This is a genomic window from Corynebacterium tapiri (assembly GCF_006334925.1).
Taxonomy (GTDB): domain Bacteria; phylum Actinomycetota; class Actinomycetes; order Mycobacteriales; family Mycobacteriaceae; genus Corynebacterium; species Corynebacterium tapiri.
This window is the reverse complement of the sequence record NZ_VDHJ01000009.1, coordinates 1-56,328: the sequence shown is the minus strand read 5'-3', so window position 1 is coordinate 56,328 and position 56,328 is coordinate 1. Positions and strand designations below refer to the sequence as shown.

57 protein-coding genes (1 of these 57 only partly in view) are annotated in these 56,328 nt (G+C 62.8%); 36 read left to right on the top strand and 21 right to left on the bottom strand.

Features of this window, described 5'->3' with window-relative positions:
• The 3 genes from FHE74_RS07325 to FHE74_RS07315 all read right to left on the bottom strand — a co-directional run.
• Window positions 1–715: the 5' portion of an ABC transporter permease gene (locus FHE74_RS07325; RefSeq protein WP_139465853.1), read on the bottom strand. It extends 188 nt beyond the left edge of the window; 715 of the gene's 903 nt are visible here — the first part of the coding sequence; it begins with the start codon at window positions 713–715; its stop codon lies beyond the left edge, outside the window.
• 15 nt (window positions 716–730) lie between these two features.
• Window positions 731–1,714, bottom strand: a complete 984-nt coding sequence (locus FHE74_RS07320; protein ID WP_139465852.1) for an ABC transporter permease — start codon at window positions 1,712–1,714, stop codon at window positions 731–733.
• A 207-nt stretch (window positions 1,715–1,921) separates the two neighbouring features.
• A complete protein-coding gene (locus FHE74_RS07315) occupies window positions 1,922–3,223 on the bottom strand; it encodes a M20/M25/M40 family metallo-hydrolase (RefSeq protein WP_139465851.1) in 1,302 nt (433 codons plus the stop codon).
• 90 nt (window positions 3,224–3,313) lie between these two features.
• Here FHE74_RS07315 and bioB point away from each other — a divergent pair, with 90 nt between their 5' ends.
• Both bioB and bsaP read left to right on the top strand, forming a co-directional pair.
• Complete coding sequence (gene bioB / locus FHE74_RS07310; RefSeq protein WP_139465850.1) at window positions 3,314–4,324, top strand: biotin synthase BioB; 1,011 nt, start codon at window positions 3,314–3,316, stop codon at window positions 4,322–4,324.
• Window positions 4,324–4,527, top strand: a complete 204-nt coding sequence (bsaP, locus tag FHE74_RS07305; protein WP_139465849.1) for a biotin synthase auxiliary protein BsaP — start codon at window positions 4,324–4,326, stop codon at window positions 4,525–4,527. Before bioB ends, bsaP begins: the two co-directional genes overlap by 1 nt.
• A gap of 303 nt (window positions 4,528–4,830) precedes the next feature.
• On the opposite strand, the gene FHE74_RS07300 is transcribed toward bsaP, so the two are convergent.
• Complete coding sequence (locus FHE74_RS07300; RefSeq protein ID WP_139465848.1) at window positions 4,831–6,294, bottom strand: peptide MFS transporter; 1,464 nt, start codon at window positions 6,292–6,294, stop codon at window positions 4,831–4,833.
• A gap of 86 nt (window positions 6,295–6,380) precedes the next feature.
• Between FHE74_RS07300 and FHE74_RS07295 the strand changes: the two genes are divergently transcribed.
• Complete coding sequence (locus FHE74_RS07295; RefSeq protein ID WP_139465847.1) at window positions 6,381–7,319, top strand: Sir2 family NAD-dependent protein deacetylase; 939 nt, start codon at window positions 6,381–6,383, stop codon at window positions 7,317–7,319.
• On the opposite strand, the gene FHE74_RS07290 is transcribed toward FHE74_RS07295, so the two are convergent.
• Window positions 7,320–7,532, bottom strand: a complete 213-nt coding sequence (locus FHE74_RS07290; RefSeq protein ID WP_246049224.1) for a cell division protein FtsW — start codon at window positions 7,530–7,532, stop codon at window positions 7,320–7,322.
• Between the two features lie 140 nt (window positions 7,533–7,672).
• Here FHE74_RS07290 and amn point away from each other — a divergent pair, with 140 nt between their 5' ends.
• From amn to FHE74_RS07240, 10 genes are all read left to right on the top strand, one after another.
• Window positions 7,673–9,055, top strand: coding sequence for an AMP nucleosidase (gene amn, locus FHE74_RS07285; protein ID WP_139465846.1), 1,383 nt, complete (start codon window positions 7,673–7,675; stop codon window positions 9,053–9,055).
• A 132-nt stretch (window positions 9,056–9,187) separates the two neighbouring features.
• Window positions 9,188–9,490, top strand: coding sequence for an urease subunit gamma (locus FHE74_RS07280; RefSeq protein WP_139465845.1), 303 nt, complete (start codon window positions 9,188–9,190; stop codon window positions 9,488–9,490).
• 22 nt (window positions 9,491–9,512) lie between these two features.
• Window positions 9,513–9,899: an urease subunit beta gene (locus tag FHE74_RS07275; RefSeq protein WP_139465844.1), complete on the top strand. Its 387-nt coding sequence runs from the start codon at window positions 9,513–9,515 to the stop codon at window positions 9,897–9,899.
• 6 nt (window positions 9,900–9,905) lie between these two features.
• Window positions 9,906–11,621, top strand: coding sequence for an urease subunit alpha (gene ureC, locus FHE74_RS07270; protein WP_139465843.1), 1,716 nt, complete (start codon window positions 9,906–9,908; stop codon window positions 11,619–11,621).
• 14 nt (window positions 11,622–11,635) lie between these two features.
• Window positions 11,636–12,085 (top strand): urease accessory protein UreE, encoded by a 450-nt coding sequence (gene ureE, locus FHE74_RS07265; protein ID WP_139465842.1) that lies wholly within the window; start codon window positions 11,636–11,638, stop codon window positions 12,083–12,085.
• The gene (locus tag FHE74_RS07260) at window positions 12,085–12,768 is read left to right on the top strand and encodes an urease accessory protein UreF (protein WP_139465841.1); all 684 of its coding nucleotides are present in this window, start codon (window positions 12,085–12,087) and stop codon (window positions 12,766–12,768) included. Before ureE ends, FHE74_RS07260 begins: the two co-directional genes overlap by 1 nt.
• Before the next feature lie 12 nt (window positions 12,769–12,780).
• Window positions 12,781–13,392 (top strand): urease accessory protein UreG, encoded by a 612-nt coding sequence (gene ureG, locus FHE74_RS07255; RefSeq protein ID WP_139465840.1) that lies wholly within the window; start codon window positions 12,781–12,783, stop codon window positions 13,390–13,392.
• Complete coding sequence (locus FHE74_RS07250; protein ID WP_218973321.1) at window positions 13,353–14,231, top strand: urease accessory protein UreD; 879 nt, start codon at window positions 13,353–13,355, stop codon at window positions 14,229–14,231. Before ureG ends, FHE74_RS07250 begins: the two co-directional genes overlap by 40 nt.
• Complete coding sequence (locus FHE74_RS07245; protein ID WP_139465838.1) at window positions 14,231–15,106, top strand: urea transporter; 876 nt, start codon at window positions 14,231–14,233, stop codon at window positions 15,104–15,106. Before FHE74_RS07250 ends, FHE74_RS07245 begins: the two co-directional genes overlap by 1 nt.
• 13 nt (window positions 15,107–15,119) lie before the next feature.
• Window positions 15,120–16,028 (top strand): ADP-ribosylglycohydrolase family protein, encoded by a 909-nt coding sequence (locus FHE74_RS07240; RefSeq protein WP_139465837.1) that lies wholly within the window; start codon window positions 15,120–15,122, stop codon window positions 16,026–16,028.
• Between the two features lie 6 nt (window positions 16,029–16,034).
• On the opposite strand, the gene ald is transcribed toward FHE74_RS07240, so the two are convergent.
• The 3 genes from ald to FHE74_RS07225 are packed head-to-tail and all read right to left on the bottom strand — an operon-like array spanning window position 16,035 to window position 19,466.
• Complete coding sequence (gene ald, locus FHE74_RS07235) at window positions 16,035–17,123, bottom strand: alanine dehydrogenase (protein WP_139465836.1); 1,089 nt, start codon at window positions 17,121–17,123, stop codon at window positions 16,035–16,037.
• A gap of 24 nt (window positions 17,124–17,147) precedes the next feature.
• Window positions 17,148–18,092, bottom strand: a complete 945-nt coding sequence (gene hutG, locus FHE74_RS07230) for a formimidoylglutamase (RefSeq protein WP_139465835.1) — start codon at window positions 18,090–18,092, stop codon at window positions 17,148–17,150.
• Between the two features lie 3 nt (window positions 18,093–18,095).
• The gene (locus FHE74_RS07225; RefSeq protein ID WP_139465834.1) at window positions 18,096–19,466 is read right to left on the bottom strand and encodes an amino acid permease; all 1,371 of its coding nucleotides are present in this window, start codon (window positions 19,464–19,466) and stop codon (window positions 18,096–18,098) included.
• 156 nt (window positions 19,467–19,622) lie between these two features.
• Between FHE74_RS07225 and FHE74_RS07220 the strand changes: the two genes are divergently transcribed.
• The 6 genes from FHE74_RS07220 to FHE74_RS07195 all read left to right on the top strand — a co-directional run bounded on the left by FHE74_RS07220 (window position 19,623) and on the right by FHE74_RS07195 (window position 26,524).
• Window positions 19,623–20,375 carry an IclR family transcriptional regulator gene (locus tag FHE74_RS07220; protein ID WP_139465833.1) on the top strand — a complete coding sequence of 251 codons (753 nt, stop codon included), beginning with the start codon at window positions 19,623–19,625 and terminating at the stop codon, window positions 20,373–20,375.
• A 3-nt stretch (window positions 20,376–20,378) separates the two neighbouring features.
• On the top strand, window positions 20,379–20,846 hold the full coding sequence (locus FHE74_RS07215) for a hypothetical protein (protein ID WP_139465832.1): 468 nt from the start codon (window positions 20,379–20,381) through the stop codon (window positions 20,844–20,846).
• A 261-nt stretch (window positions 20,847–21,107) separates the two neighbouring features.
• A complete protein-coding gene (hutH, locus tag FHE74_RS07210; RefSeq protein WP_139465831.1) occupies window positions 21,108–22,640 on the top strand; it encodes a histidine ammonia-lyase in 1,533 nt (510 codons plus the stop codon).
• 32 nt (window positions 22,641–22,672) lie between these two features.
• A complete protein-coding gene (locus tag FHE74_RS07205; RefSeq protein ID WP_139465830.1) occupies window positions 22,673–24,352 on the top strand; it encodes a urocanate hydratase in 1,680 nt (559 codons plus the stop codon).
• A gap of 3 nt (window positions 24,353–24,355) precedes the next feature.
• On the top strand, window positions 24,356–25,537 hold the full coding sequence (gene hutI / locus FHE74_RS07200; RefSeq protein ID WP_139465829.1) for an imidazolonepropionase: 1,182 nt from the start codon (window positions 24,356–24,358) through the stop codon (window positions 25,535–25,537).
• A gap of 21 nt (window positions 25,538–25,558) precedes the next feature.
• Window positions 25,559–26,524, top strand: coding sequence for a nucleoside hydrolase (locus tag FHE74_RS07195; RefSeq protein WP_139465828.1), 966 nt, complete (start codon window positions 25,559–25,561; stop codon window positions 26,522–26,524).
• On the opposite strand, the gene FHE74_RS07190 is transcribed toward FHE74_RS07195, so the two are convergent.
• Entirely contained in the window at window positions 26,519–29,608 is a 3,090-nt protein-coding gene (locus FHE74_RS07190; protein WP_139465827.1) for an exonuclease domain-containing protein, read from the bottom strand. The genes FHE74_RS07195 and FHE74_RS07190 overlap by 6 nt on opposite strands.
• A 44-nt stretch (window positions 29,609–29,652) precedes the next feature.
• Window positions 29,653–30,690 (bottom strand): App1 family protein phosphatidate phosphatase, encoded by a 1,038-nt coding sequence (locus FHE74_RS07185; protein WP_139465826.1) that lies wholly within the window; start codon window positions 30,688–30,690, stop codon window positions 29,653–29,655.
• A gap of 63 nt (window positions 30,691–30,753) precedes the next feature.
• On the opposite strand from FHE74_RS07185, the gene FHE74_RS07180 reads away from it, so the two are divergent.
• Window positions 30,754–31,341, top strand: a complete 588-nt coding sequence (locus FHE74_RS07180; protein WP_139465825.1) for a DUF1801 domain-containing protein — start codon at window positions 30,754–30,756, stop codon at window positions 31,339–31,341.
• Here the strand turns inward: FHE74_RS07180 and FHE74_RS07175 are convergent.
• The 5 genes from FHE74_RS07175 to FHE74_RS07155 form a co-directional block, all read right to left on the bottom strand.
• A complete protein-coding gene (locus tag FHE74_RS07175; protein WP_139465824.1) occupies window positions 31,323–31,826 on the bottom strand; it encodes a GNAT family N-acetyltransferase in 504 nt (167 codons plus the stop codon). The genes FHE74_RS07180 and FHE74_RS07175 overlap by 19 nt on opposite strands.
• 420 nt (window positions 31,827–32,246) lie before the next feature.
• A complete protein-coding gene (locus FHE74_RS07170; protein ID WP_139465823.1) occupies window positions 32,247–32,831 on the bottom strand; it encodes a hypothetical protein in 585 nt (194 codons plus the stop codon).
• Window positions 32,832–32,834: 3 nt separating this feature from the next.
• Window positions 32,835–33,401: a hypothetical protein gene (locus FHE74_RS07165; RefSeq protein WP_139465822.1), complete on the bottom strand. Its 567-nt coding sequence runs from the start codon at window positions 33,399–33,401 to the stop codon at window positions 32,835–32,837.
• A 33-nt stretch (window positions 33,402–33,434) separates the two neighbouring features.
• The gene (locus FHE74_RS07160) at window positions 33,435–34,682 is read right to left on the bottom strand and encodes a TonB-dependent receptor (protein ID WP_139465821.1); all 1,248 of its coding nucleotides are present in this window, start codon (window positions 34,680–34,682) and stop codon (window positions 33,435–33,437) included.
• 164 nt (window positions 34,683–34,846) lie between these two features.
• Window positions 34,847–35,899, bottom strand: a complete 1,053-nt coding sequence (locus FHE74_RS07155) for an ROK family transcriptional regulator (RefSeq protein WP_139465820.1) — start codon at window positions 35,897–35,899, stop codon at window positions 34,847–34,849.
• Window positions 35,900–36,051: 152 nt separating this feature from the next.
• On the opposite strand from FHE74_RS07155, the gene FHE74_RS07150 reads away from it, so the two are divergent.
• Genes FHE74_RS07150 through FHE74_RS07140 form a run of 3 tightly spaced genes read left to right on the top strand, consistent with a single transcriptional unit; the run spans window position 36,052 to window position 39,122 of the window.
• Window positions 36,052–37,074 carry a MinD/ParA family ATP-binding protein gene (locus tag FHE74_RS07150; protein ID WP_139465819.1) on the top strand — a complete coding sequence of 341 codons (1,023 nt, stop codon included), beginning with the start codon at window positions 36,052–36,054 and terminating at the stop codon, window positions 37,072–37,074.
• A 30-nt stretch (window positions 37,075–37,104) separates the two neighbouring features.
• Complete coding sequence (locus FHE74_RS07145) at window positions 37,105–38,802, top strand: DUF885 domain-containing protein (protein WP_425456334.1); 1,698 nt, start codon at window positions 37,105–37,107, stop codon at window positions 38,800–38,802.
• A complete protein-coding gene (locus FHE74_RS07140) occupies window positions 38,799–39,122 on the top strand; it encodes a YciI family protein (RefSeq protein WP_139465818.1) in 324 nt (107 codons plus the stop codon). The genes FHE74_RS07145 and FHE74_RS07140 overlap by 4 nt, the downstream gene beginning before the upstream one ends.
• Here the strand turns inward: FHE74_RS07140 and FHE74_RS07135 are convergent.
• On the bottom strand, window positions 39,119–40,156 hold the full coding sequence (locus tag FHE74_RS07135) for an AbrB family transcriptional regulator (protein WP_139465817.1): 1,038 nt from the start codon (window positions 40,154–40,156) through the stop codon (window positions 39,119–39,121). The genes FHE74_RS07140 and FHE74_RS07135 overlap by 4 nt on opposite strands.
• Window positions 40,157–40,181: 25 nt before the next feature.
• On the opposite strand from FHE74_RS07135, the gene FHE74_RS07130 reads away from it, so the two are divergent.
• Window positions 40,182–40,940: a TSUP family transporter gene (locus tag FHE74_RS07130; RefSeq protein ID WP_139465816.1), complete on the top strand. Its 759-nt coding sequence runs from the start codon at window positions 40,182–40,184 to the stop codon at window positions 40,938–40,940.
• On the opposite strand, the gene FHE74_RS07125 is transcribed toward FHE74_RS07130, so the two are convergent.
• Entirely contained in the window at window positions 40,923–43,193 is a 2,271-nt protein-coding gene (locus FHE74_RS07125) for an ATP-dependent RNA helicase (RefSeq protein WP_139465815.1), read from the bottom strand. The genes FHE74_RS07130 and FHE74_RS07125 overlap by 18 nt on opposite strands.
• On the bottom strand, window positions 43,177–43,794 hold the full coding sequence (locus FHE74_RS07120; RefSeq protein WP_246049222.1) for a sugar O-acetyltransferase: 618 nt from the start codon (window positions 43,792–43,794) through the stop codon (window positions 43,177–43,179). The genes FHE74_RS07125 and FHE74_RS07120 overlap by 17 nt, the downstream gene beginning before the upstream one ends.
• A gap of 44 nt (window positions 43,795–43,838) precedes the next feature.
• Between FHE74_RS07120 and FHE74_RS07115 the strand changes: the two genes are divergently transcribed.
• Window positions 43,839–44,501: an alpha-ketoglutarate-dependent dioxygenase AlkB family protein gene (locus FHE74_RS07115; RefSeq protein ID WP_139465814.1), complete on the top strand. Its 663-nt coding sequence runs from the start codon at window positions 43,839–43,841 to the stop codon at window positions 44,499–44,501.
• Window positions 44,502–44,634: 133 nt separating this feature from the next.
• Here FHE74_RS07115 and FHE74_RS07110 read toward each other — a convergent pair whose 3' ends face one another.
• The 3 genes from FHE74_RS07110 to FHE74_RS07100 form a co-directional block, all read right to left on the bottom strand.
• Window positions 44,635–45,588 carry a restriction endonuclease gene (locus FHE74_RS07110; RefSeq protein ID WP_425456333.1) on the bottom strand — a complete coding sequence of 318 codons (954 nt, stop codon included), beginning with the start codon at window positions 45,586–45,588 and terminating at the stop codon, window positions 44,635–44,637.
• 202 nt (window positions 45,589–45,790) lie between these two features.
• Window positions 45,791–46,519: a class F sortase gene (locus FHE74_RS07105; RefSeq protein ID WP_139465813.1), complete on the bottom strand. Its 729-nt coding sequence runs from the start codon at window positions 46,517–46,519 to the stop codon at window positions 45,791–45,793.
• Window positions 46,520–46,614: 95 nt separating this feature from the next.
• Window positions 46,615–48,567 (bottom strand): Cys-Gln thioester bond-forming surface protein, encoded by a 1,953-nt coding sequence (locus FHE74_RS07100; protein WP_180339710.1) that lies wholly within the window; start codon window positions 48,565–48,567, stop codon window positions 46,615–46,617.
• A 525-nt stretch (window positions 48,568–49,092) separates the two neighbouring features.
• On the opposite strand from FHE74_RS07100, the gene FHE74_RS07095 reads away from it, so the two are divergent.
• From FHE74_RS07095 to FHE74_RS07045, 11 genes are all read left to right on the top strand, one after another.
• Window positions 49,093–49,809 carry an SDR family NAD(P)-dependent oxidoreductase gene (locus tag FHE74_RS07095; protein ID WP_139465811.1) on the top strand — a complete coding sequence of 239 codons (717 nt, stop codon included), beginning with the start codon at window positions 49,093–49,095 and terminating at the stop codon, window positions 49,807–49,809.
• A gap of 18 nt (window positions 49,810–49,827) precedes the next feature.
• A complete protein-coding gene (locus FHE74_RS07090; RefSeq protein WP_139465810.1) occupies window positions 49,828–50,451 on the top strand; it encodes a LysE family translocator in 624 nt (207 codons plus the stop codon).
• Window positions 50,452–50,461: 10 nt separating this feature from the next.
• Window positions 50,462–50,746, top strand: a complete 285-nt coding sequence (locus tag FHE74_RS07085) for an RNA-binding S4 domain-containing protein (protein ID WP_139465809.1) — start codon at window positions 50,462–50,464, stop codon at window positions 50,744–50,746.
• 3 nt (window positions 50,747–50,749) lie between these two features.
• Window positions 50,750–51,526 carry a VOC family protein gene (locus FHE74_RS07080; protein ID WP_139465808.1) on the top strand — a complete coding sequence of 259 codons (777 nt, stop codon included), beginning with the start codon at window positions 50,750–50,752 and terminating at the stop codon, window positions 51,524–51,526.
• Window positions 51,526–51,798, top strand: a complete 273-nt coding sequence (locus tag FHE74_RS07075) for an MGMT family protein (RefSeq protein ID WP_139465807.1) — start codon at window positions 51,526–51,528, stop codon at window positions 51,796–51,798. The genes FHE74_RS07080 and FHE74_RS07075 overlap by 1 nt, the downstream gene beginning before the upstream one ends.
• Window positions 51,799–51,806: 8 nt before the next feature.
• On the top strand, window positions 51,807–52,127 hold the full coding sequence (locus FHE74_RS07070) for a DMT family transporter (protein WP_246049221.1): 321 nt from the start codon (window positions 51,807–51,809) through the stop codon (window positions 52,125–52,127).
• Window positions 52,124–52,444, top strand: a complete 321-nt coding sequence (locus tag FHE74_RS07065; protein ID WP_139465805.1) for a DMT family transporter — start codon at window positions 52,124–52,126, stop codon at window positions 52,442–52,444. The genes FHE74_RS07070 and FHE74_RS07065 overlap by 4 nt, the downstream gene beginning before the upstream one ends.
• Window positions 52,445–52,537: 93 nt before the next feature.
• A complete protein-coding gene (locus tag FHE74_RS07060) occupies window positions 52,538–53,515 on the top strand; it encodes a zinc-binding dehydrogenase (RefSeq protein WP_139465804.1) in 978 nt (325 codons plus the stop codon).
• A gap of 777 nt (window positions 53,516–54,292) precedes the next feature.
• Window positions 54,293–54,832, top strand: coding sequence for a hypothetical protein (locus FHE74_RS07055; protein ID WP_139465803.1), 540 nt, complete (start codon window positions 54,293–54,295; stop codon window positions 54,830–54,832).
• Between the two features lie 307 nt (window positions 54,833–55,139).
• The gene (locus tag FHE74_RS07050) at window positions 55,140–55,784 is read left to right on the top strand and encodes a hypothetical protein (RefSeq protein ID WP_139465802.1); all 645 of its coding nucleotides are present in this window, start codon (window positions 55,140–55,142) and stop codon (window positions 55,782–55,784) included.
• A gap of 260 nt (window positions 55,785–56,044) precedes the next feature.
• Window positions 56,045–56,328: replication initiation protein (locus tag FHE74_RS07045; protein WP_246049220.1), on the top strand; the 284-nt coding region annotated here is incomplete at its 3' end.

The window sequence follows — 56,328 nt, the reverse complement described above, 5'->3', positions numbered from 1 at the left end:
CCAGGCCCAGGAAGGACAGGCCGGTCTCGGACATCACGGCGCCGACCACGCCTAGGGTGAGGTTGAGCACCAAGAGCGAGCCGATGTTGGGGATGAGGTGGCGCAGCATGATGCGCCAGGAGGACACGCCCATGTAGCGCGCGGCCTGGACGTACTCGCGCTCACGCAGGGAGACGGTCAGGGACCAGACCACACGGGCGTAGGACATCCATCCGAAGACGATCAGCACGATGACCAGCAGGCGCCAGTCGCCACCCGAACCGGAGACGACCAGGGCGGTGAGCAGGAAGGAAGGAACCACAAAGAGGAAGTGGATCAGCGCCAGGATGAGGCGCTCCGGCCAGCCACCCAACAGCGCGGCAGCAGTGCCCACGATGGCAGCGATGACCGTTGTGGCGCCCGAGACCAGCACCGCGATGACCAGGGAGCGGCGCAGACCCTGCACGATCATGGCGTACAGGTCATTGCCCGAATCATTCGTGCCCAGCCAGTGCTCAGCCGACGGCGGCTCGGACAACGCCATGAAGTCTGGCTCGTTGAAGTCCCACTTCGCGGTCAGCGGGCCGATCAGTGCGAAGACGATGAGTCCCAGGAAAATGACGGAACCGATCACGGCTGCCTTGTTGCGCCGGAAACGGCGCCAGTACAGCGTGGATTTGCGCATGGGGGCAGCCACGGAAGTCAGCTGCTCAGCGGGGAGTTGTTGAGTGCTCATAGTGTCGTGGCTCCTCTAACTGATCTTGACGCGCGGGTCGAGGAAGGCGATGAGCAGGTCAGACAGGATGGCGCCGACGGCCACGGTCACCGCGCTGAAGGCGGCGAAACCGACCGTGCCATGAATGTCATTGCGGGCGATCGTTTCGATGAAGTAGCGGCCCATGCCGTTCCATCCGAAGATCTGCTCGGTCACGATCGCGCCGGTGAAAATGCCGGGGATGGAGAACGCGACCGAGGTGGCCACGGGGATGATCGAGGTGCGCAACGCGTGACGACGAATTGCCTGCGCCTTGGTCAATCCCTTGGCCCGAGCGGTGCGAACGTAGTCGGCATTGATGTTGTCCAGCAGCATGGAACGCTGCAGGAAATGGTAGCCGGCGTACGAGATGATGATCAGCGAGATGGTGGGCAGCACGAGGTGCTGCGCGGAATCGATCAACTTGGGCAGGAAGCCTTCCACACCCGTGGTGGACGCCCCGGTCACGTAAAAGACCGTGGTACCGGCGGCGTTGTTGATCTTGATGGCGCACCACACCACGACCAGGGAGGCGACGACCACGTGGGTGTTCATCGTGAAGATGGAAATGAACTGCCAGATGCGGTCGGTGCGCTTGTATTGGCGAGAAGCGGTCATCACGCCGATGGCCACACCGATAATGATGGACAGAATGGTCGCCAGGAGAACCAGTTGGGCGGAGACCCACATGCGGTAGGCGATTTCCTCGTTCACGCTCACACCGAGCGGGGACTTACCCCAGTCCCAGTGCAACAGAATGCCGGTAAGCCAGGTCCACCACCGCTCCATCAGCGGGGTGGTGTCGCTCAGGTTCAGCGGGGTGAGCATGGCGTCGATCTGCTCTTCGGGAACCGGCGGGCGTCGGCCCTGGTAGTTCGAGCGCGGATCGAGGAAGAAGTTGGAGAGGAAGTACGTCAGGTTGACGGCGACAAAGATCATCGCCACCCAACTGAGAATCTTTCTGGCGAGGAATTTCAGCATCGCGTCACATCAAGCCCTTCATTGGTCAAGGGTTCGCCTCAAACCTTCTGTGAGCAGGAGATTTGAGACCACACACAACCTATCTAGTGAGGTGAATCACCTGTAGTTGTATTGATACTAGACCTAACGCAGGGTTGCGCGAAGGCAAACGCCAAATAAAATTCAGGAATTTACATAAAATTTAGGGTATTGGCAGGTCAGGGCCAGTCAGCCCACGAGCTTGCGCACCACGGAGTCGTAGGCCTGCACCGTCAGATCCAGGTCCTCGAGGTACAAGTGCTCATCGTGCGAGTGCAGCTGCGAGTTCGCCTCTGCCAGATCCCGCTCGCGGGTGTGCAGAGCGAATCCGTATCCGTTTCCTCCCAATCGGCGGGCAAAGCGCAGGTCAGAGCCGCCGGTAGCGCACACAGGGACCACTTCGCGGCCCGGTGTTAAATCCCCATACGTATCCACGATCGCGTCCCACAGCGGGCCGCTGGTGGGCGAGAGGGTAGAAGGCTCCGAGATCAGGCGGGTGATCGTCACCTCGTCGGCCAAGTCGCCCAGCGCGGTGCGCAGCATCTCGTCGACCTCATCGTCGCTGGTGCCCGGGGTGGGGCGGATATCCAATTCCAGGTATGCAGTCGACGGCAGCACGTTAATAGCACTGCCGGCACGCAGCACGGTCTGCGAGAACGTGGTGTGGCTGAAGGCATGGGCGTAGGCGCTTAAACGACCGAAGTTGGTGTAGTCCCCGGTGCCGTCGATAAGCGAGCGCTCCGTGGCGTCATCAAAGCGGAACGAGCGCACGAAGTTGGACCACAGGTCGTCGCCAAGCACTGGCGCCTCGAAGGCCGCGAGACGACGCGCGACCTCCCCGATCTTGACCGTGGCAAAGTCCTTGCCAAACGGAGTCGATCCATGCCCGGCGTCCCCGTGGACGGTAAGCCGGCGCTGCGCAGCACCCTTCTCTCCGACGTTGACCCCCAGGCCGTCGACGCCTACGCGGGAGCCACCGGTCTCCGAGAGGCAGTTGCGCCAACTGAACGCGTCCGGCTGGTTCTCCGAGATCCACTTCGCGCCCAGGCCACCGCGCGCCTCCTCATCAGCGAGGCCGACAAAGGTGAGCGTGCCGCGGGTGCCGCGCCGGGCTGCCTCGCGCGTAGCCGCTGCCATGGAGGCGGTGATAAACAGCATGTCCACCGACCCGCGCCCATAGAGCTTGCCGTCCTTGATCTCGGCGCCGAAGGGATCGACCGACCACAGGGACTCGTCCACCGGCACCACGTCGGTATGTCCAAGCAGGGTCAACGGCTCGGCCTCCGGATCGCTGCCGTCGACCGTGAACGCGATGGACACCCGGGTGGGGTGCGGCTCGAAGCGCTGGATGCGGACGTTCGTTCCGGCAAAGAAGCGCTCGAGGGTGTCGGCGTTGCGGACCTCGTTGCCGGAATCGGGCGTGAAGTCGTTGACGCAGGCGTTGGAGATGAGTTCGCGGAGCAGGGACAGGGTGTCGTCGTACAGGGCCATATGGGCGAGCCTAGCGCTGCGTTTTCTTGAACGACGTTTAATAGTCTGCGATATCGTGTTACGCACCACGACTTGAACGGAGTTCAATCCATGACTCAAGACATCTCGACCCGCGCACTCGACGCGATGGCCCGCGCCCGCGAAACCACGCTCGTTACCGGTGAGCCGCTGGGCACCGAGGACCTCATTGCCATCCTGCACACCCCCGACGAGCACCTCGCCGAACTCAGCCAGCTCGCCCACGAGGTGCGCCTCAAGCACGCCGGTGACCTGGTGGAAGTCGAGGGCATCATCAGCCTCAAGACGGGCGGCTGCGGTGAAGACTGCTCCTTCTGCTCCCAGTCCGGCCTGTTCAAGGAGTCCCCGGTGCGCTCGGTCACCCTCGATCCGGCCGAACTCGTTGAGGCCGCCAAGCACTCCGCTAAGAACGGCGCCACCGAATTCTGCATTGTCGCCGCCGTGCGCGGCCCCGACGACCGCCTGCTCGACCAGGTCGCCGTTGCCATCGAGGCCATCCGACGCGAAGTGGACATCAACATCTCCGCCTCTCTCGGGCTTCTCGACGCCTCCCAGGCCCAGCGGCTTCGCGACATGGGCGTGCGTCGCTACAACCACAACCTAGAGACAGCCCGTTCCCACTTCCCGCAGATCGTGAGCACCCACGCCTGGGACGAGCGCCTGCGGACTTTGGAGCTCGTGCGCGAGCAGGGCATGGAGGTCTGCTCCGGCGGCATCATCGGCATGGGCGAGTCCCTCGAGCAGCGCGTGGAATTCGCTCAGCAGCTTGCCGCGCTCGAGCCCGCCGAGGTCCCCATCAACTTCCTGGACCCGCGCCCCGGCACCCCGCTGGCCAACTACCCGGTGCCCACCCGCGGTGAGGCGCTGCGCGCGATCGCGATGTTCCGACTCGCCATGCCCACAACGATTCTGCGCTTCGCCGGCGGCCGCGAGCTCTCGCTTGGCGACGACGGCACCGAAGCCGGCCTCCTCGGCGGCATGAACGCCATCATCGCTGGCAACTACCTGACCACTCTGGGCCGGCCTGCCGAGCGCGACCTGGACATGCTGGACAAGCTCCAGCTCCCGCTGAAGGTCCTGTAATGCCTTACGACCCGTTCACCGGCGCCGCGCTGGAAGGCTCCCCGGCCGCCCGGTTTTCGCTGGATGCGCCCTCGCCCTCGGCCCAGGCGGGTTTGGAGGCCCCACGGTTTTGCACCGAATGCGGACGGCGCATGGTGGTGCGCATTAACCCGATGGGCTGGGTGGCGACGTGCTCCCGCCACGGGGTGATTACCTCTGAGTAGGAGGGGCTGGGGTGCTTCCCGCGCTAAACCTCTTCTCGGGCTAGGTCTCTTTCCTGTGCTAGATCTCTGCCCGCGCTAAACCTCTAAAGGAATAGGACCAAAGGACACGCCCTTTAGAGCTTTATCGCCGATTTAGGGCTCCTTTGGTCCTATTCCTTTAGAGCTCTGGCCTCTCCCAGCAACCAAGCCATCTGCCCACCCAACAAGCCCCCCAACAAGCCCCACCCCGAAACGCAAAAAGAGCGCACCGGCCCAGAGAAGACCGGCACGCTCTGTGCGCCTAAAGCGCTGGCGCGAAAAGACTTAACGCACGTCGACGAACTTGCGCAGCACCCACTTGCGCAGCGCAATAACGATCACACCGAGAACGATCGAGGCGATGCCCACAATGGTGAAGAACGCACGCTCGGCAGTCGGGTCGCTCGGGTTGTAGTAGCTGCCCAGGGTGCCGGACAGAGCGGTACCCATCGAGACAGCGAGCAGCCACATAGCCATCGTGCGGGACTTGAAGGCCTCCGGGGCGACCTTGGTGGCCAGCGAGTTGCCCACCGGGGAGAGCAGCAGCTCACCCATGGTGAACAGGAACACAATCCAGATGACCACAAAGATCGGGGTGCCATTAGCGCCCGAGGTAGCAAACGGCAGGAAGAAGAACAGCGAGACACCGATGATGATGTTGGCCAGGCCGAACTTCATCGGGGTGGAGGGCTGGCGCTTGCCCAGCTTGGTCCACATCGTGGCAAAGACGCCGGCGAAGATCATGATGAACAAAGCGTTGAAGGACATGATCTGTCCGGGCGCGAGGTTGATGCCAAAGAAGTTGCGGTCCAGGCGCTGGTCGGCGTAGACGGCCAGGACGGTGAACTGGGACTGGAAGATCGCAAAGAAGGCGACTGCGGCCAGCATCATGGGGATGTAGCCGATCAGGCGGGACTTTTCCTCCGGGGTGGCGTGCGGCGAGCGCTGCATGTGCACCATCAGGTAAATGATCGCAGACAGGGACACGAGCACCACGATGTTGGAGAGCCAGTCGATCTTGATGACGCCGGTAGCTACCAGCAAGGCCACAAGCGCAAACAAGCCTACGATCGCGCCGATCCACTTGAACCACTGGTTGCGGGGCAGCGGGCTGGGGATCTCGGAGCCGGCAGCACCGATGGTGTCCTTGCGCATGAGGATGTACTGGATCAGGCCGATGGCCATACCCACGGCGGCGATGCCGAAGCCCCAGTGGAAGCCGCCCCAGCCGAAGAGGAATCCGGTGATCATCGGGCCAAAGAAGGCACCGATGTTGACGGCGAGGTAGAAGATGGAGAAACCTGCGTCGCGACGCGGGTCGGTCTGGGAGTAGAGCTGACCCAGGACGACGGACGCGGCAGTCTTCACGCCACCGGAACCAACACCAACGCACAGCAGACCCAGGGAAAGACCGAGGACGCCGGGGATGAAGGCCAGGACGATGTGACCGGTCATCACCAGAATGGCCGAGTAGAACAGGGTCCGCTCGGAGCCGATCATGCGGTCAGCGACCACGGAGGCGACCAGCGCCATCATGTAGACGAAGCCACCGTAGGCACCCACGATGGAAACAGCCTGCGCCTCGGTGAAGCCCAGTCCGCCTTCCGTCGCGGAGTAGTAGAGGTAGAAAGCGAGGATGGACTGCATGCCGTAGAAGCTGAAGCGCTCCCACAGCTCGATTCCGAAGAGGTTGGCCAGGCCCCAGGGCTGACCCAAGAACTTCTTCTCGGTTGCCGGTGATGTGCTCATGGTCACCTATTGTCACCCTTTGTGGGCTAACGGGCCTAATCGACCCGCCCATAAAATACTGACAGCAGCATTAAAATCCATCGACTGTGAGCGCATTCGACGATCCCGCAGTAGCCCAGGCGCATGCCTCAGCATTGCGCTCGATCGCCCGTGTGGTGGAGGAAAAGATCACGCCGGTTGAGGCTGAGGTGGCTGCTCAGGGCGTCGAGAAGCTCTTTGAACGCGGCCGCGCCATGGTGCTGACGGGTGCGGGCGTGTCCACGGATTCGGGAATCCCGGATTATCGCGGCGAGTCCGGCAAGTGGAAGACCACGCGCCCGATGACCTTCCAGGAGTTCAGACACGACCCCGCGGCGGTGCATCGCTATTGGGCGCGCGCGTTCGTGGGGTGGCGAGCCATGCGCACCGCGCAACCGAATCAGACGCACCACCTGCTGGCGGATCTGGAGCGCGCCGGGCGGATCACGGGCGTGGTCACGCAGAACGTCGACGGACTGCACCAGCAGGCGGGCTCGCGCAACCTGGTCACACTGCATGGGGATATGTCGCAGGTGGTGTGTCTGGATTGCGGTGCGCGGGAGGAAAGATCGCTTCTCGACGCCCGTTCGCAAGCCCTCAACCCCAACTTCCTGGAATCGATTCGCCTCGATGAGTCGATGGTCAACCCGGACGGTGACGTGGAGCTGCCGGCCGAAGCCGTGCAGCGCTTTGTGCAACCGGGGTGCCTGCGGTGCGGGAGCCTGAAGATCAAGCCGGACGTGACCTACTTTGGCGAGCCGGTCTCGCCCGAGCGCCGGCAGCGTGCCCGCGAACTGGCGGAAGAGGCGGATTTCCTGCTGGTCATGGGCTCATCCCTGGCGGTGATGAGTGGCTATCTGTTTGTGATCGAGGCGCGCCGGGCGGGCCGGCCCGTGGCCGTGATCAACGGCGGGCCGGGGCGCGCAGATGACAAGGTGGACGTGGTGTGGCGCACCGACCTCGCCGCGGCGACCCGAAGGCTACGGCGCACGCTCCTGCCAGGCTAGCTAGTGCTTCTTCTCCCATCGCTTCCTGCGGAAGACAAAGAAGGGAAGAACCAAGAGAAAGTAGAACCCGAGGTAGAGGGCTAGATGCACGAAGAGTCCCTCGGAGGTCACATCCTCCCAGGCGACGCCTTCTACATTCGACGAGGCGACGCCTCGCCAGCCGGTGACCTGGCTGATGTAGAAGCTGGCAATCACCATGAGTGGCAAAAGCACAAAGGAGAACCACCACGGTGGGACCCAAGGCCGACCGTCCCCGTCTCTCCTGTAGAGGGCTCCGCCAAATCCCATCTCGGACTGCCTCCCTGAATGTAGTGGCGCCTGCCAGCGTAACCGCGCGCGGCTAACCTGTGGGTATGGAACAGGTAGCTACGGCAGAACAGGGCGTCGAGAAGCTCATTTCCCTTTACGATGCAGCGTGTTCCACGGCCCGGGCGGCCATGCGCGGCGAGGGTGATTACTCCGCGGTGCGCTACCCGCGCCTGGTGGTGGACGTGCTGGAGTGGCGGCCGATCGATCGCACCGAACCTTTTGGGTATGTGGATCGACCGGGACGCTACAGCGCGGAAGTGTCGCGGCCGCGGCTCATGCGTGACTACCTGCTAGCGCAATTGGAGCGGCTGACCAGCAACTATCCCTGCCACATCTTTGTCGGCCCCTCCGAGACGAGCATTCCACCGGAGTACATCGATGGGATCGAGGCGACGGAAAATCGTCCGGCGGATGCCCCGCGACCCTCGCTGGATACGGTGCACGACGCGATCATTGACGGTGATTGGGAGGCCTTCCACGGCGAGGAGCTGCCGCTGTTTCACTTCGGCCCGCAGCGCTTCGACATCGCCTGCGCGCGAATCCGCCACTACACGGGCATCGACGTGGACAGCTGCCAGCGCTACATCCTGTTCACCAACTACGCCATGCACACCACCGAGTTCGTTCGCTTTGCGCTGCGGGAGTTGCGTTCGGGTGAGTCGCGCTACGAGCGGCTGGTCTTGCCGGTTGGGGAGTCACTGACCAGCGAGTCCACCGCGGAGATCGAGGACCTGACTCTCGAGTCGCCTTACCAGATGCCTCGCTACGACCTCGTGGCGCCGGACGGGCAAGGCATCACGATGATCAACATCGGCGTGGGGCCGTCGAACGCCAAGACCATCACGGACGCGCTGGCGGTGCTGCGACCGGAGGCGTGGGTGATGATCGGGCACTGCGCGGGCCTGGACGGGCGCATGCGCATCGGCGATCTCATTCTGGGCAACGCCTATCAGCGCAAGGATCACCTGCTAGATTCCCGCATTCCGCACTCGGTGCCCATTCCCGCCGTGCCCGAGGTGCAGCGCGCGCTGGAGAAGTCCGTGGCCCAGGTCTATGGCAACGATAATTCGCTCATGCGCACTGGCACGGTGATCTCCACCGACGACCGCAACTGGGAATGGCAATCTCCGCGTGAGCTGTGGGAGTGGCTGCGTGGCTCCACCGCGGCGGCCGTGGACATGGAGTCCAGCGCGCTGGCGGCCAACGGATACCGCTACCGCGTGCCCTACGGCACTCTGCTGAGCGTGTCCGACCTGCCGCTGCACTCCGTGCCCAAACTGCCCACGCAGGCGCAGGCCTTCTACGCGTCCTCGAAGGAGGCGCACATGATGTGCGCGGTCAAGGCCATGGAGTTTCTGGCGCGCGATCCGGAGCGTTTGCGTACCCGCAAGCTGCGTCGCTCGATTGCGGAGGTTCCCTTTAGGTAGGAAGTGGCCTAAAGAGGGTTGACAATTCCTCGGGAATTCTGCCTTGCGATAGGTACAGTTGCTGTTACGAGGTGCGGGGCAGTGTACGCTGCCCGATTGGCAAGCAATGACATGGAATAAAGGGGCGGATAAGTGCATCTTTTGCCCAGAGAGCAAGAAAAGCTCATGGTGGTCGTCGCGGCTGATCTAGCACGCCGTCGACAGGCCAGGGGATTGAAGCTTAACCATCCGGAAGCGGTGGCGATCATCACCTACGAGCTGATGGAGGGCGCGCGCGATGGGCGTTCGGTGTCAGACCTCATGAGCTGGGGATCCACGATCCTGACTCGTGATGACGTCATGGAAGGTGTCGCCGAAATGATTCCCACCGTGCAGGTAGAGGCCACGTTCCCGGACGGCACCAAGCTCGTCACCGTCCACGATCCGATCCGTTAGAGCGCAACAGGAAAGGCATGCCGTGATACCTGGAGAAATCATCACCGCCGACGAGCCTGTGGTGTGCAATCCCCGCCGGAAGTCAATCGAGATTGACGTGGTCAATACCGGCGACCGGCCGGTGCAGGTCGGTTCGCACTACCACTTTGCGGAGACGAACCCGGCCCTGGCTTTTGACCGATCCACCGCCTTGGGGCACCGCCTGGACATTCTGGCCGGCACCGCCGTGCGCTTCGAGCCGGGAGACAGGCGCACCGTCAAGCTGATCCCGTTGGGCGGAAAGCGCAAGGTCTACGGCTTCCACAACATGGTCAGTGGCTCGCTGGATCCGCGCGAGCCCGCCCCGGTGCACATGATGGCGCACGCCGGGTACGACTTCGATTCCCGCGAAACAGAATACGAGGAGTAAAGACCCATGAGTTTCAGCGTGGATCGCCGCACCTACAGCGCCCTCTATGGCCCCACCACCGGTGACTCGGTCCGGTTGGGTGATACGGAACTCTTTGCCACAGTCGAAAAAGACCTGACCTATCCGGGTGAGGAGGCGACCTTCGGCGGCGGCAAGGTGATTCGAGATGGCATGGGGCAAAACTCTCGTCTGGTGCGTGACGACGAAGTCCCCGACCTGGTCATCACCAACGTCCTGATCATTGACTGGACCGGCATCTACAAGGCCGACGTCGCGGTGCGCGACGGTCACATCATGAAGATCGGCAAAGCCGGCAACATGGACATCATGATGGGCGTGGACATCACCATCGGTGTGGCCACCGACATCATTTCGGGCGAGGGCAAGATCCTTACGGCCGGGGGCATCGATACGCACATCCACTTCATCAGCCCCGATCAGATCCCGACCGCCCTCTACTCCGGCATTACCACCATGATTGGTGGCGGCACGGGGCCGTCGGAAAGCACCAAAGCCACCACGATCACGCCGGGCAAGTGGAACATCGCCAACATGCTGCGGGCCTTTGAGGCCTTCCCCATGAACTTTGGCCTGCTGGGTAAGGGCCACGGCTCCCGCCTGGCGCCGATGGCCGAGCAGATCCGTGCCGGGGCGATCGGGCTTAAGGTCCACGAGGACTGGGGCGCAACACCCGCTGCCATCGACACCGCGCTGCGCGTTGCCGACAAGTACGACGTGCAGGTGGCCATCCACACGGACACGCTCAACGAGGCGGGCTTTGTGCAGGACACCAAGCGCGCGATCGGCGGGCGCGTCATCCACACCTTCCACACCGAGGGTGCGGGCGGCGGCCACGCCCCCGACATCATCGAGCTGGCCGGTGAGATCAACGTCCTGCCCGCCTCTACCAACCCCACGCTGCCGTACACGCGCAACACCATCGAAGAGCACCTGGACATGCTCATGGTGTGCCACCACCTCAACCCCGGGCTGCCGGAAGACGTGGCGTTCGCGGATTCGCGCATTCGGGCGGAGACGATCGCTGCGGAGGACGTGCTGCACGACATGGGCGTGTTCTCGATTACCTCCTCGGACTCGCAGGCCATGGGGCGCGTTGGCGAGGTCATCCTGCGCACGTGGCAGGTTGCGGACTCCATGAAGCGTCAGCGCGGCACCCTGCCGGAGGACGCGAAGATCTACGGCGACAACGAGCGCATCAAGCGCTACGTGTCCAAGTACACGATCAACCCCGCGATTGCGCAGGGCATCTCACATGCCGTGGGCAGCGTGGAAGAGGGAAAGTTCGCCGACCTCGTGTTGTGGGACCCCAAGTTCTTTGGCGTGCGCCCCGAGACGATTATCAAGGGTGGCCAGGTCGTGGGCGTGAACATGGGCGATCCCAACGCTTCGATTCCCACTCCGCAGCCCAGCATGTACCGTTCGTCGTTCGGCGCCTATGGCATGGCGGTGGCGGACTCGGCCATCACCTTCTTGCCCAAGATCGCTATTGATCACGACCTGAAGGCAACCCTGGGCCTGCGCAAGCACGTGCAGGCAGTCGGCAACATCCGGAACTTGCGCAAGCAGGACATGAAGTTCAACGGTTCTACCCCGCACATTGAGGTCGACCCGGAGACCTACGAGGTCACCGTCAACGGGAAGCCGATCACCGCCGAGCCCTGCGAGACCGTGCCGCTGGGTCAGCGCTACCACCTGTTCTAAGAAGGAGAAAAGCCATGATCGTGACCCAGCTAGTGGGCAATACCCGCGACATCGACCTGCAGGATCGCCACGTCGAGCGCATTTGGCTCAATGGCCAGCAGCTGGTCAAGCGCACCCAGCGGGTGGTCACCGATCACGGCACGGAGATTGGTCTGCGGCTGCCTACAGGAGCGCGCGACCTTAAGGACGGCGACATCGTGGCCATGGATGAGGCGAACGCCGTCATCGTCGCGGTGGAGGAGACCGACGTGCTGGTCATTACCCCGGAAAGCATCCACAGCATGGGGGTCACAGCCCACGCCCTGGGCAACCGCCACCTGCCGGCGCAATTCTTCGAGCCCAACGAGATGGTGGTGGCTTACGACCACACCGTGGAGCAGTACCTGCGCGCGCACGACATTCCCTTTGAGCGGACCCAGCGGTTGATGGACGAGCCCTTCCGCCACGCCGAGCACACCCACTAATGGCTCGCCTGGCAGCACTCTTAGGCGGCATGCAGCTGACTGATTCCGCCTTGCCGACGGGTGCCTTCGCCCACTCAATGGGTTTTGAGACCTACATGGCGGCTGGCCAGATCACCGATCACCACTCCTTTCAGCGGTGGCTGCAGGCTTTTACCGCCCAGCAGTTGACGTTCACCGACGCGCTGGCAGTGCGCATGGTCTATCGGGCGGACAGGTTTGCGGACATCGCGGACCTCGACCACATGCTCACCGCCCAGGCGCTTCCCGAGCAGGTGCGCACAGCCGGCATGACCATGGGTAAACGGTTGATCTCCATGGCAAGCGCCAACTACCAGGGTGAGTGGATCCAGCAGTACTCCCAGGAGGTCAGCGCGCAGAAGTTGTGGGGTCATCCTGCCTGCGCGTGGGCCCTGGTCGCTCGCGAGTTGGGGATTGACCAGGAGGAGGCCGTCGCCCAGCACGTCTATGCGACCATCATCGCGTTGACCCAGAACGCCGTCCGCGCGATTCCCCTGGGGCAAAACGCAGGCCAGGAGATCATTTTCCGGGCGCAGGAATGGGTAGAACGGGCTGTGGAAGTTTCTTGGGCGCTTGAGCGGGAAGACTTGGGAGCCATCTCACCTGGTTTAGAGATCGCCCAGATGAATCACGAGCGCCAACGTGCTCGCATGTTTATGAGTTAGGAAGTAATAGGTATGGATCCCGTCATTATTGGCATTGGTGGCCCGGTTGGGGCCGGAAAGACCCAGCTCATCGAGCGTATTTCCCGCGCAGTGGAGGGAGAGATCCCCATGGCTGCCATCACCAACGACATCTACACCATCGAGGACGCGAAGATCCTGGCGCGCAACTCCGTGCTCAGCGAGGACCGCATCATCGGCCTGGAGACCGGAGGGTGCCCGCACACCGCAATCCGCGAGGACACCTCCATGAACGAGGCCGCTATTGAGCAGCTCAAGGAGCGTTTCGACGATCTTTCGCTCATCTTCGTCGAGTCCGGCGGCGATAACCTCTCCGCCACGTTCTCCCCCGAGCTCGTTGACTTTTCCATCTACATCATCGACGTCGCCCAGGGCGAGAAAATCCCGCGCAAGGCGGGCCAGGGCATGATCAAGTCCGACCTGTTCATCATCAACAAGACGGACCTGGCCCCGTATGTGGGCGCAGATCTTGCGGTCATGGAAAGTGATTCCCGAGAGTTCCGCGGTGACAAGCCCTTCGTGTTCACCAACCTGAAGACGGACGAGGGATTGGACAAGGTCATGGAATGGATCCGCCACGACGTGCTCATGGTGGATCTCGCCTAATGGAGCACGCGGCGAGCGCCACGGGAAGCCTGCAGCTGAAGATCGCGCTCCAAAATCATGGGGGCGGCACCAGGTCTTACGCCGCCCAGCAATTCCACCAGGGCGCGTTGCGCGTGCTGCGGCCTTTGTATCTGGACTCCTCCGGCCAGGTGACCTATCACGTGATCAACCCGGGCGGGGCCTACTTCGGGGGCGATAACTACGAGCTCGACGTCACCATTTCCGCGGGTGCTTCCTTGCTGCTGACCACCCAATCGGCCACCAAGGTGTACAAGACCCCGGGTCAGCCGGCCGTGCAAACGATGCGCGTGCATGTGGGGGCGGAAGCGACCTTTGACTATCTGCCAGACCAGCTCATTGTGTACCGCGATGGCACCTATAAGCAGTCCACGGTGGTGGAGGTGGAGGAAACCTCGCAGGTGATCATGGGGGAGATCATCACCCCGGGATGGTCACCGGCCGGTGAGAGCTTTGCCTACGACGGTGCCTACCTGCGCACCGAGGTGCGGTTCCAGGGCGCGCCGTATGTGGTCGACCAGGTGCGCTTCTTGCCCCACGACGGGGACATGACAGGCATAGGCATGATGGAGGGCTATAGCCATGCCGGCCAGCTGCTCCTGCTGGGCACGCAGGTGCTCCAACACCGAGAAACGATTGCTGCACTAGCCCGAGAAAGCGATGCCCACGTGGGTTTGAGCTCCGCCGGTGCCCCGATCCCCGCGGCCCCGCCGTGCCTGGCGGTGCGCAGCCTGGCTCATTCCACCGAGGTGCTTATGGGTCTGCACAGCCAGATCGCGGAAGTCGTGCGCGGCCGACCCATTCCCTTAACGAGGTTCTAATGCACATCCTGCACGTCATCGGCCGCTCGATCGGCCAGATCTACTTTCTGCCCAATGCAATGAGCGGCTGGCTCATGCTGGGCGCAGTTCTTTTGTGGTCGCCTCCAGCAGCAGCCTTTTTGCTTCTCGGCGTGCTTACGCAAAACGCATGCGCATACGTGCTGCGGGCACCTGCGGAGGACGTGCACCAGGGTGTGTACGGGTTCAACGGTGCGCTGGTGGGCATTGCCGCCTACCTGCTGGCCGGGTTTGGTGTCCGCGGGGCGCTGTGCGCGATCCTGGGGTCTGCGGTGTGCGCTGGGCTGCAGTATTGGCTCGTGCCCGTGCTGGCGCGGATCAATCTTCCGGGAATGACCGCACCCTTTTGCCTGGTGGCAAGCGTGTTCTCGCTCTTTCCCGCCTCGTGGGGCATGCCGGCAGAATCTGCTGCCGTCGGCGGGGTGGCCGGCATTATGCGCGGAGCGCTGACGAGCTTCTCGCAGGTGATGCTGGCGGGTGCGCCTCTGACCGCCGCCATCATCGTGGCAGCGCTCGCGCTGGGCTCAGTGCGGCTATTGATCTTCGGGGCAGGTGGCGCAGCGGTAGGTATCGTCGGCGGCTTGGCAATCACCGCGGGCAGCGTCAGCGAGGGCCTGACGGGATATTGTGCCGTGCTGGCCGCGATGGCCTTGGGTGTGGCACTCCCGGTGGCTAGCAATCGGCGCACGCGAATCCTCACCGCCGCCGGGGCCGCCCTGCTCAGCGTGGTGATCTTGGCCGTTTTTCATTCGCTGCATTGGGCGGCCTTCACCTGGCCATTCGTGTTGTCTGTCTGGATTGTGGTGGGCGTTCACGGCTGGCTGGGCCAAGCTACCTCACAACGCCGGAGACTCTAATACAGTAAGGCTCATGACAACTTCTGCCCTCGATCGCGCCCAGGGGATTCTGTACGGCCAGTTCATCGGTGACAGCCTGGGAAGCCTCGTGGAGTTTCGGACGTCCGAGGAGATTGCGCAGGCCTATCCCGAGGGGGTTCGGGAACTAGCCGCCGGCGGTCCCTTCGACCTTGCCGCTGGCCAGCCCACCGATGATTCCGAGCTCGCCGTGACGCTGGCTCGCTCTATCGTGCGGGCAGGGGGCTATGAGGGGGCGGACGTCGTGCCGGCTTACGAGCGCTGGGCAGAGTCCGACCCGGTCTACATCGGCCCGGATAGCTCCATGGCGCTGGTCCACGGATCTCCCGACGCGGGCAGCCAAGAAAACGGCGCCCTGATGAGGGTGAGCCCGTTGGCTGTGGCCTTCCGTCCGGCGGAGGCCGCGGAGCATGCTCGTTATGACGCCGAAGTCACCCACCCAAACCCGCTGACCGTCGAGGTCAACGCAGTCTATGCCGGGGCACTCTCGGCTGTGCTGGAGCATGGGTTGGATGCCCAGGGGGCGCTAGACCAGCTCATCAGCCGGGCAACCGGGGAGCTGCGCGAGTTCATCGACCGCTCCCGCACCCATCTGCCGGGTGACTTCTTGCTGCAAATGGGCTCGGTAAACAAAGCCGTCGCTGCGCTGGTGTGGGAGCTTGAGCATGGCACCGAGTTTGAGGAGTCTCTCGTGCGCGTCATCGGACGCGGCGGCGACACCGACACCAACGCCGCCATCGCCGGTGCTTTCCTCGGCGGGGTGTACGGCGTGGAGGGCATCCCGCAGCGCTGGCGCACCGTCATCGACCGCGTGCGCCCGGCGGGACGTCCGGAGGAGTACTGGCCCGGGGACGTGGAGGCGCTGGCTCAGCAGCTTCTCGACGTCCGTTCCAGCACGTCCTAGGAGGTTCTACTCCGGCGTCGGCTCGCCCAGCTCGCGAGCGATGACCGGGTGGACCACGCGACCCTCGTGGGTGTTCAGGCCGGCGGCCAGGTGAGGATCGTTGGCCACGGCGTCTTCCCAGCCATTGGCTAGCGCGCGCACGAACGGAAGGGTCGCCGTGGTGAGCGCGGCCGTGGAGGTACGCGGCACCGCGCCGGGCATGTTGGCCACGCAGTAGAAGACCTTGCCGTCGATCTCGAAGGTCGGATCGTCGTGCGTGGTGGGGTGGGAGTAGGCGAAGCAGCCGCCCTGGTCGATGGCGACGTCGACAAGCACAGCGCCCTTCTTCATCGTCGCCACCATCTCCTCAGTGACCAGCTTCGGCGCGGCCTCACCCGGGATGAGCACGGTGCCGATGACGAGGTCGGCGTTGCGTACGGCCTCGGCGATGTGGGTGCTTGTCGACGCCAGCGTGCGCAGGCGGGAACCGTAGCGGGCAGACAGCTCGCGCAGGCGGGGGAGGTTGACGTCCAGGATGGTGACGTCTGCGCCGAGGCCCATGGCCATTTGTGCCGCGTGCTCGCCGGCAACGCCACCACCGATGATGGCTACCGACGCGGGAGGGGTGCCCGGCACACCGCCGAGCAGAACGCCCTCGCCGCCCTGGGAATGCATGAGGTGGTAGGCGCCGACCTGGGCCGAGAGACGACCAGCGACCTCACTCATGGGAGTCAGCAGCGGAAGACCGTGGTTGGAGGTGACGTTCTCGTAGGCGATGGAGGTGACCTTGTTGCGCTTGAGCGCTTCTGCCACCTCGGGCTCAGCAGCCAGGTGGAGATAGGTGAACAGGAGCTGCCCCTCCTGCATCAGGTCGAACTCGCTGGGCTGCGGCTCCTTGACCTTGAGTACCAGCTCGCTTTCCCAGGCCTCGGCGGCCGTATCGACGATCTGGGCGCCGGCCTTCTGGTAATCGGAGTCGGAGTATCCAGCACCTTCACCGGCGTGCGTTTCTACGCGTACAGTGTGCCCGCCCAAAGCGAGCTCGGTGACCGCGTTGGGGGTCAACGCGACGCGGTACTCGTGGTTCTTCACTTCACGTGGGCAGCCGATAATCATGTATTACACGCTCCTTCGAGGGGTTTAGTTGGGGGAAGAGTTCTGTGCCTGCCAGGCGGTTGTGACGACGTCGTGGATAAGGCGGGCCGCCACCTTGGCGGTGCGGGAATCGACGTCGAACTCGGGGTTGAGCTCGACGACGTCCACCAGCGCAAGCCGGCCGGTAGCCGCCACCGCCAAAGCGATAGCCCGCACCCGGTCCAGATCCACACCGAGTCCGGCGGGTGCTGAGACCCCGGGTGCCACCGCGGCGGGCAGCACGTCCAGGTCGATGCTCAGATGGATAGGTCTGTCACCCTGGCAGGCATCCGTAGCGCGCTGGGCGCACTCGGCGGGGCTTTGGGCCAGCAGCTCGTGGTCCAGGACAACGGTGGTTCCCAGCTGCTCAGCCGTGGCAAACAGCGCCGCAGTGTTGTTGGGCTCCGAGATGCCCAAGACCGTGTAGTCGAAGTCCTCGCCGACGAGGTCGGCGATATTGCGGAACGGGGTGCCAGAGGTCGGCTCGTCGGCCTCGCGCAGGTCAAAGTGGGCATCGATATTAACGATCCCGGCCGCCCCGCGGGCCTGGTACAGGCCTCGATGCGAGGCGAAGGCGGTTTCGTGCCCACCACCGAGGACCACGACCAGGTTGTTGCGCTGGGCCAGGTCGCTCACGCGTGCCGACAGCTCCGCCTGACCACTTTCCAGGTCAGTTCCGGGCGTGGTGACCGTGCCGGCGTCGACAAGCGAAATATCAGAGTGCACCGCCAGCGACCCCAGAGCAGAACGCAGAGCCTCAGGGCCCGCGGCTGCTCCCGGGCGACCGTGATTGCGGCGCACCCCCTCGTCGGAGGAGAAGCCGAGCAGAGCAACCGCGTTGGTGGCGTGGCCGTCATCGGGACGGATCACGCTGTGCCAGCGGGCGTGTTCGGGTCCGGGGCCGTCCGAGCGGCCCGACCAGTCGGGAGCGGGGGAGTAGAGGGAGGTCATCGCTTAAGAAGTCCTCGATCGACGGTAGATGGTGAAGTACAAGATGCTCATGATGGCCAGGAACGCGATGCCGACGCCCAACGCCAGGCGGAAGTCGGGGATCCACGCCATGATGAGGAACGTGGCCAGGATAAATCCGACGGCGAAATATTGCCCGAAGGGCCAGAACGGCACGCGGTACTCCAGCTTGGCCACGTCCGCCTTGGTCATGCCGCGGCGAGAGGCCAGGTGAGCCAGCAGGATCATCAGCCACACGTATACCGTGGCAAAGGTGGCCAGGCTGGCGACGATGGTGAACACCTTTTCCGGCAGGAAGGCGTTGAGCACGACGCCGATAACCAGCACTGCCAGCAGGATCACGGTGGTCATCACCGGCACGCCGCGCCGGGTCTTGGCCATGATGGCCGGGGCAAGGTTCTCACGGGCCAGGCCGGTGAGCACGCGGCCGGCGCCGAAGAGGTCGGCGTTGATGGCGCTCAGTGCCGCGGTGATCACCACGACGTTGAGCAGGGCGGCCGCCCAGGTCACGCCCAGGGCGTCGAAGATCTGGACGAAGGGGGATTCCTCGCCGGTAATCGTGTTCCACGGGTTGATCATCAGGATGATCAGGATGGCCAGCACGTAGAACAGCAGGATGCGGAAGGGCACCGTGTTGATGGCCCGGGGCACCGACTTCTCGGGGTTTTCTGCCTCCACGCCGGCCACGCCGATGATCTCGGTGCCACCGAAGGCGAAGAGCACCAGGATGAATGCAGAGATCATGCCGCCAATGCCGTTGGGGAAGAACCCGCCGTGAGCGACCAGGTTGTGGGGGCCGGTCTCGTGGGCGCCACTCAGCCCGAAGGCCAGGACCGCTGCACCGCCGATGATCATGGCCACCACCGCGCCGACCTTGATGATGGTGAAGCCAAACTCCAGCTCACCGAAAACCTTGACCGAGGCTAGGTTGGCCGCTCCCACGATCAGCAGAGTCGCAGCGACCCAGATCCACTGGGACACGTCGGGGAACCAGAACTTCATGTAGATGCCTACGGCAGTGAGGTCCGCTAAGCACACGATGATCATCTCGAAGGCGAACATCCAGCCGGTGATGTAACCGGCCCAGCCTCCGAGGTGTGCGCGGGCGTATTCCGCGAAGGACCCGGTGATGGGGTTGCGCACGGCCATCTCGCCAAGCGCGCGCAGCATGAAGTACACGACTGCGCCGCCGAGGAGGTAAACCAGCAGCACAGACGGGCCGGCCGCCTGGATCGCTTCTGCGGAACCATAGAAAAGGCCCGTGCCGATTGCCGACCCCAGCGCGATGAAATGCAGGTGACGGTGCTTCAGGCCGGGCGCTGCGGGCGCCGTCTGGGTCCTGGGTTCGCCTGTCATGGCTGCTCCTTAGGTGTGTGGTTGATCACGATTCATCGTGGTTGTGCCTGACGCTACGTCTGTCGAGCAATATTGTGCACTAGATCTCACTCACGGAGAGTCTGGCATGTGAGACTTTCCAGTTCGCACCCTACGCGTCGCGCTAGTGTGTGCACCGTGCAACCCTCATCAACCGGTCAAGTTCCTGCTGCGCGCAACACGCTGAGCATCTTGGCGTTGTTGTCCTCCATCGACGTGCCGATCTCCGCTGCCCGCATTCGGGCCGAACTCGACCTCCCGCGCTCCACCACCTATCACCTGCTTAAAGAGATGGTGGCAGCCGGTTTTGTGGTGCACCTTCCCGAACAGCAGACCTACGGTTTGGGCCTGCACGCCTATTCGATGGCCCAGGCCTACACCCGCCAGCAGCCCCTGGTGCGACTCAGTGCCAAGCCGCTGCAGGAGGCCGCCACCTTGGTGGGAGGTTCCGGGCATTTGTCGCACTTGTCGGGCTCCGAGATCGTCTACCTTCAGGAGATTCGTGCTCAGGGGGCCGTCTCGCTGATTACCGCAGTAGGGGTGCGCTTGCCGGCGGTCAAAACGGCTTCGGGCCGCATCATGCTCGCCCACCTTCCCGAGGTCGAAGCGCGCGCGCTCTACTCCACCTCCGGTGCCACGGGGAGTTTCCAAGACTTCCGGCGCTTGCTTATCGACGCCCGGCAACGTGGTTGGGCCAGCGAATCCGAAGAAGTTAGTCGCGGGCAAGAGTCTGTGGCAGTCGCCATCCTGGACCACCTGTCTCGGCCTGCCGCCGCGTTGGCCGTGACCTATCCGAGTGGAGTTGCCGGGACGGGAGCAGAGCAGGCCCGCGAGGTCTTGCATCGGGCCGCGCAAAGAATCGAGCGCCAAATGTACGGAGTGGGGGCCTAAGGCATGGCACTGGTGGATCTCCTCTGGAGCCTCGTGCTCATAACCGCGCCCAGCGTTCTGATCTCCGGGCCTCGCTCGCTGCGCGATGGCAAGCGCCGACGGTTGTTTCTGTTGGCCATTGCCGCTGGCCTGGGCAGCGCCGCCCTCTGGTTCAGCTGGAGTCCCGACCGTTCGGTCCTGGAGGTCTTCCGCCTGGGCATGTCCAACCAGCTGTCGTGGTGGCAGGTCCTCGCTTGTGGCTTCACCCTCATCGCGGCCAACACGGCCCTAGCCGTGCGGTACGTGCACCGGGCCGACCAGGTGCGCGCCTTGGCCGCTGGCCTGGCGACGGGTTTCGCCTCCTCCTACTGCATCTCGGACGCGATCACGAGCAACCCGCAGGCTGGCATCGGGGCACTCATGGCTTACGTGGGCACGCTGGTGTGCGCTTTGGTGTTCAACTGTCTGCTCTACGCGTGCTTACGCTTGTAGGCGCTCTTCGGCCGCTAGGCCTCTACCGCTAAACCTCTAAAGGAATAGGGCCAAAGGGGTCCGCTTTTGGCTCTAAACCTCTAAAGGGCGCCTGCTTTGGTCCTATTCCTTTAGAGGTTTAGCCAAACGAATCGAGCTTTAACCAAACGGGTAGAGCTCCGGCCGAAACGGGCGCCCCATCCACCTGCGGTGTCTCATATGCGAGACGACCAGCCCCGCGGGGATAGTGAGACGGGTCACGTGCCTCGCTAGCGTGGCCTCATGATCACTATCGGTATTGGCCCATTGAGCATCGAAGACGTCGTCGCCATCGCTCGTCACGGCGAGCAGGTCGAAGTAAGCAGCGAGGCGCTTGACGCCATCGCGGAAACCCGCGAGCGAGTCGAGGAACTCGCCAACAGCGATACCCCGGTATACGGAATCAGCACCGGATTTGGTGCCCTGGCCAACCGCCACATTCCGGATGAGATGCGCGCCCAGCTGCAGCTTTCCCTCGTTCGCTCTCATGCAGCCGGATCGGGTCCCGAGGTGGAAGAAGAAGTCATCCGCGCTTTGATGGCCCTTCGCTTGTCGACGCTGTGCACCGGCCGAACCGGTGTCCGCCCGATCGTGGCCAAGACCTATGCGGACGTCCTCAACGCAGGCATCACCCCGGTCGTGCGCGAGTACGGTTCGCTCGGTTGCTCCGGTGACCTGGCGCCGCTGGCGCACTGCGCCCTGGCACTTCTGGGCGAGGGCGAGGTGCGCGTCAACGGCGGAGAGATCGAGCCGGCCGGAGACGCCCTGAAGCGCGCCGGAATCGAGCCGCTGGCCCTGCGGGAGAAGGAGGGCCTGGCGCTGATCAACGGCACGGATGGCATGCTCGGCCAGCTGTGCCTGGCTATCACGGATCTGCGTGAGCTGGCGCGTCTGGCAGACGTCGCAACGGCGATGACGGTCGAGGGACTCACCGGAACGCTGACGGTGTTCGCTGATGACCTGCAGCAACTGCGCCCGCACCCGGGCCAGGCTGATGCGGCGGCCAACGTGCGCACCGTGGCTGCTGACTCGCCGATCCTGGAGGCAGCCCACGAGAACTTCAAGGCCAAGCAGGTGCAGGACGCCTACTCGGTGCGTTGCGCTCCGCAGGTAGCCGGCGGATTCCGCGACACCCTGGACCACGCTGCACTGGTGGCTGGTCGCGAGCTCGCCGCCGCGGTGGACAACCCGGTGGTGGCGCTCGACGGGCGCGTGAGTTCGAACGGAAACTTCCACGGCGCCCCGGTCGCTTACGTCCTCGACTTCCTGGCTGTAGTCACCGCCGATCTGGCCTCCATGTCGGAGCGCCGCACCGACCGCTTCCTGGATCCTGCCCGTAACCGCGGGCTCAGCGCCTTCCTGGCGGACGACCCGGGCGTGGACTCCGGCCACATGATCGCGCAGTACACCCAGGCCGGCATTGTTGCGGAGCTCAAGCGACTGGCTGTGCCGGCGTCGGCGGACTCCATTCCGTCCTCGGCAATGCAGGAAGACCACGTCTCGCTGGGCTGGTCGGGTGCCCGCAAGCTGCGTAAGTCCGTCGATGGCCTGCGCCGCGTGCTGGCTATTGAGCTGTTGACGGCGGCTCGTGCCGTCGATATGCGAGAGCAGAGCCCCGCAGCCGGCACCGGCGCTGCGATCTCGGCCATCCGCACCGTGGCAGAGGGCCCGGGCACGGACCGCTTCCTCTCGCCGGAAATCGAGAGCACGGTGGGCATCCTCGAGGATGGTTCGCTGCTGGCAGCTGTGGAAAAGGCCGTCGGAAAGCTTCGCTAAAAACACACCCCGTTTGAAAGGCAGGATCGAAAATGTCTAACCCCCGTGAAGTTCGCGCTCCCCGCGGCACCGAGCTCAACGCGAAGAGCTGGCAGACCGAGGCACCGCTGCGCATGCTCATGAACAACCTCGACCCCGAGGTCGCCGAGCGCCCGGAGGACCTGGTTGTTTATGGCGGCACTGGCCGTGCGGCGCGTAGCTGGGAGGCGTTCGACGCGATCGTCGATACGCTCAAGGACCTCGAGGAGGACGAGACCCTGCTGGTGCAGTCCGGCAAGCCTGTCGGCGTCTTCCGCACCAACGCCTGGGCACCGCGCGTGCTCATCGCTAACTCGAACCTGGTGGGCGACTGGGCCAACTGGCCGGAATTCCGCCGCCTCGAGGCCGAGGGCCTGATGATGTACGGCCAGATGACCGCCGGTTCCTGGATCTACATCGCTACCCAGGGCATCCTGCAGGGCACCTTCGAGACCTTCGCCGCTGTGGCCAAGAAGCGCTTCGGGGGCAGCCTGGCCGGCACCATCACCCTGACCGGTGGTTGTGGCGGCATGGGTGGTGCCCAGCCGCTGGCAGTGACCCTCAACGGCGGTGTGTGCATCATCGCGGACGTGGACCGCAGCCGCCTGGAGCGTCGTCAAGCCAAGCGCTACCTGCACGAGATCGCCGATGACCTCGACGCCGCCATTGCGCGCGCCAACGAGGCCAAGGCCAACAAGGAAGCCGTCTCCATCGGTGTGGTCGGCAACGCCGCCGACATCTTCCCCGCGCTGCTGGAGCGTCACCGCGCCGGCGACATCACCGTCGATGTGGTCACCGACCAGACCTCCGCGCACGACCCGCTGAGCTACCTGCCCAGCGAGATCACCGTGGATGACTGGGCACGCGAGGCCGAGGATGACCCGGAGACCTTTACCAAGAAGTCCCGCGAATCCATGGCCCGCCAGGTCCAGGCCATGGTGGAGTTCCAGGACGAGGGCGCTGAGGTCTTCGATTACGGCAACTCGATCCGCGACGAGGCTCGCCACGCTGGTTACAACCGCGCCTTCGAGTTCCCCGGCTTCGTGCCCGCCTACATTCGCCCGCTGTTCTGTGAGGGCCTCGGCCCGTTCCGCTGGGTGGCACTGTCCGGTGACCCGGAGGACATCCGCGTGACCGACGAGGCCATCAAGGAGCTCTTCCCCGACAACGAGCACCTGCACACCTGGATCGATGCCGCTGGCGAGTACGTCGAGTACGAGGGCCTGCCGGCTCGTATCGCCTGGCTGGGTTACGGTGAGCGCCACAAGGCTGGCCTGCTGTTTAACAAGCTCGTTGCCGAGGGCAAGGTCAAGGCCCCGATCGTTATTGGCCGCGACCACCTCGACTCCGGCTCCGTGGCCTCCCCGTACCGCGAGACTGAGTCCATGCTGGACGGCTCCGACGCCATCGCTGACTGGCCGCTGCTCAACGCCCTGACCTCTACCTCCTCTGGTGCCACCTGGGTGTCTATCCACCACGGCGGTGGCGTGGGCATCGGCCGCTCCATCCACGCCGGTCAGGTCACCGTGGCCGACGGCACCGAGCTGGCCGCCGCTAAACTGCAGGCCGTGCTCACCAACGATCCGGGCATGGGCGTGATCCGCCACGTCGATGCCGGTTACGAGCGCGCTCACGAGGTTGCCGAGGAGCGTGGTGTGCGCGTGCCCATGCAGTTCCACTCTCGAGAGAAGTAATAGATGACCACACTGCTGACCGGAATATCCCAGCTCCATACCGTCTCTGAGGCCGGGGTCATCGAGGATGCGGCCGTGGTCATCGACGGTTCCACCATCGCGTGGGTTGGCCGCGCCGCCGACGCCGGGGCCGCCGACGAGCGTGTTGACCTGGGAGGACGCGCAGTCCTTCCCGGCTGGGTGGACTCGCACACCCACATGGTCTTTGACGGCAACCGCGCCGAGGAGTTCGAGGCCCGCATGGCTGGCCAGGACTACGCGGCCGGTGGCATCGCCCTGACCATGGAGGCCACCCGTTCGGCTGGGCGGGAGCGACTGACGCAGCTGGTACGTGAGCGCCGTGCCGATGCCCGAGCCGGAGGCACAACCACCCTGGAGACCAAGACCGGCTACGGCCTGAACGTGGAGTCCGAGGTGGAGGCCGCGCAGATCGCGGCAACGCTTGTCGACGATGTCACCTTCCTGGGTGCTCATCTCGTCCCACCAGGCGAGGACGCAGAAACCTACCTCGACCTGGTCGTCGGGGACATGCTGGATGCGGTGGCCGAGCACGTGCAGTGGATCGACGTGTTCTGCGAGCGTGGAGCCTTCAGCGAGGAGCAGTCGCGCCGGGTGCTCGAGGCCGGCCAAGCCAAGGGCCTGGGCCTGCGCGTGCACGGCAACCAGCTTGGTGACGGGCCGGGAGTTCAGCTGGCGGTGGAGTATGGCGCCGCATCGGTGGACCACGTCAACTACCTGACGGACGAGGACGTCGAGGCGCTCGCTTCCTCCGAAACCGTTGCCACCGGCCTGCCCGCCTGCGACCTGTCTACGCGTCAGCCGCTGGCTCCGCTGCGCCGACTCATCGACGCAGGCGCCACGGTCGCCCTGGCCTCGAACCTCAACCCGGGTACGTCCTACACCTCGTCGATGAACTTCTGCGTGTCCACCGCCGTGCTGCAGCAGAAGCTCACGCTGGAGGAGGCCGTCCGCGCGGCGACCTTTGGAGGTGCGAAGGCTCTGCGCCGCCACGATGTGGGCCAGGGCCTCGACCCGCAGGGGCGCCCGGCCAAGGGCACCCTGGTTCCCGGGGCGGCAGCTGACCTGCACGTCCTGGATACCGCCCACGCGATCGACCTGGCCTACCGCCCGGGCATGCCCGCGACGTGGCGCACCTACGTCGGCGGGGAGGTCGTGTTCGGCTAGCTCCATGCGAGAATGGTGGGCATGCATCCCGTCATCATCGATACTGACACGGCGCAGGATGACTGCGTCACCATTCTCCTGGGGCTTCTCGATCCCGCCTGCGACCTGCGGGCGGTAACCATGGTGGCGGGCAACGTCACCTTCGAGCGCCAGGTGCACAATGCGGCCATGACCCTGAGCGTGGCCGGCAAGCTGGGCGAGGTTCCGCTGCACCTGGGCTGCGATCGTCCCATGATGCGCCCGTGGGTATCTGCCGAGGACGTTCATGGTGACGGCTCGGGCGGGCTGAGCATGGAGTTCGACGAGTCCGTGGTCGACCCCAAGCACGGGGTCGATGCCCTCATCGACGCCGTCAACGCCGAGCCCGGTGAGATCTCGATCGTGGCCATCGGCCCGCTGACCAACATCGCCACCGCCGTGGTCAAGGACCGCTCCTTCGCCTCCAAGGTGAAGTCGCTCTACGTCATGGGTGGCTCTAACAACGGCCGCGGCAACGTCACCCCGTCCGCCGAATTCAACTTCTACGTGGACCCCGAGGCCGCGCAGATCGTCATGGATGCGGGATTCAAGGATCTGAAGATTGTCACGTGGGATCCGGTGACGCTTGTCGACGCCACATACAGCCGCGAAGACTACAACAACCTGTGCCGCTTTAAGACCCCGATCGGCAAGTTCTTCCGTCGCGTCTGCGACGCCACCCTGGACTTCAACGAGTCCGTTGGCGTCATGGGCTCCACGCACCCGGACTCCATCACGCTGGGAGCCCTGCTCCACCCCGAACTGGTTCTGCAGGAGGGCAGCTACCGCGTGGACGTGGAGTGCCAGTCCACCCTCACCCGCGGCTTCAGCGCAATGGCCTGGGACAAGTACGACCTCGAGCCGAATGCCACCGTCTTTGAAAAGCTCGACGGCCAGGCCTTCTACCGCATTCTCGAGGGCATCCTGGCCACCGAGACGCAGCCGAGCCGCGAGATTGAGGGGTTATAGGGAGCGCACGGTCTCAGCGATGTCCTCTTCGCGTCGGTGATTGAAGGTTGCCACCAAGCGGCGCCGGGGTGCATCCGGCTTAAGGCCTACTGCCTCGTTAAGGGTGGCAAGACTGTTGCCTCGATCATCCATTCCGGCGTAATTCAAGACGTCGTCAAGCCCTGTCAATCCCTGAGAACGGCCCGTTGCTGGGGAGACGTTAAACGTGCCGTCTGGAGCGAAACTCAACCACACGCGATCCCCTTCGACAGCGCCGAGGTCCACCAGAAAGCGTCGGATCGTCCCGACAGTGACGTTCGTGCGTCCAAAAGTGATCACCTGTTCGCCCAGACGAGAGGTGAACGACCTCTTGCCCAAGAATGGGATGTCGAACATCGCGGCAAGGCAGCGGGGAACAGGAGATCCCGATCCGCGCAAATGGTCGTGAGTCAGGTCCACCAAGAATTGCCACTGGCCATCGCGCATATACATTCCTGCAGATTCCTCAGGAGTAGCTGTGACTTCTACCGTTTCGTCATTGTGAACGATATTGCCGTTCTTGATGCGGAATTCTCCGCTTGAGCAGTACGTGCGCAACGAGTTCACCGAGACTCCGAGTTCTTCGCACTCTTGGGCTAACTCGTCAAAGGGATATGAACCAGTGGCCTCGAGACGAGACTTTATGAGGTCAGATAGGGTAGTGAACTCCTCTCCGCCCCACTCCACCAGGGCCCAGGTGCCGCGTCCCACGCGGTGAACACGCTCGTCCTTAGACAGCGCGTTGTCGAGCGAGCGGGGTGAGCCTTTACCAATGAGGTCGATCAGCTCGTCGGCGGTCAGGGGGGTTTGCTGCACTGCCAATACGGCGACTGCTCGGTCCTGGGTAGATCGAGTTGCTGTGAACACGTTGCCATCAAGGATCACCCAATGCGGGGCAGCACTGCGCAACCAAGCGAGACGGGTCTGATCATCACTTGGGCCATATTCCTTGAGCTCGTCCAACGGCAAGACACCGTGGGGAGATTGATGGGCTTGGGCAAACTCCAGGAGCTCTTGCACCGCGGTCGTAGGTTCGACCCATCCATCGCGATCAACCAGGGAATCCGAAAACGTTAAAGCTGCGCCGAGGAGCGTCTTTTGACCAAGTACAGGGGTTCCCCAATACTCGTGAGCTGCCTTTAGATTTTCCGGGCGAACGGGCTCAGTGATCTGAGACTCTAGTGCTGCGATGTGGAACGACAGTGCATCGCGCACGCGGGTGCGCAGCGGCCGTTCCAGCTGCCGGATTCGTTCACGGGTGACGGAGTGGCGTTTGCCTAGTTCCTCGAGGCTCATGGGAGTGCTGGCCAGGATGCGCTCGCTGACGATGTCAGCGTGACGCGGATCCTCAGCACTAATCGACTTAAATTCGGAGATCACTTGATTAACCGATTGAGCTAGCCTTCCTGCAGCCTGTGCATCCAAACGCCGGGCAGCTAGGCGAACTGACTCGGGGGCCTCGGCGACCAAGGGAGCAAGTTGTTGGTTGGTGATGCTTAACCAGCTGAGAAGCACGTCCGCATCAGAAACAACTGATTCTGCGTCATCGACTTCGGAAACCTCAGCTTCAGCTTCTTCTAGGTACAGGGTGTCAGAACTGAGGTAGTCGTCCTCTTCGTCCAGCGCTGCGATAACCACGGCGTGGACAAATTCCTCCAGGGTCTTAGCGCCAACCCCCGGGATGTTCTTCAAATCTTCGACCGAGGCATCAAGCGGTGCTGGATACAGATTTAGCCACCGCTTTACGCATGTACGCGACGTGTCTATGCCTTCCGGAAGCAGGTTAGAACGCAGACAAGGCGACATTTCGGACAACTTGAGTGAACTCTTGTCCGCAATCCAGGAACGTGCCACGGAGCGAGGATCTTCCTGCCCATCCGTGAACCAGGGGAAATTGGCAGCTTCCAGATCAGGCGTTGATTCGACGGCTTCCACCGTCGCTTTCTGGTGCAACCGCGAAAGAAGCTGAGCGAGGTCAGTCTCGCTGATGATGGGAATCCCATTAGCTCGAGCCTTCTTGGCCTTACCGCTACGCGACTCGTTAACAGCGGCAACCAGCACGCAGTTCTTCTTAACCACGCCACCTACGGTGAAGCCAGCAGCACGTGCTCGCGCTTCCCATTCCTCACGGGGTAGCTCGAATTCACCGGTAAAGGCAATGCGGCCACCAGGGGGCAGCGTCACCGAAGGCTGAGGAGGCGTAAGCAAACGCTCCACATGCTGCTTATCTACCTTTAGTGCGTCCGCGGCCGCGGAGATCGAGCGCTGCTCGTCGGCCGTCACAGTTCCATCGGCCCAAGCCTGAACTGCCATCCGCTTTAACATTTCCAGATGTACTCGGTGAGCCTCATCGCGTGACAAACCCAGGCTCGAAGCCTTCTGTTCCAGATGCGAACGTTCGGCGTCGGTGATAACTCCGTCATCCAGAGCCTCGATGAGCACATGCTGGTAGGCATCAGTTTCGGCTTGCCCGGTAGCTATCGGACGGGGAAGAGCAGGTCCGGTTCCGTGCTGGAGGGCACCGGAGGGCATCTGAACGGGACGGGCCACGAATGTGGCACCAGCTTCGACCAGCGATCGGAAGAGTTGGGCGGTGGCTTCTGCGTCGGCCAACGCGGAGTGCGCCTGACGATTGGTAATTCCCACTGCAACCAGGGCGTCCTCCAAAGAGGAGGGTGATCCTGGGAGGTGTAGTTGAGACAACCGCATAGTGTCCACCGACCAGCTGCTTGCCTTAGGGAGATCGTGCCCAAGGCGGGAAAACTCCTGCATGAGCATTCGTGTATCAAAGGCCGCGTTATGGGCGACGAGGATGTGATCGTCGAGAAGCGATGCAATGCGCCCGGCAACTTCCCCAAATGTCGGAGCTGAGTCGAGATCCTTTGCGGTGATGCCATGGACGAAACTGTTGGGAATGTGCCGGTCAGGCTGGATGAGGGTGCTAAAGCGCTCCTCAGAAGAAAAATCCTGGTCGAAGGTGACTACCGCGATCTCAATGATGCGGTCCTGAGTGGAAAACCCGGTGGTTTCACAGTCGACAACAGCAACTTTGTGGGGAAGACGCATGGGAATAAATGCTAATAGTTCCCAGGAAACTTTGTCGTTGCCTTTTATTTAACAAACGGGTTCTGCTCATACTCCGCCAGCAGAGCGTCCCCGTCTGGCGCGGAAATCGTAGGCACACCGGCGCGAGAGGTGCGCGCCGGACCGGTTAACGAGGTCGTGGTGCCGTGCGAGAGCACGTGCTCAGCGGGAGTGAGCTCACGGATGGCTACGCCGCAGACCTTGGTTGCGTGTTCGGCGACCAAGTTTCCGTAGGTCAGCGGGTCGTGCTGTCCGTTGTCGCCCACCAGGATCCAGCAGATGTCCGGGTAGTCAATGATGAGGTTGCGCAGCTGAACCTTCTTGTGCTCGGTGCCGTTGCGGAAGAGACCTGTTGGGGTCGGTCCCCAGTCTGTCAGCAGCAGCGGTCCCTTGGGCAGGTCCTCCTCTTCGAGGAAGCGCACGAGGGTGTCGTAGGTGTTCCAGGCGCCGGTGGACAGGTAGAACACCGGGGCATCGGGGTGGTCTTCCAGGAGCTTCTTGTAAAAGCGGGACATGCCCTTGACCGGCTGGCGCTTGTCGGTGCGCTTGACCCACGAGTTGTAGGCAGCGTGCATCGCACGGGGCAGGTTGGTCACCAGCACCGTGTCGTCGACGTCGGACACCAGGCCGATCTTCACGTCGTCGCTGGTCACCAGGACCTCGGCTTCGGCGTCCTCAGCACCTTCGGCGCACACAGTCACGGTGTTCCACCCGGGTTCCAGGCCGTGGTTGTCCACCGTGACATCAAAGTATCCGTTGTCGTTGGTGAAGGTCTCCACAACGGAGTCGCCGATGTGTACACGCACCGGCACATCTCCCACCTGGACGGTGAAGAACTGGCGGTAGCCCCGCTGGGCCTCCTCCAGGGCCACGGTGCGTTTGCTGGCTTTCTGCTCAAAATCAGGATCTTCCATGAGCACGCGTCCGATCACGTGGATTCGCTGCTGCGTGCCATAACCGCGGTAGGGGTGGATGGTGGGAACCCATCCCTGGTTTTGTGTGCGGCGCACGCCGAACTCGTTGATTTTTTGCTCTGCGGTGCGAACGATGTCAGAAAGTCCCATGACGTAGAGCCTACTTTTTCAGCCCGATTCCTGAAGGGTTAAGCCACACCTACACTCACCTTTATGAGCACCTCTTTGGAAGACATCCCGGGCCTGTCTCGTCCGCTGCGTTCCGCGCTGGCGGAGGCTGGTTTTTCCACTTTGGAATCGCTCGACGAGGCATCCCATCCGGAGCTGCTCGTCATGCACGGGGTCGGGGCCCGCGGGCTCGAGCGGGTGCAGGCTGCGCTCGTGGAGCGGGGTATGACTTTGCGCGAGGTTCCGGGGTCTGCGCGTGCCCCTAAAAGTGGGCGCACAGACGCCTCGCCGGAGGAGTTTCTTCGGGGGTTGCAGGGGCGTCGACAAGCGCACGGAGAACTGCTGATGGAGCTGTTTCGCGTGGCGACGCGCACCTCTCCCGCCATGTGGGGCGACACCATGATCGGGTTTGGTGAGCGCCGCTTTAGCTACGCCGACGGGGCCGAGGGCGTGACCTTCGCCGTGGGATTCAGCCCACGCAAGGCCAAGATTTCCCTCTACGGTATTTCGCCGACTCCGGAGTTGGGCACGTACACCGCGGGGGCGAGCTGCGTGTACATCAATAAACCGGAGGACGTGGACCTGGATGTGCTCGCGCGTGCGGTGCGCGAGGCCTACGAAAATGCTGGGTGATAGGTGACGTCGCCAGCGGGGTAGCGGGAGTCGCAAAGCCGTAGGGCCGTGAAGTACTGCGCGGGCGCTCCGGGGTAGGTCAGGCGCTCCGCCTTGGCGAACCCGAAGCGCTGATAAAACCGCGGCTCGCCCAGCACCACCACGCCACCGGCCAGGCCCTCGCGTAGTGCCTGCAGTGCAGCCTCCACCAGCGCGGACCCGATTCCCTGATTCTGGTGCGTTGGGTGCACCGACACCGGCCCCAGGCCGAACCAGCCTCCGGTGCCGTCCTCGATGCGCACGGGAGACATTGCGACATGCCCCACGATGTCGGGCCCTGCCACTGCCACCAGAGAAACTGCCAGGTTGTCGCTGTCGCGTAGCTTCTCGACGATCTCCGCCTCCGTCCCGCTCGAGTACTCCACCTCAGCGAAAGCCGCGTTAGTGACCTGCGAGATGGCAGAGATATCCGCATCGGTTTCGCGGCGGATGGTCACGTTGTGCATGGCTGGAAGTGTAATGGGCTGGTTGGTGGCTCGCGGGTTGTGGGGACATGCGTAAACCTCTAAAGGAATCGGCACAAAGGACTCGCCCTTTAGAGGTTTAGGGCGATTTTCTGGATCCTTTGGCCCTATTCCTTTAGAGGTCTGTGGGCGGCGCAGGGTAGCGGGGTTTCTCGTTTGGGGTTTGCTGCGGTGGAGCGTCCGAGAGGCTTATCGACGGTGTGCACTCCCAAACCTCTAAAGGAATCGGCACAAAGGAGTCGCCCTTTAGAGGTTTAGAGCGATTTTCTAGGTCCTTTGGTCCTATTCCTTTAGAGCTCTGTGGGCGCGGAGGAGCTCTGCGCACGCAAAGCCCGCCTAGCAACCCGGCACCCGGCAACCCGGCACCCGGCAACCCGGCACCCGGCAACCCGGGCGGACGGGTTATCCGAAGACCGGGGCGTCGTCGATACGCAGCTCCGAGTAGCGAGCCTCCGGAACGGAGGACGTGTAGGCCTTGCCCACCGGCACCCACTGCTGGTCAGAGGAGCAGCGCACATCCTGGTTGTCGCTGTCCAGCATGGTGAAGCCCCACACGAGCTTGCCCTGGCGGTTGGCCGGCAGGGTGTAGGGGCCGACCACCTGGTCGAGCTTCCAGTACTGCTCGTGCACGTAGGAGAATCCGTACTGCTGGGTCAGGTACTTGGCCAGCTCACCCTTGGCCTTGATGGTGCCGGAGACCTCGGTGGTCTGCACGCGCTTCTCGGTAACCGTGTGGGTGACCGGGACGTCGTGGTCGTTGCGGTTGGCCACGCTGGCGGCGTCGGTCTGCTTGAACCAACGACGGGTCGCGTTCATGTACACACCGTTCTGGCCAGGGGTGGAGCAGTGAGTACCGGGCTGGTAGTCGCTGTTCCAACGCTGGGGCAGCTGGAAGTCACCGGGGAACGTGCCTGCGTTGGCCACGCTGACCGGGGCCAAGCAGGCCACGGCCGCCGCAGCGGCGCTAACAATCAGACGCAGCTTCATGGGTTAGCTCCACTTGATGTTGTCGCGGGTGGAGATCTCCACGTGGCGCTCAGCCGGCAGGGTGGCGGTGAAGGTCTGGCCGGTGCCCTGCCAGGTGTGGTCGTTGTTGCACACAGTCTTCTGGCCCTCGAAGTCGGAGACCACCCAGCCGGCGCGCAGCACACCGGTCTTGCCCGGGGCCAGGTCGTACGGGCCGATCTTCTCGCCGACCTCGTAGGTCTGGGAGTCGGTGTAGCTGGTGGAGATGGAGATGTGGATCAGCTCGAGGATCGGGAAGTCCACGCCGGCGGAGACGTTCCAGGTCTTGGTCTTGGTCTCGGTCACCGAGCGGGTGATCGGCAGGGGAGTGTCGTTGTAGTTGGACACGGTCCAGGAGCCTGCGGAGCTGTCGAAGTAGGTGCGCACGATCTTGATGGTCTGGCCGGTATCACCCGGGTTGGCGCAGCGCTCGCCGATGGTGGTCGGGTTAGCGGTGCCGAAGTTCTTGGCGGGCAGGGCGTCGGCGGGGGCAGCAGCGATGGTGGCCAGGGTGGCAACGGCACCGAGGGTGGCGGCGATCTTCTTGATCATGGGAACAGGCTCCTTGAAGTGAGAAATGAGGGGTTAGTTTGCAGACTGGGTAGGCACGGGCAGCTGTGCCCACTGATCCGGGGTGACGTCTTGCTTACGGACGGATCCGTCAGGCGAGGTGATGGTGGCCTCGGCCCAGAACCCGACCGGGGCAGAAGCCTGGTCGAAGGTGTGCTTCAAGCTGTAGGTGCCGTCCTTGCCGCAGGTCATCTCGGTGTAGTTGATGCGAGTCATCGTGGTGCCGTATTCGACACGCACGCGCTCACCCTTGGCAAGGACCACCGGCTTGAGCTCGGTGTTGACCGGCATGTAGGCGCGGTAGATGGCGCCCACCGACTCCAGCCAGCCGTCCGGGGCGTGGTGCGGTTTGACCACATAGGAGCTGGAGAAGCCGTCGTAACGCCCACCGACCACGAACTCCGTACGCGGAGTGAAGGTGTACTCACCCTCGGACCAGTTCAGGAAGTCGGTGGAGTAACCGGGCTTGCGGTACGTCGGGTTCACACCCTCGATGGAGTGCGGGTACCAGCGACGATCGCGGCACTTCTCGCCCTCCTTCGGCCAGGAGGGGTCGCGCTGGAAGCTGGCGTTCGGCGGGATGATCGTGTCCACGGTGGGGTTGGCGATCTTCTCCAGCGACGGGCCGGAAACCTCGGTGTAGGTGTCACCGGACGGCTTGGAGTTGGCGCCAGCGCTACGCGACGGGATCTCCATGGCCAGGTTGGACACGGTGCCATCGGCGCGGATGATGTAGGCGAAGGCGTAACGCTCGGCCGGGCCGGTGCCACGGATGACGTCGGCGCTAGCCTCGTTGGACAGAATGCCATTTTCACACTTGGTGAACATGGAGATGAAGTCCTTCTCCAGCACGCCGTACTCGACGCGGAAAGACTCACCCGGCTGCAGCTTGATGGGGCCAAAGGTCTCGTTGGTCAGCCAGCCGTTGGACTCCTTGAGGCCGATGTCCGACTTGGCGGTGGTGTTCCAACCGGACGGCAGGGAGGCCTTGGAGTTGGCACTGATCTCGTGGTTGGTGCCCGTCTCAATGGTGGCGGTGTAGTCGACAGCCTGGTCGGTGGTGTTGGCGAACTGCACGGTGCCGTCGCTCAAGTAGCGACGCCCGATCTCACCAAAGCGCCACTGCGGGGCCTGGGATCCGTCGCACTGCTCGTACAGGCCGGCGATGGGGTAGCCCTGGGGCATGGCCGGAATGGCCTGGGCAACGGGGCTGGCCGTTACGGCGATGGCTGCTGCTGCCGCCGCGGTCAGGAATCTCCGCATGTTCTTCTCCTTGCTGTCGTACCACTGGCTGCTAGGCCACTGGGGAATAACTTGACACTAAGGTGGAGAACACTGAATTCCCAAGCTCAGAAGGCGTTTTTCGGAGAACTCGGGACTTAAGTATCTTACTTAAATTTTACTATTGACTCGCGCGTCAGCCAGTGCTAGGCAAATGCAATCGGGTCATGGATCATGTGATCCAGAGCGGCCGCTCGCGCGATCGCCCGCACGACCTCGTCGTGGGTGGGAATGAGTCGCAGGGGCACATCGGTGTGCTCACGCACGGCGCGCGCGAAGCGAGATGGGGCCTGCGGGTCATCGATGAAGGCAGAGCCGGCGACCACCACCAGCTCGGGGGAGTGCTCTTCCACCAGTCCGGTCAGTAGCTCTGCTAACCCGCGGGCGCGGGCGTCGAGAAGCGATCGAGAATCCGCAGATTCATCCGCGACCAGCTCGCCGAAGGTGCGAAAGCCCGTTCCTTTGAGGAGGCCGGCGGTGGGCAGGATGGAATCGTCGGCAAGCGAAACGGGGAGGGGGCGCACGCCGGACGGGGCGGTGACGGCAGCACCCACGGAGTCGTCCGCAAAGAGTGCGAGGGAGTGCTCGTTGAGCTGGCGCGACTGCAGCTCGGCGCCGAGGATGGCCGGCACGGCGGCGGCAATAGTCACGGGCACCGAGAACTGGTAGCGCAGGCGGGCGGCGACGTCGACGTCGTGCCAGCCGATCGAGGGGGCGCTGATGACGTCCCCGCTGTCCACGCGGCCCGGGAACGTAATCCCCACAGTGCGCAGCGGGCGATCCAAGCCAATGGAGGTGCGGTGCAGGGCTGCGATGAGGTGCTCGACCACGTCGTCCGGGCTCATCTCGGCAATGGGCAGGTCGATGGAGCGGCTGCGCAGGGTGCGCCCGCGGGTATCGAAGAGCCCCAGGTAGGTCGAGTGTGTACCCACCGCGAAGCCGGCGTGCACCCAGTCCATGTCCACAACCTCGAGCGGGACGGTGGGTCGGCCTCGGCCAGTTGAGCGGGTCAGGTCGGTGCGCTGCTGGACTAGCCCATGATCGATCAGCGTGGACACCGCTCGGGTGACGGTGGGCTGGGAAAGCCCGGTGGCGTCGATGAGGTCGCGCCGGGTGGTGAGCTGCTGGTGGCGCATCACGTGCAGGCAGCGCGCCGCGGGCGTTGAGGGGGGCGCGAAAGCAGGCTCGAGGGTAAGCATGGTGAATATAATAGCGCGCCACTAGACTGCATGGTCTATAGGGTTACGTACTGCTTGGTCTATAGGGGTTTCGCTTCTCGACGCGCGCCTGCAGCCGTGATGCGTTAGAAAAGGGACACACCTTGTCCACGCGATTTTTGGGGGAACATCGCATGACTCATCACGCTGCGCGTCGCGTACCCGACCCACAATCAGTCAACCTCGTGCCGCCACCGGCCCTGGATCACAGCAACCTGCTCAATCCGGTGCGCCGAGCGCCGCGTTCCGGGTGGCGCAAGGCCGTGCACCGTCTAACCGGCGGCCGCATCAACCCGGGCGATAATCCGGATGCGGTGGCCCGCGAGGAGCTTTTGGAGCGAGTGCGCCGCCCGCTGCGCGGGGACTATCGCATTGCCGTCATGAGCCTGAAGGGCGGGGTAGGCAAGACCACTACCACGGTCGCGCTCGGCGGAACCTTCGCGTCTTTGCGCGGAGATCGCGTGATCGCCATTGATGCCAACCCGGACTTTGGAACCCTGGCGCAGCGGGTGGCCACACCCGATGCCGCGGCTCCGGCCACGATTCGCGACCTCCTGCAGGCACCGGAAACCACGCGGTACCCACAGGTGCGGGCGTTTACCACGCAGGCCCGATCGCGTCTCGAGGTCATCGGCTCAGAGCGCGATCCCGCCGTGTCGGAGGCGTTTAGCGAGTCGGACTATCGGCACGCGGTGGACATCCTGCAACACCACTACAACATCATGCTCACCGATTGCGGGACGGGATTGCTGCACTCCGCGATGGCCGGCGTGCTGGACCTGGCCAACACCCTGGTGCTGGTCACCTCACCCGCCCTGGACGGTGCGCAATCGGCCTCGGCCACGTTGGACTGGCTCGCGCTGCACGGCTACGAGCACCTCGCGGCGAACTCCGTGGTGGTGGTCTCCTCGGCCCAACCGGGGAAGTCCACGATCGACATGGAACAGCTGGTGGGCTACTTCCGCTCCCGGGCCCGTGCGGTGCACGTCATTCCCTACGACCGCCACCTAGCCGAAGGATCGGCGGTAGATCTCGACCTCCTTACTGCGGCGACCCGGGAGGCCTACGTCGAGTTAGCTGCCCTGGTGGCCGAGGACTTCGATTCTTGGCACAAGCACGCGCGGGATGCAGCGCCGGTGCGTGCTCGGGTGGAATAAGGCAGTAATAGCTGGTTAAGATACGCCGATATGAGTTCCGAGTTTATGGACGACAACCCCGAGCTGGGACAAGCTTGGGAAGCTGGTCGTCTGCCATCGCTTCTCGACGCGACCTGTGAGGGCTATGTCCACGACATGGCCAAGTTGAGTCCCACCTCCGCTACTGCCTGGGGGATCGAGGGATACGATGGCGAACTCGAAGACTTCTCGGTGGATTACTGGGACTCCCTGGCGGAACGTTCGCGTGAGATGATCGCCGACGTTGATGCCCTCAACGACGGCACCGACGACTGCGACGACGAGGACGACTTCGACGAGGTCGACCACGTCACCGCCGCTGTGCTGCTCGATCGTCTGGGCCTGGAGGTGGACCTCCACCACCGTGGCGAATACCTGCGACTGCTGAACAACATCGCCTCGCCGGTGCAGACCATTCGCGACTCCCTCACCCTTCTGCCCTCGGACACCGCGGAGCAGAAGGATGCGCTGCGCTCGCGCCTGTCCAAGGTGCCGGCTGCCCTTGCTGGCTACCGTGAGTCTCTGACCGAGGCCGCGTCCCAGGGCCAGGTTGCTCCGCACCGACAGATCGACGCGGTCATCGACCAGTGTGAGACCTTGGCCGATACCGGCTCCCTCCTCGAGGACCTGGGCGTAGACCCGGAGGGCACCGAGGTGGAAAAGGCCAAGGAGGCCTTCGCCTCGCTGGCCGACTGGCTCTCCACCGACCTGGCCAGCCACGCTCCGCACGAGGACGCAGTCGGGCGCAGCCGTTATGAGCTGCTGTCTCAGTACTGGGTAGGCGACGCCGTGGACCTCGACGAGGCCTACGAGTGGGGCCTGGAGCGCCTGCGCACCATCATCGCCGAGCAGGAGGCCATCGCCCACGAGCTCTACGGGCAGGATTGCTCGGTGCGCAGCGCCTACCGCAAGCTCAACCAGGAGGAGCGCTACACCCTTAACGGCACGGATGAGCTGCGCGAATGGATGCAGGGCGTGGCCGATGAGACCATCGCTAAGCTCAACGGCACCGAGTTCGACATTCCCGAGCCCATCCAGGAAATCCGCGCGCGCATCGACCCGGCCGGCTCCGGCGGAATCTTCTACACCCCGCCGGCCGACGGATTCTCCCGTCCTGGCCAGATGTGGTGGTCCGTGCCTCCGGGACAGACCACCTTCCACACCTGGCAGGAGCTAACCACCGTCTTCCACGAGTCCGTTCCGGGGCATCACCTGCAGCTCGGCCAGGCCATGTGCGAGCCCGACCTTAACCTGTGGCGCCGTGTGGCCTGCTGGAACTCCGGCCACGGCGAGGGCTGGGCGCTCTACGCTGAATCCCTCATGGACGAGTTGGGTTACTTCTCTGACCTAGGTAACCGCATGGGTTACCTGGATTCCCAGCGCCTGCGCGCTGCGCGTGTGGTCCTGGATATCGGCGTTCACCTGCAGAAGAAGGTCCCCGAGGGCACCGGAATCTGGGATGGCTCGTATGCCAAGAGTTTCCTGCGCGAGAACACCGCCATGGATGAGGCGAACCTGGCCTTCGAGCTGGATCGCTACCTGGGCTGGCCCGGTCAGGCGCCCTCCTACGCCCTGGGGCAGCGCCTCTGGGAGAGCACGCGCGAAGAGGCACTGGCGCAGGGGATGACCGCCCGCCAGTTCCATGCCCAGGCCCTCTCCTTGGGCAGCGTTCCCATGTCGGTGCTGCGCGCTGAGGTTCTGCATTCATGACCCAGTTCATGCTCGCGGTGGTCTACGACCCGGCAGACGATGCCCCCGCCGGCTCCTATGAGGCCGTCGCTGCGTTCAACGCGGATCTGCAGGAATCCGGGCGCTTCGTCTACGCCTGCGGGTTGATGCCACCGTCGGAGGCCGTTGCTGCCCTGCCCGAGGGGGTGCTTGGCGACGGCCCGGTGCGCACCGCCGGCCCTCAACTCGGAGGTTTCTGGGTGGTGGAGGCAACCACCCGGTCTGAGGCGGAGGCACTCGCGGTGCGGGCGGCCTCGGCGTGCGCGCGACCCATTGAGCTGCGCGAAGTGCAGGGCGCCTAGCCCAGGCGCTTGAGCAGCGGCTTGAGGTATCCAGCGAGAAGAAGCACGCTGACCAGGCGAATGAGTTGGACTGCCACGACTTCGTGCCCGGCACCGCCCTCTGCTCCCAGGGCTAGCACGGTCTCTAAGGCACCCGGGCTGGTGGCTAGGTAGGCCTCGAAGTAGGAGATGCTCAGCCAGTGGGTGAGCGGCCACGCTGAGGCGGCACATGCTGCAATGATGACCACGATGAAGATCACGGTGGTGAGCAGATTATCGGCGTACTCTTTGAGCGCGCGTAGCGAGAGCGAACCACCGCAGACCCAGCCGATGGACATCAGCGCCAACACACGCAGAACCATTGGAGGCACGAGGTTGAGCGAGCTAGGCAGTAGCAGAGAGACCAGGACGGTGAGCACGAGCGGCCCGAAGACCGACGGCACGGGCATGCGCAGTGACCGGGCGACATAGCCACCGCCTGACGCGATGGCAAGCACCACCGGAACCATGAACCAATGGTGCTGCACCGGGTGAGACATCTGCGAGTTCCCAGCGCCTGCTGGATCCATGAGCAGGTGTGCGACCAGCGGGAGTGACAGCGACACCGCTAAGAGGCGCAGGTATTGAGCCAGGGCGACATAGCGCACGTCAGCTCCCACATCGGAAGCGATGGCGGGCATGACGGAGGCCCCGCCTGCCAGCATGGACAACACGCCGGATTCCCGGCTTATCGAGGCCTGTGAGCGCGCCAGTAGCAACCCGCCCAGCACACCAATGCCTACGGTGATGGCGGTGGCAAACAACCCCGCGGGCACGACGCGCACCAGGGAGAGCACCGGGACGCCTACCAAAGGCAACGCGGCCAGTATGCCCACGATCCCGCGCCCGAAGGTGTACACGTGTTTGTTGACGGAGAGCTCTTCACCCGTCGTCAAGGCGACGGCTCCGGAGACAAGGATGGCTCCTAATATCCAGGCAGCGGGCACGTGCAAACGATCGAGGAGGTATCCCATAAGTGCGGATCCCGGGGCGACGATGAACCAGCGCAGAGCCATAATGCCCCTAGTTTAGGATGTGGTTATGGAGCCGCTGACCCTCGTACTTCTCGTTGGCGGAGCAGTGGCAGCTGGATGGGTGGATGCGGTCATCGGAGGGGGAGGACTCATCCTCATCCCGCTGATCCTGGCGAGCTTTCCGCACTTGGCGCCTGCGACCGCGCTGGGCACGAACAAGGTGGCCGGGGTGATGGGAACCTCGGCGGCGGCCGTGACCATGCTGCGCCGGATTCGTCCGAATCCCTACGTGGTGGGTTCCTATCTTCCGATTGCGCTGCTCGCAGCCGGAGCTGGGGCTGGGTGCGCGAGCCTGCTGAGCGCGGAGGTGATGCGCCCCGTCATCATCGTGTTAATGCTGGCAGTAGGCGTATTTGTCGCTTGCCGTCCGAGCTTTGGGGCTCAGGAGGCGCAGCGCGTGGTCACCCCACGCCGGATCGTTCTGGCGGGCATCGCCGTAGCGGTCGTCGGATTTTACGACGGAATCTTCGGTCCTGGCACCGGCATGTTCCTCATCATGGCATTTACCGTGGTTTTCTCCCAGAGCTTTGTGGAGTCGGCGGTGATGGCCAAGCTCATCAACGTTTCCACCAACCTCGGAGCCTTGGTTGTTTTTGCTGCCGGCGGGCACGTCTGGCTCACCCTTGGGTTGGCGTTGGCCGTGGCCAACATGGTGGGGGCCTACCTGGGCGCCCGCACGGTGCTCGGGGGCGGGGCCCGGTTGGTGCGCTACGCGGTGCTCACCGTGGTCGTGGTGATGTCTACCTACCTAATTTTCCAGGGCTAGCGGGTCCTCCGGCCACGAGTGCTTGGGGTAGCGCCCGCGCATGTCTTTGCGCACGCCCTGGTAAGGCCCGGCAAAGAAGCTCGCCAGGTCGTCGGTCACGGCCAGCGGTCTGCCGGCGGGCGAGAGTAGGTGGAACTGCACCGGGCGATCGCCAATCACGGGGGAAGCAGTCAGCCCAAAACAGTCCTGCAGCTTGGTGCTTACTACGGGGCGGCCGGTTTCGTAACTAATGCGGGCCCGCCGGCCCGAGGGCAGATCCAGATGAGTCGGCGCCAGAGCGTCCAGGTGGGCGGCCTCCGGCCAGGGCAGAGCGCGCTGGAGGGCAGGGTAGACGTCGATAGCCGAGAGCGCCTTACCCCGAGCCAGCGCGTCGAGCTCCACGCTGAGATCGATCGTCGCAGGATCCGGCCAGGGGCTGCCCACTGTGGTGTGCAGGAAGCGCAAACGTTCAAACAGCTGCCGAGCCTTCTCACCGAGCGTAAAGTCCTCCAACGTCACCTGCCCGCGCAGGGCCTCGGCGGCGTGCGCGGGATCGACCTGCACCGGGGTAGAGCTGAGCTCGATGGCACCCAACCGGCGAATCCGGCGCCCGCGGATCTTGCCCGCGTCCAGCGTGGCCTGCACCTGCTCGGTCACCCCCAGAATCTCCTCGGCGTCCTCCTGCGTCAGGCGAGCAGCCGCCCGAATGGTGGCGTGTTGTCCGGTACGCGAGGCTTCCGCGATTGCCAGCCAGGACGCGCCGTTAAGGCCCATATCGCCAGGCAGCCGGGCGCGCGTGCCGCTGGCCAGCAGGTAATCTTCCCCGCTGAGCTTGGCGATCTGCCCCGGGTACGCCGTCGCCGTCACCCGCGCAATATCGACGCTTGTCGACGCCGCGGCCAACCTCTCGAGTCGCTTCTTCTGCTGGTTATCCGGGCGCAGGCGGGTGAGATCACCGCGTGGGGAATCCGCCAGTACCGCGATTGCTCCGGCCGCCCCGCTGCCCAGTTTCTCCAGGGCGTGGCCGAGCTGGGGAGGCAGGGGCAGGGAGGCGATCCGGCGACCATGCTCGGTGATATGGCCATCGGCATCAACGGCCCCAATGCGCATGAGCGTGGTCTCGGCGTCAGCGATGGCCGACGGAGCCGGTGCACTGGGAAGGGGAAGGCCTTCCCCGCGTGGGGTCCCCCACGCTGCTAGCTGCAGGCAAGCATCGGTGAGGTCGGCTGTGGCGATCTCCGGGGTTATGTGCGGCTGCAGGCGGCGATAGTCGGCCTCGGAGTAGGCGCGAATGACCCGGCCGGGCCCCTCACGCCCCGCGCGTCCGGCTCGCTGATCCACCGTGGAGCGAGCCGCCGACAGCGTGACCAGGCCGCTCATTCCGCGGGCGGAGTCGCGCCGGGGTACGCGGGAGAGACCGGAATCCACCACGGTGCGCACGCCCGGGACGGTCAGGGAGGACTCGGCCAGGGAGGTCGAGACCACAATGCGGGGGTGCTGGGATGGAGCCAGTGCCGCGTCCTGTTCGGTGTTGCTGAGCTGGCCGTGAAGAGGCAGTCCAGCGCATGCAGCGGCCACGTGCTCGACCTCGCGCGCACCGGGGACGAAGACCAGGACGGATTCGTCATAACGCTGCCGGGCCTGGGCAGCCAGATTTGCTAGGTGATCCAGGAATTCTCGGGAGCACTCTGCTCTACCCGGATGAGGCGAGTAGGTCACGTCGACGGGGTGGGTGACGGCGGGCGTGCTGAGCACGGAGGCGTCGATAAGCTCGGCGAAGAAGGCCGCGTCGACGGTAGCGGACATGGCGAGGAGGCGGAAGTCATCGCGTAGCTGGGCGATTTCGGCGCACATGGCCAGCACGAGATCGGTATCGACTTGGCGCTCGTGCACCTCGTCGATGATCACGGCGGATACTCCCGCCAGCTCCGGGTCGTTTAGCAGGCGACGCAGCAAAACGCCCGGGGTGACAAACTCGACTTTGCTGCCTGGGCGCGTATCACCCCGCACTGCATAACCCACCGCTGCAGGCTCGCCGCTCAGATGTGAGAGCCTGCGCGCGGCAGCCCGAACGGCCACGCGACGCGGTGCGGTCACGATGACTTTGCCGGGAACCTCGTTGGCCACAGCCGGAGGAACAAGCGTGGTCTTACCGGTTCCGGGAGGTGCCTCGACCACCACGTTTCCGCTGCGCAGAAGGTCAGGTAGCTGGTCGATGACCCCGGCGACGGGCAGACCGCGGCCGATGGTGGTGAGGTTAAAAATCGATGTCATTGCGCTCGAGAGGGGCGTCGACAAGCGAACGAAGGATGCGACCGGGAACCCCAGCGACGAGGCTGTCATCGGGAACGTCTTTAGTAACAACGGTGCCGGCGGCGATGACGCAGCGGTCCCCAATGGTGACCCCGGGCATGACGTGGACGGAGGAACCGAACCAGCAGTCGTCGCCGATCGTGATGGGTTTGGCCAGCTCCCAGCCGACCATGCGCATCTCTACGTCGTTGACAGGGTGGCCCACCGTGATGAGCTCACAGTTGGGGCCGAAAAGGCTGCGGGCGCCGACGGTGACGGGGGCCGAGTCCAGGATGGTCATGCCTGCATTGACAAAGCAGCCCGGGCCGAAGCGGGTGTTGCAGCCGTATTCGATCCATACGGGGCTCCACCACTCCGGTACCTCGGAACCTTCGGCGAGCACTTGGCCGAGCAGCTCCCAGGCGCGGGGGAGGTCGGTATTAGCCAGCTCGTTAACCTGCTTGAGCAGTGGGCGGACGTGGTCGTGCTGTGCCTCCTGTTCCGGTCCGCCCGGCAGGTACCACTGGCCAGAAGTCATGCGCTCGAACGTGTAATACTTCGGGTCAGTGCTGTGAATATCCATGCCCACCATTGTGCGTGATCGCGAGTCGAAGGAGGGGAGACGCCATGCTCTTTCATTCCCTCGACCGCCCTGCTCGGCAGATTCAGCCCGGAGTTGCGCACCTGCCCAATTGGCTCAACGCTTCCACGCAGGCAGCGCTGGTGACCGAGGCGCGCGAGATTGCCCGATCTGTTGCGGGCACCGAGCTGGCGATGAAGCGGCCCTGGGTGCGCGGCGGGCAGATGAGCGCCTACATCCTCTCGCTGGGGCAGCACTGGCATGGTCGCGGGTACGTGCAGAGCCTGGGCGGCCAGCGCGTACCGCCGATTCCCGAGTCCCTGGTCACGCTCGCGCGCCGGGCTGTGCGAGAGGCTGCCGGGGTGGCGACTGAGTTAGTGCCTTGGGCTGGGGATTTTGATCCCGACGTGGCACTGATCAACTACTATCCGCCCGGTTCCGCCATGGGAATGCACGTGGATGCGCATGAGGAGTCGAGCGCGCCGATCGTGAGTTTTTCGCTTGGCGACGAAGCCCTCTTCCGGATCGGAAGCGACGAAGCACCCCGTGGTCCGTGGTCCGATCTGACCTTGCTGAGCGGGGATGTGGTGGTATTCGGCGGGCCGGCGCGCCGGGCCTATCACGGGGTGGTGGCGGTGCGCGAGGGGACAGGACCAGAGTTCACGGGCTTGAGCGAGGGCCGGATCAACATCACGGTGCGGCAGATGTGAGGTTGGTTTACGCAGGCTCACCCACTACTGGCGTCCAGGACATGAAAACGGAGATGGGCCATCCATTATCCAGAATTAATTCCCCCTGTCTGATTTGCAAAAAGGGGTATACATCGAGCTACTGGATGCTTGTTTAGAAGTTCGCCTTTTCGAATTTATCGAACCACTCCGGGTCGACAGTGGGACGGAGCTGCACGCCAGACTCGCCATCTATACGAATGAGCTCAGCCAATCGATCTCCACCAATGAGATCTACGGTAGGCACGGTGGAGGTTGCTGCCTTGCGTGCGGGCTTTGTAAAACGGCTAAGGGTGACGATGATGGCGCGTTCAGCACCCTTGGTTTGGGCATCACGCTGGAACAATGCGACTGTTTCACGTCCGATGGGTTTCCCCTCTGGTGCGTAGCGCTTAATTTGAACGGCTACACGGGAGGACAAGACAGGGCTCAAAGGCGCAGTGCCAATCGCGTCGACCCCTTCATCCCCAGACATCCCGGTGTGCTGAAGTTGGAGCCCTTGGCGGCGCAGTAGATAAATAATGAACTTTTCGAAGCCTTCGGGCGAGAGCTGATGGAGACGCGTGAGGAGCTGACTCTTCCAATCGTCGTCTTGAGTTTCTTCGTTGGAAGCCGACAGGATGTCGCCATCGGGTACATCCTCGGTGAGTTCGGTGGTATCAGGGGCGTTTTCTAGTTCCTTTTGCTTCCGCTTTGCACGGTACGCTTCGCGATCAAGATCTTTAACGCTGGCGAAAGCCTGATCAGCAGGAAGCTTGATTAATTCCTCGCCAACTTCGGTAAGTAGATACATCCCCTTGGCAGGTTGTTCGAGGGCCCCAATGCGCTTGGCGGTGGAACGCCCCCAGCCAAGTCGGCTGATCAAAACGGAAACATGCGGGCGTTTTGGGAAAAATACTTGAAGGAGTGCATCAGCGTTGGGGAGGTGCTCCAGGACTTCTTCGACGATCTCTTGGGTTTTTGCCGATCCGCCAAGACTGTCGACTGCCCTAAGAATGGGCAAGACTAGTTGCTGATGGGTTGGCATACCCTGCTCGGTAAATGAGGTGTTGCTTTCGTTGGTTTCCACGCAGCAATTATCCCAAACGACGCACGTGAATACTCCTAAGGGGCGAAGCATCCCCTAAAAACTGAGGGAATGAATCCCGTTCCATGCCTCCCGGGTTTCATGACTGAAACCGTTTCGGGAGATTCAATATCTTGTGGGGAAATGGAGATTGGTCACCTGGTCACGGGAGCCGGAACCACCACCGTGCGGCAGCTGCGAGCATCTACGCAGGCTCAGCAACAACGAAGATGTTGTCCTCGTAGCCGAGAGGCCCGCCCACGAACTTTCCGCCACAGGTGATGAGCACGATTCGGTTCGGCCCGGTCGCGTCGTTCACCTCAGCGGGGAGAGCGCCGCCCTTGGGTACGTGGGAGGAGGCCTTGGTCACCTTGAAAATGCGCGGCTGTCCGTTGACGGTGATAGAGAACTTCGTGCCTATGTCCATGTGGGTAAACCGGTTGGCAAACCCGGTGCCTTGGGCAGCGTCGTTGACATGCCCGGTAATGACGCTTGTCCCGGGCTGATCGGCTCCCGGGATTGTCGATTCCGCATACCAACCCACTCGCTGAATATCTTCAGGCGGTACGAGAGCACCCTCGTCGGTAAGCCCAAGCGCATCAATGGGGGCAGTTACGCCATCCACTGAAATTGCAGTAACGCCCCTATCACTCGCAGCTGTCACGGGGATGGGGAGATTTTCCTGCGCTCCGGTGTGATCAACGAATGCCGGCTGCTCGGGCTGCACAGGAAGAGCAGGAGCGATCGGCGCGGAAGAAGTTGCACTAGGTGTTTCGGAACGGGGGCTCGCGACGTCGCTAGGCGAATCGGTCATGGTGCGCCCGACCAGGAACACCAAAACTACAGCGAGGACGGTACAGGCCGCCGCAGCCAGCCACCACAGACGGGCGTATCGACGTGCTTCTGGCCGTGAAGTTTCATGATGCTGTGTCATTGGAGATTCTTTCTAAGTTTCAACTCTTGGGCCATAAATGACCTAGGCCGCCTCACCAAAGCGAGGCGGCCTTGACCCTTTTTCAGAACGAGCGACTACCCGATGTAGGCAGGTACGTTCTGGCCAGCGGTCAGGGAACCGGACGGCACGGACTTAATAGTCTGACGCCCAGAGCCGGAGTTCTCCGGCTGCGGTTGGTTCACCTTCGAGCTAGTGCCACCCTGCTCCTTCTTGGAGCTGGAGTTGTTCTGGTTGTTCGAGCTCGAGGAGTGGGACTCGTTGGAGTTAGAGCTGCCCGAGTGGCCGAACAGGTATCCCAACACCGGAATTGCACCAATCAGCGGGATGAGGGGCACGATCGAGGACATCCACGGGGTAGATCCACCCGGCACCTCTGCTGGCTTCTCCGATACGTGCACCATTTGATCACGGTCCGAGGCATCGGCATGGCGAGCAATCAGGTTCTCGCCCTCGGCAGACGGGTTGCCCTGAGCGTTTACCTCAGACGAAACCAGATCCTCAAACACCACAGCGGACTGGTTCATGGCCAGCTTTTCCTGCAGGGGAATGTCCACCACAACGTAGCCAGACACGGATCCATTCTGGTGGTGGGTCTTGGCAAGCATGTCCACGCTGGTGAACGTCTTGGATCCAGTGCCTAAAACCTTCTCGGTATCCGTGGTCGAACGGGCAGAAGCCTTCAGCTGGTACTCCGCTTCGGCATGGATGTTGTCTACAAAGACCAGGTCATGGATCGTCTGCTGCGCACCCTCGTCGACAGTCTTCACTGCGCCACGAGTTGCCTCGTTGACCTGAGAAGCGTCGGAATCAGCAGTCAGCGTGCTCCAAGCGTCATTCCACGCAGCGTGAGTACGCAGACCCGGCGTCAGCATGTACCGCTCTTGTTTGGGCTTCTCAGGGGCATGCACGATCTGATCTCGATCAGACGGGTCAGCGTGGTTGAGGACCACCTGGTCCCCGACCTTTAGCGTCTCAAACACCACTCCAGGTTCACCCTGGAGCTTCTTTCCACCGGAGATCTTGACCACGGCGTAGCCAGACACGGAACCATCGCCATTACGCGTCAGCCCAATGAGCTCGTCGGTATTCACCTTGGTGGAACCGGTGCCGAGGACTTCCTCGGGGGCTGCGTGGCGACGCAGAGATCCCTCCAAGGTGTAGTCAGCACCCGCCATGATGTGGTCGAGGTGAACCAGGTCGTACACGTCATCGGTCTGGTCAGCCTCAACCGTCTTTTCGACCTTCTGCGTAGCTGCGGCGATCTCGTCAGCGGTGGAGTTAACCCCCAGGTGGGACCACGGGTTGTTCCAGCCGGCAGTCGTGTTCATCGAGGCCGGGGTGATCTTGATCTCGCGGTCAGCGGCAATCACCGTCTGCTGGTGGTTGTAAGTACCCCGATCGTCGACCAGGGGAGGCGTGAGGATGATCGCGCTCTGTACCGATTCCAGTTCCTCAGGAGTTGCGTTGGCAGTGTCCTTGAGTAGTCCGTCGTAGACGTCAAAGACGCGCTGAGACAAGTCCAGGCTGGGATCCAGGTTGAAGTTATCCGAGATCGTCCAAATGGCTGCCTGCGTAGCGGTAACAGCCTCTTCCTGGGTCAAGCCAATCGCGTTGTACTTGGCAGCCAATTGCTCCAAGGCAACGTTGGGGTAGGAATTCAGAACGAGCCAGGAGACCTGTTGACGTGCCTTGTTAGCACCAGGGTTACTGTTGCTGAGGTTGTTCTCACCGGGGAACTGGTCCCAACCCTGGAGGCGAGACGTCCCCATACCGGCGACTTGCTGGTCATCGATGGGAACGTAGTACTCGATGCAGTACCCGCCGAAAGGCTTTCCGCCAATCTCCATCCCGAACAGGACTGGTGAAACTTCGAAACCATTGACAGTGCCAATAGGAGAACCAATCACAGTGTTACCAGTGAACGTTACGGCCTGTCCCCGCAGGGAATCGGCCCGGGCCACCCCATTCATTGAGGCAGAAGTAATTGCCAGAATAAAGGTCAGCAAAGTGACCAATACTCTACGCATGGTTTTCCCCATCATTTTCCTTTCACGATCGGGAAGTAAAGACAAAACTGCCGAGCGCAAGCGCTTCCCGAACTAACTGTGGTGGCCCTGGGCAAACGCTGCGCTGCGGTGCCATGATCTTAAATAGCGATATCGCGGGCTCCAATTGCATTCGGGTTTAATTATTGGTTCAGGTTCCTGGCAATTAGTCGTAAAGGTGTGAATTAGCTGGGGACGTACACGGAGGGGGATAAAAGTTGCGCTGTGGCTTATGGGACGTTTGTTGGTAGAAAAATTAAAAACTTGCTGGATAACAACTAGATGTTTGGGGAGTGTCGTCTGGGTGGTTCTAATTTCAAACATTCAATGGTGAAAAATGCAGAATTTAACCGATAGGTGAACCGGTATTAAGTGGCGGGCAAAAAGTGAGGAACAACACGGGTTCATGCATTAGAACTTTTGGTTTCTTTGGGCCGTGCCGGGCGTGTAGCAAGAGGAAAACAAGCGCAACATCGTCGAGAAGCGACCCCACTTAAACTGGCCACCATGACCAAAGTTGCAGTGATCACGGGTGCATCCAGTGGAATCGGCGCGGCGGCAGCGCGTGCGCTAGCCGGCGATGGCTTCCAGGTCATCCTGGGAGCGCGCCGCTTGTCCAAGCTCCAAGAAGTTGCCCAGGAATGCGGGGAAAACGCCCAAGCCCTCGAGCTCGACGTCACCGACGACGTCTCGGTTAAGGCCTTCGTGGAACAAATAAAGCGCTGCGACGTCCTGGTCAACAACGCCGGTGGCGCCAAGGGCCTAGACCCGCTCACCGAGACCACGATCGAGCAGTGGGAGTGGATGTACCAGACCAATGTGCTGGGCACCGTGCGCATGACCCAGGCACTGCTGCCTAAGCTGCGCGCCAGCGGCGACGGGTTGATCATCAACCTCGGATCCAAGGCAGCACTCGACCCTTACGTCGGCGGCTCTGGGTACAACGCGGCCAAGTTCGGTCTCAAGGCGCTGACTCGCGTGACCCGACTCGAGGAAATCGAGGCCGGTCATCCTGTGCGCGTCACCGAGATCGATCCGGGACGGGTGGCCACGGACTTCTCGCTCGTGCGGTTCGACGGCGATGAGCAGCGCGCCGCAGCCGTCTACGCCGACAAGCTCAACCTGACCGCCGAAGATGTGGCCGAGGCGATCCGCTGGGTGGCTAGCTTGCCGGCGCATATGAACGTGGACACGATGAATCTTATGCCCCGCGACCAGGCCTAATTCGCCTACCCTCAAACCGTGTCTGTTGCATCACTCGGCGCCCTGATCGTCACTTGGCTCGCGGCCCTGGCCTCGCCGGGGCCGGATTTGGTGCAGATTGTGCGGGTCGGGTCCCGCTCCCAACGCGCCGGCCTGGCCTGTGCGGTCGGGATCATGACGGGCAATTTCGGCTGGGCAGTGCTGTCTCTTGCTGGCCTGGCAGCCCTCATGAAGACGTACCCGCCCTTGCTCGGAGCATTACAACTGTGTGGCGGTGCGTACCTGATGTGGTTGGGGTGGGCGTCGATACGCGCCAGCGGAGCTGCCCCAGAAACCCGCAGCGAGGCGATCTCCGTGTCCCCGGGCAAGGCCTGGCGCATTGGGCTATCCACCAATCTGGCCAACCCCAAGGCCATCCTGTTCTTCGGGGCGATCTTTGCGCAGTTTGTGCAGCCGGGGATGGGGTGGCAGTGGTCGGCCGTCGTCCTGGTGATCCTGGTGAGCATCGGCTTGGCCTGGTTCTGCGGAGTAGCGATGGCGGTGGGCTCGATGGCGAGCTTTCTTGCTCGTCACGCCCGCGTGATCGATACGGTCACCGGTCTGCTGTTCCTGGCGCTGGGTGTGTGGATGCTCGTCTCGGGGGCGCGCGTACTGCTCGGCTAAGGTGGCACACATGACGCAACGCGTGCCCATTTCTGGGGAAGACATCAAGCTCGGCCAGTTCCTCAAGCTCGCCAACCTGGTGGAATCCGGTGGTCAGGCCAAGGAAGCCATTGCTTCTGCGGAGGTCACCGTGGACGGGGAAGCCTCCACCCAGCGCGGTCTGACGCTGCGCCCCGGGCAGATCGTCTGCCTGGGCGGACAGTGCGTTGAGGTAGCTGGCCCGGAGGAGGATGACTTCTTCGACGAGGCCACCGCCAACGACGACTTCGACCCCGAAAAGTGGAGGAACCTCTAAACCATGCCCGCTTTCGAGGCTATCGCCGGGATGCCGTACTGGATCGACTTGCGCACCACCGATGTGGCCAAGTCGCGTTACTTCTACTCCCACCTGCTGGGCTGGGAGATCTCGCAGGAGCCCTACGCCATCGCGCGTAAAGATGGCCTGCCCGTCGCCGGCATCCTGCCCGCCGAGAACGCCAACACCTGGGTCACGCACTTTCTCACCCACGACATCGAGCAGTCTCTGCGCGACGTGGTTACCGCCGGTGGCCGCGATCTCACCTCGCCGTTAAGCGCCACGCTGGGCACGATCGCACTGGCCAGCGATAGCGCCGGAGCAGTGTTCGGTTTGATTCAGCCCGCGGGTGAGGACGCCTTCGTCGCCGCCGGCGAGCCCGGCACGGTGGTGTGGCACGATTACAGCGCTACCAGCGGCTTTGCCCAGGCCCAGGAGTTCTACGGCGAGCTGTTTTCCTGGACCGTCGCCGAATCTGACGGTTTTGCTACCGCGCTTATCGACGGCTCCGCTTTCGCCGGGCTACGCGATGCTTCGGCCGCATTTGGTCCGGACGTGGATAACTTCTGGCAGTCCTTCATCGGTGTGTCCGATGTGGATGATGCCTGCCGCCGCGCTGCCGAGCTGGGCGGTGAGGTGGTCCGCGCCCCGCTGGATACCGAGTTCGGGCGCCTGGCCATCATCGCCGATTCCACCGGCGCGGTGGTGACCCTATGCGAGGTGGACGAGCCGGTCGACGAGTCGGCGCAGCACGAATCGGACGATCTGTTTCACCTTTAATGCCTGACGACCATCTCGCGCTGAGTGATCTGGCGGAACGGGTTCTTGCCGTTATCGATCGCCTGGAAAGCGACCAGGTGATGACCTACGGCGAAGTGGCCCAGGAGTGCGGCACCAGCGCCCGGGCGGTGGGAACCATCATGCGCAATCACGGCCACCTTGTTGAGTGGTGGCGCGTGGTGCATGCGGATGGGCGGGGACATCCGGGTGCAGAGAAGTTCTGGGACAACAACGGAATCAAGCATGCAAAGGGGCGTGTGGATTGGGCGTAAAAGGCTGGTTGGCCGTCGCGATCGCCTGCGAGGTGGCGGCGACGCTGAGCCTGAAGGCCGCGCTGTACTTCCCGGTGTTCTACGTGATCGTGGGGGCGGGGTACTTAAGCGCCTTCGTCTGCCTTGATCGCGTATTGCGCCTGGGTATGCCCATCGGTGTGGCCTACGGACTCTGGGGAGCGATTGGCGTGGTGGCTACCGCGGTGTTGTCCTGGTTGTTCTTTGGAGAGGCACTCTCGTGGACCATGGCGGCGGGAATCGTCCTGATTGTGGTCGGCGTGCTGTGCATCGAACTCGGGGGACGTGGACTGAAGGAGAAACGCGAATGAGCTGGCTGTTTCTGCTTATAGCGATCGCCTTCGAGGTCTGCGGCACCATGAGCCTGCGCCTGGCCTCTGCTGGTCAGCGCTGGCTCTACCTCGCGGTGGCGGCGGGTTACGTGCTTTCTTACGTGTGTCTTTCCCAGTCGCTGAGCCACGGCATGGGACTCGGGGTGGCTTATGGAATCTGGACCGCGGTGGGCGTGGCCGCGACCGCGATTCTGGGCAAAGTGCTGTTCAAAGAGCCCCTGACCTGGGTGATGAGCCTGGGAATCGTCCTGATCATGATCGGCGTGGTGGTCGTCGAGGTTGGTGCAGCGCACTAGGGCTAAGGGAGTGCTCGGAATATTTAGATGCATAGGGCGGTTATGTATCTCTGACATTGCGAAAGCTCACTACACGCACCAGGAGGCCAACCTATGCGCACCATCATGCACGACACCTTTGGTAAGCCCGAAGAGGTGCTCTACGTAGATAACCAGGAGATTCCGGAGCCGGAACAGGGACAGGTTCGACTCAAGGTGGTACTGTCCTCGATCCACAATCACGACCTGGAGACCATCCGTGGCCGCTACGGCTTCGTCCCGCCGCTGCCGGCACATGCGGGTACGGAGGCCGTGGGCATCGTCGATAAGCTCGGCGCCGGAGTCGAGGGCCTGTCCGAGGGGCAGCGCGTCGTCAGCGGCGGCTCCTTCGGCGTGTGGTCCGAGTACGCCGTGGTGGATGCCGCCAAGCTCATCCCGGTTCCGGACGCCTTGCCGGACGAGGTTGCTGCCCAGCTCGTGGCCATGCCGTTTAGTGCCATCAGCCTTCTGGACTCCCTGAACCTGGAGTCTGGCGACTGGCTCATCCTCAATGCAGCAAACGGCGCAGTGGGTCGTATCGCATCCCAGCTCGCCCAGGGCCGCGGAATCAACGTGGTGGGATTGGTGCGTCGCGACGCCGCCATTGACGAGCTGGCCGAGCACGGTGTGACCAAGGTGGTCTCCACCGAGGGCGAGAACTGGCGCGAGCGCGTCCAAGAGATCACCGGTGGTGCACCGATCAAGGCCGGCCTGGACTCTGTGGGTGGCCAGGCGACAGCGGATCTGGTCTCGCTGCTGGGCGATGGCGGCACGCTCGTGGCCTTCGGTGCCATGAACGACGCCACCCTCTCGGTCCCCGTGCAGGACGTGCTTTTCCGAGGTGTGAGCCTGCGCGGCTTCTGGGGTAGCAAGGTCAACGCCGAGATGACTGCCGAGAAGCGCGCCGAGCTCTTTGGCGAACTCATCGCGCGCATCAGTGACGGCACCGTGACCCTGCCGGTGGCAGGCACCTTTGATGTGGACAACATCCGTGAGGCAGTAGAGGCCTGCAAGCAGGCTGGTCGCAACGGTAAGGTGCTGCTTTCCTTCTAGCTGCGTCCGGGGCGGGTTTTAACCCTGCCCTGGCGGTCTATTTTTTTGCCTGCACAAGCGTGTTTATTGGCTTGCTGATCTAATCCAGGAGGTACGCACCATGATGGGGCATACCTCCGGTGAGACCACGCAGTGCACACCGTTTACCTCGGGAGAACTGATTAATTTGGTCAAAGCACGCCGTGAGACCAGTTCTTTAGAGCCGGTGACCGCGTAAACCAGTCACCGGGAAACTGCGTATTCACTATGAATGTGGATGAATTTCTACGCACGACCTTGTTCGGGGTGTAGTTGGCTCCACACGGTCCGGTGTTAGCAACGAGGATGGTGGCGTTCTCGATATGGATGTCTGCAACGTGCCAGGCCTAGCGTGTTTTCGACGAGAACTTTACGGAGTAGTCGAGGGATGCTCGCATTAGGAACATCACGTAAGAATCCTGTGATGCGTCGTTGAATAGGTTCATCGAGCCTGCGAAACGCTTTTGTTGCTCGGGACCTGAAGCTAAATGCTCCAGGCCTCACTCTGCCTCGCGTTCGTCTAACGACGTTTTGCCAAACTCACCCCGGAGAGCGCCCTCAACTTCTGTTTCCAAGGTGACGATGTACTCCAACTCAGCCAGGTGCGCATCGAGTGCATGTCGGAGGCAGAATGGTCCAGAGTGCCCGGTTCTCGTGCTAATGCGTCGAAGAAGGTGTTGTCCTTAAATATTGATACCCCTGCGTCCCCACTACACGGGCATGATCCGCAGCCAATTTGCATCAAGGAGACATCTCCCTATGAAAATCAGACGCCCGCTTGCTACAGCCACGTCTATACTTGGCTGCTTGGTCTCATTATCAGCACTGACGGCGTGCGGGAATCTTCTCAACGTTGATTCGGTCGGTTCTTCTGCTCTTACCCAGGATTCCCAGGGGAACGTGTTCTTGTTGGTGAACGCGTGTGGGCGCGGGGTAACAAAGATTAATGCTGAACTCGGTTCCAATTCTTCCGAGAATGGGTGGCAAGAATTAGACCAGCAGGAATTTGATACTCCGAAGCGAGGGAAGTTCACCGTGGATCTTCCACAGCTGAGTGAGGCGCTTAAACAGCCACGAAATGAGGATCTCTACATCCGAGTCACTGTGGATGTAAATAAAAGGCCACATGAATACCTCAAGGTCCTTGGCCAGGCCTATCTTGCAGGCCCTGCTCTTCCAGCTGATATGTTCCAAGAAGCTAAACCGGGTTCCCTCATGAAGGGGTATAGCCCAGAATCGCCAGGTAAACCGTCGGATTCTTTCGTCACTCAAGAAGACATAGACACCTGCCGGGTCTAATTCATCGGGACTCCAACGTCGTTAAAACAGAATCTCTCTGGACAGTTGAGTCCTTGAGGAACAACCCGAGGATCCAACTAATCTAAACCAGACCGTGAAAACAGGCATATGGCAAGCGAATAAAACGTCTGACGCCTACTGTCGGTGTATGTCTATAACAACCCCGTGTTCGCTGAAAGACTCAATGTTTCGGCCTATGCTGGGAGGATGAATGCAGGTCTGTCGAGCTGCCTATGGCTCGCCCAATGGTGTAGTGCCTTCGTCCAAGGCGCTTAGGGGGTCGTGCGCATATGCTAAGGCAGCAAGCATGCGCTTACGGACATTTAACAACGAGGTCAACATGCCATTTGGTGCCACTATTTCGCCCCGCCGCAAAATAGCAGCCGTCGCCCTAGCGATCATGACCGTGATCCCAGTGTCGGGGTGTGGATACTTTTCTGGGTGGATTGAGAAGGCCGAAACGTCCCCCTCAGGCAATACTGCAGTGTCTCTCGATGACTCCGGGGCGATAACAGTTCATATGGTTGCCTGTGACATCCAGGTCGAATCCATTGAAATAAATATTGAATCAGACACACCGGGAAAACCTCTTACTGAGCGTATTGACCTCGACGAACCAGCAGGTGGATATATCGCTAAAACACTCCCGCGTTCAACCTCTCATGAACCTCCCGTGTTGGACATCATCATGAATGATCCGCAGCAGCAGTTCTGGATCGCTCCGATTACCTACAAGGTAGATTCAGACGAAAAACGCTTCGTGCCGTGGATATACGGTTTGACGATGTCAGAATTGGAGAAATATCCACGCGGTTCGCTCATCGATCAAAAGTATGTGCCTCCATCTGAGGCTCGAACCCCAGGGGAAGTGCGTGTCAAGGAAGAAGTGTCTCTCGATCAGTTCAAGCACGGGGAATCATCCACCAGGCCTGAAAATTGCCACGTGGACTAAGGGGAACTGAAAACCATAGTAAATGGGCCTAGCCGCCCGGCCAGCGCAGAGCAGTAGGTCCCACACGGGACGTTGTCACACAACGAGTGCCCGGCATCGTAGAGGTGTCGGGCACTCGTTGCGTTAAGGCGCCTTTTGCACTAGAGGTTCTGTGGTGTTGGTGAATACCTGCACCCACGTGTGTTGCCACTCGGCTTGTCCCGAAGCGGGATACTGGTGGACTGGAGGACACCCCAGCAGGTTCCACAGACCGCGACGCGTTGCTTGCCCATCTCGGGCGCGAGGCACTGCACGCCAGCAAAAACCGCGACTTCTCCAGCGCCTACTACCTCGACGACACCGGCACTCGTTGCCCGCGTTTGTACCGCGTGGACTCCGTGGCTCTGGCCAAGTGCCAGTACGTCACCCTGACGAATAAGCAATACGCCGCTGTCTTGGTCATCGACATCGACCAACCCGGTGAACACGGGGGCCACCCCGCCAACCTGGCCGCTAGTGTGCGAGAAAAGTTTGCGAGCCTGATCGCCCGCAATATCGGCCCCTC

Bases quoted from the DNA above. Each gene is read 5' to 3' on its own strand.
- FHE74_RS07320 (WP_139465852.1), bottom strand. From the start codon at position 1,714: ATGCTGAAATTCCTCGCCAGAAAGATTCTCAGTTGGGTGGCGATGATC.
- FHE74_RS07315 (WP_139465851.1), bottom strand. From the start codon at position 3,223: ATGGCCCTGTACGACGACACCCTGTCCCTGCTCCGCGAACTCATCTCC.
- bioB (WP_139465850.1), top strand. From the start codon at position 3,314: ATGACTCAAGACATCTCGACCCGCGCACTCGACGCGATGGCCCGCGCC.
- bsaP (WP_139465849.1), top strand. From the start codon at position 4,324: ATGCCTTACGACCCGTTCACCGGCGCCGCGCTGGAAGGCTCCCCGGCC.
- FHE74_RS07300 (WP_139465848.1), bottom strand. From the start codon at position 6,294: ATGAGCACATCACCGGCAACCGAGAAGAAGTTCTTGGGTCAGCCCTGG.
- amn (WP_139465846.1), top strand. From the start codon at position 7,673: ATGGAACAGGTAGCTACGGCAGAACAGGGCGTCGAGAAGCTCATTTCC.
- ureC (WP_139465843.1), top strand. From the start codon at position 9,906: ATGAGTTTCAGCGTGGATCGCCGCACCTACAGCGCCCTCTATGGCCCC.
- ureE (WP_139465842.1), top strand. From the start codon at position 11,636: ATGATCGTGACCCAGCTAGTGGGCAATACCCGCGACATCGACCTGCAG.
- FHE74_RS07260 (WP_139465841.1), top strand. From the start codon at position 12,085: ATGGCTCGCCTGGCAGCACTCTTAGGCGGCATGCAGCTGACTGATTCC.
- ureG (WP_139465840.1), top strand. From the start codon at position 12,781: ATGGATCCCGTCATTATTGGCATTGGTGGCCCGGTTGGGGCCGGAAAG.
- FHE74_RS07250 (WP_218973321.1), top strand. From the start codon at position 13,353: ATGGATCCGCCACGACGTGCTCATGGTGGATCTCGCCTAATGGAGCAC.
- FHE74_RS07245 (WP_139465838.1), top strand. From the start codon at position 14,231: ATGCACATCCTGCACGTCATCGGCCGCTCGATCGGCCAGATCTACTTT.
- FHE74_RS07240 (WP_139465837.1), top strand. From the start codon at position 15,120: ATGACAACTTCTGCCCTCGATCGCGCCCAGGGGATTCTGTACGGCCAG.
- ald (WP_139465836.1), bottom strand. From the start codon at position 17,123: ATGATTATCGGCTGCCCACGTGAAGTGAAGAACCACGAGTACCGCGTC.
- hutG (WP_139465835.1), bottom strand. From the start codon at position 18,092: ATGACCTCCCTCTACTCCCCCGCTCCCGACTGGTCGGGCCGCTCGGAC.
- FHE74_RS07225 (WP_139465834.1), bottom strand. From the start codon at position 19,466: ATGACAGGCGAACCCAGGACCCAGACGGCGCCCGCAGCGCCCGGCCTG.
- FHE74_RS07215 (WP_139465832.1), top strand. From the start codon at position 20,379: ATGGCACTGGTGGATCTCCTCTGGAGCCTCGTGCTCATAACCGCGCCC.
- hutH (WP_139465831.1), top strand. From the start codon at position 21,108: ATGATCACTATCGGTATTGGCCCATTGAGCATCGAAGACGTCGTCGCC.
- FHE74_RS07205 (WP_139465830.1), top strand. From the start codon at position 22,673: ATGTCTAACCCCCGTGAAGTTCGCGCTCCCCGCGGCACCGAGCTCAAC.
- hutI (WP_139465829.1), top strand. From the start codon at position 24,356: ATGACCACACTGCTGACCGGAATATCCCAGCTCCATACCGTCTCTGAG.
- FHE74_RS07195 (WP_139465828.1), top strand. From the start codon at position 25,559: ATGCATCCCGTCATCATCGATACTGACACGGCGCAGGATGACTGCGTC.
- FHE74_RS07190 (WP_139465827.1), bottom strand. From the start codon at position 29,608: ATGCGTCTTCCCCACAAAGTTGCTGTTGTCGACTGTGAAACCACCGGG.
- FHE74_RS07185 (WP_139465826.1), bottom strand. From the start codon at position 30,690: ATGGGACTTTCTGACATCGTTCGCACCGCAGAGCAAAAAATCAACGAG.
- FHE74_RS07180 (WP_139465825.1), top strand. From the start codon at position 30,754: ATGAGCACCTCTTTGGAAGACATCCCGGGCCTGTCTCGTCCGCTGCGT.
- FHE74_RS07175 (WP_139465824.1), bottom strand. From the start codon at position 31,826: ATGCACAACGTGACCATCCGCCGCGAAACCGATGCGGATATCTCTGCC.
- FHE74_RS07170 (WP_139465823.1), bottom strand. From the start codon at position 32,831: ATGAAGCTGCGTCTGATTGTTAGCGCCGCTGCGGCGGCCGTGGCCTGC.
- FHE74_RS07165 (WP_139465822.1), bottom strand. From the start codon at position 33,401: ATGATCAAGAAGATCGCCGCCACCCTCGGTGCCGTTGCCACCCTGGCC.
- FHE74_RS07160 (WP_139465821.1), bottom strand. From the start codon at position 34,682: ATGCGGAGATTCCTGACCGCGGCGGCAGCAGCAGCCATCGCCGTAACG.
- FHE74_RS07155 (WP_139465820.1), bottom strand. From the start codon at position 35,899: ATGCTTACCCTCGAGCCTGCTTTCGCGCCCCCCTCAACGCCCGCGGCG.
- FHE74_RS07150 (WP_139465819.1), top strand. From the start codon at position 36,052: ATGACTCATCACGCTGCGCGTCGCGTACCCGACCCACAATCAGTCAAC.
- FHE74_RS07145 (WP_425456334.1), top strand. From the start codon at position 37,105: ATGAGTTCCGAGTTTATGGACGACAACCCCGAGCTGGGACAAGCTTGG.
- FHE74_RS07140 (WP_139465818.1), top strand. From the start codon at position 38,799: ATGACCCAGTTCATGCTCGCGGTGGTCTACGACCCGGCAGACGATGCC.
- FHE74_RS07135 (WP_139465817.1), bottom strand. From the start codon at position 40,156: ATGGCTCTGCGCTGGTTCATCGTCGCCCCGGGATCCGCACTTATGGGA.
- FHE74_RS07130 (WP_139465816.1), top strand. From the start codon at position 40,182: ATGGAGCCGCTGACCCTCGTACTTCTCGTTGGCGGAGCAGTGGCAGCT.
- FHE74_RS07125 (WP_139465815.1), bottom strand. From the start codon at position 43,193: ATGACATCGATTTTTAACCTCACCACCATCGGCCGCGGTCTGCCCGTC.
- FHE74_RS07120 (WP_246049222.1), bottom strand. From the start codon at position 43,794: ATGGATATTCACAGCACTGACCCGAAGTATTACACGTTCGAGCGCATG.
- FHE74_RS07115 (WP_139465814.1), top strand. From the start codon at position 43,839: ATGCTCTTTCATTCCCTCGACCGCCCTGCTCGGCAGATTCAGCCCGGA.
- FHE74_RS07105 (WP_139465813.1), bottom strand. From the start codon at position 46,519: ATGACACAGCATCATGAAACTTCACGGCCAGAAGCACGTCGATACGCC.
- FHE74_RS07100 (WP_180339710.1), bottom strand. From the start codon at position 48,567: ATGCGTAGAGTATTGGTCACTTTGCTGACCTTTATTCTGGCAATTACT.
- FHE74_RS07095 (WP_139465811.1), top strand. From the start codon at position 49,093: ATGACCAAAGTTGCAGTGATCACGGGTGCATCCAGTGGAATCGGCGCG.
- FHE74_RS07085 (WP_139465809.1), top strand. From the start codon at position 50,462: ATGACGCAACGCGTGCCCATTTCTGGGGAAGACATCAAGCTCGGCCAG.
- FHE74_RS07080 (WP_139465808.1), top strand. From the start codon at position 50,750: ATGCCCGCTTTCGAGGCTATCGCCGGGATGCCGTACTGGATCGACTTG.
- FHE74_RS07075 (WP_139465807.1), top strand. From the start codon at position 51,526: ATGCCTGACGACCATCTCGCGCTGAGTGATCTGGCGGAACGGGTTCTT.
- FHE74_RS07065 (WP_139465805.1), top strand. From the start codon at position 52,124: ATGAGCTGGCTGTTTCTGCTTATAGCGATCGCCTTCGAGGTCTGCGGC.
- FHE74_RS07060 (WP_139465804.1), top strand. From the start codon at position 52,538: ATGCGCACCATCATGCACGACACCTTTGGTAAGCCCGAAGAGGTGCTC.
- FHE74_RS07055 (WP_139465803.1), top strand. From the start codon at position 54,293: ATGAAAATCAGACGCCCGCTTGCTACAGCCACGTCTATACTTGGCTGC.
- FHE74_RS07050 (WP_139465802.1), top strand. From the start codon at position 55,140: ATGCGCTTACGGACATTTAACAACGAGGTCAACATGCCATTTGGTGCC.